50 protein-coding genes (1 of these 50 running past the window's edge) are annotated in these 57,671 nt (G+C 63.8%); 26 read left to right on the forward strand and 24 right to left on the reverse strand.

Going from position 1 to position 57,671, the window contains the following annotated elements; all coding sequences use genetic code 11:
- Positions 1-226: 226 nt before the first annotated feature.
- On the reverse strand, positions 227-787 hold the full coding sequence (locus HDG33_RS21265; RefSeq protein ID WP_184032985.1) for a hypothetical protein: 561 nt from the start codon (positions 785-787) through the stop codon (positions 227-229).
- Between the two features lie 918 nt (positions 788-1,705).
- Between HDG33_RS21265 and HDG33_RS21270 the strand changes: the two genes are divergently transcribed.
- The 3 genes from HDG33_RS21270 (at position 1,706) to HDG33_RS21280 (ending at position 6,746) form a co-directional block, all read left to right on the forward strand.
- Positions 1,706-2,581 carry a site-specific integrase gene (locus HDG33_RS21270; protein ID WP_184032987.1) on the forward strand — a complete coding sequence of 292 codons (876 nt, stop codon included), beginning with the start codon at positions 1,706-1,708 and terminating at the stop codon, positions 2,579-2,581.
- A 21-nt stretch (positions 2,582-2,602) separates the two neighbouring features.
- Positions 2,603-3,772, forward strand: coding sequence for an IS91 family transposase (locus HDG33_RS21275; RefSeq protein ID WP_184032991.1), 1,170 nt, complete (start codon positions 2,603-2,605; stop codon positions 3,770-3,772).
- A 667-nt stretch (positions 3,773-4,439) separates the two neighbouring features.
- Complete coding sequence (locus HDG33_RS21280) at positions 4,440-6,746, forward strand: WD40 repeat domain-containing protein (RefSeq protein WP_260330543.1); 2,307 nt, start codon at positions 4,440-4,442, stop codon at positions 6,744-6,746.
- Positions 6,747-7,346: 600 nt separating this feature from the next.
- On the opposite strand, the gene HDG33_RS21285 is transcribed toward HDG33_RS21280, so the two are convergent.
- Positions 7,347-7,886 (reverse strand): SRPBCC family protein, encoded by a 540-nt coding sequence (locus HDG33_RS21285; protein ID WP_184032993.1) that lies wholly within the window; start codon positions 7,884-7,886, stop codon positions 7,347-7,349.
- Positions 7,887-8,437: 551 nt separating this feature from the next.
- Between HDG33_RS21285 and HDG33_RS21290 the strand changes: the two genes are divergently transcribed.
- Together HDG33_RS21290 and HDG33_RS21295 are read left to right on the forward strand one after the other, a co-directional pair.
- The gene (locus HDG33_RS21290; RefSeq protein WP_184032995.1) at positions 8,438-10,093 is read left to right on the forward strand and encodes a sialidase family protein; all 1,656 of its coding nucleotides are present in this window, start codon (positions 8,438-8,440) and stop codon (positions 10,091-10,093) included.
- Positions 10,094-10,523: 430 nt separating this feature from the next.
- Complete coding sequence (locus HDG33_RS21295; protein WP_184032998.1) at positions 10,524-11,012, forward strand: NUDIX domain-containing protein; 489 nt, start codon at positions 10,524-10,526, stop codon at positions 11,010-11,012.
- Positions 11,013-11,087: 75 nt separating this feature from the next.
- Here HDG33_RS21295 and HDG33_RS21300 read toward each other — a convergent pair whose 3' ends face one another.
- Genes HDG33_RS21300 through HDG33_RS21310 form a run of 3 tightly spaced genes read right to left on the reverse strand, consistent with a single transcriptional unit; the run spans position 11,088 to position 11,884 of the window.
- On the reverse strand, positions 11,088-11,363 hold the full coding sequence (locus tag HDG33_RS21300) for a hypothetical protein (protein WP_260330544.1): 276 nt from the start codon (positions 11,361-11,363) through the stop codon (positions 11,088-11,090).
- A gap of 39 nt (positions 11,364-11,402) precedes the next feature.
- Positions 11,403-11,612 (reverse strand): hypothetical protein, encoded by a 210-nt coding sequence (locus tag HDG33_RS21305; protein WP_184032999.1) that lies wholly within the window; start codon positions 11,610-11,612, stop codon positions 11,403-11,405.
- Positions 11,613-11,638: 26 nt separating this feature from the next.
- Entirely contained in the window at positions 11,639-11,884 is a 246-nt protein-coding gene (locus HDG33_RS21310; protein ID WP_026226136.1) for a hypothetical protein, read from the reverse strand.
- Positions 11,885-12,194: 310 nt separating this feature from the next.
- Here HDG33_RS21310 and HDG33_RS21315 point away from each other — a divergent pair, with 310 nt between their 5' ends.
- The 3 genes from HDG33_RS21315 (at position 12,195) to HDG33_RS21325 (ending at position 15,022) form a co-directional block, all read left to right on the forward strand.
- On the forward strand, positions 12,195-12,512 hold the full coding sequence (locus HDG33_RS21315; protein ID WP_184033001.1) for a hypothetical protein: 318 nt from the start codon (positions 12,195-12,197) through the stop codon (positions 12,510-12,512).
- 255 nt (positions 12,513-12,767) lie between these two features.
- A complete protein-coding gene (locus tag HDG33_RS21320; RefSeq protein WP_184033006.1) occupies positions 12,768-14,393 on the forward strand; it encodes a response regulator in 1,626 nt (541 codons plus the stop codon).
- The gene (locus HDG33_RS21325) at positions 14,390-15,022 is read left to right on the forward strand and encodes a response regulator transcription factor (RefSeq protein WP_090811083.1); all 633 of its coding nucleotides are present in this window, start codon (positions 14,390-14,392) and stop codon (positions 15,020-15,022) included. The genes HDG33_RS21320 and HDG33_RS21325 overlap by 4 nt, the downstream gene beginning before the upstream one ends.
- Before the next feature lie 39 nt (positions 15,023-15,061).
- On the opposite strand, the gene HDG33_RS21330 is transcribed toward HDG33_RS21325, so the two are convergent.
- The 9 genes from HDG33_RS21330 to HDG33_RS21370 form a co-directional block, all read right to left on the reverse strand.
- The gene (locus HDG33_RS21330) at positions 15,062-17,893 is read right to left on the reverse strand and encodes an ATP-binding protein (protein ID WP_184033007.1); all 2,832 of its coding nucleotides are present in this window, start codon (positions 17,891-17,893) and stop codon (positions 15,062-15,064) included.
- Positions 17,890-19,023, reverse strand: a complete 1,134-nt coding sequence (locus HDG33_RS21335; protein ID WP_184033010.1) for a substrate-binding domain-containing protein — start codon at positions 19,021-19,023, stop codon at positions 17,890-17,892. The genes HDG33_RS21330 and HDG33_RS21335 overlap by 4 nt, the downstream gene beginning before the upstream one ends.
- Positions 19,024-19,394: 371 nt before the next feature.
- Complete coding sequence (locus HDG33_RS21340) at positions 19,395-20,723, reverse strand: FAD-binding oxidoreductase (RefSeq protein ID WP_184033013.1); 1,329 nt, start codon at positions 20,721-20,723, stop codon at positions 19,395-19,397.
- Between the two features lie 52 nt (positions 20,724-20,775).
- Positions 20,776-21,120, reverse strand: a complete 345-nt coding sequence (locus HDG33_RS21345) for a cupin domain-containing protein (protein WP_184033015.1) — start codon at positions 21,118-21,120, stop codon at positions 20,776-20,778.
- Positions 21,117-22,109 (reverse strand): M14 family metallopeptidase, encoded by a 993-nt coding sequence (locus HDG33_RS21350; protein ID WP_184033017.1) that lies wholly within the window; start codon positions 22,107-22,109, stop codon positions 21,117-21,119. Before HDG33_RS21350 ends, HDG33_RS21345 begins: the two co-directional genes overlap by 4 nt.
- Positions 22,110-22,111: 2 nt before the next feature.
- Entirely contained in the window at positions 22,112-23,590 is a 1,479-nt protein-coding gene (locus tag HDG33_RS21355; RefSeq protein WP_184033019.1) for an NAD-dependent succinate-semialdehyde dehydrogenase, read from the reverse strand.
- 83 nt (positions 23,591-23,673) lie between these two features.
- Entirely contained in the window at positions 23,674-24,762 is a 1,089-nt protein-coding gene (locus tag HDG33_RS21360) for a tartrate dehydrogenase (RefSeq protein WP_184033021.1), read from the reverse strand.
- 94 nt (positions 24,763-24,856) lie between these two features.
- On the reverse strand, positions 24,857-25,780 hold the full coding sequence (locus HDG33_RS21365; protein ID WP_184033023.1) for a glyoxylate/hydroxypyruvate reductase A: 924 nt from the start codon (positions 25,778-25,780) through the stop codon (positions 24,857-24,859).
- Between the two features lie 6 nt (positions 25,781-25,786).
- Positions 25,787-26,671: a GNAT family N-acetyltransferase gene (locus HDG33_RS21370; protein ID WP_184033025.1), complete on the reverse strand. Its 885-nt coding sequence runs from the start codon at positions 26,669-26,671 to the stop codon at positions 25,787-25,789.
- 318 nt (positions 26,672-26,989) lie between these two features.
- On the opposite strand from HDG33_RS21370, the gene HDG33_RS21375 reads away from it, so the two are divergent.
- From HDG33_RS21375 to HDG33_RS21425, 11 genes are all read left to right on the forward strand, one after another.
- Positions 26,990-27,604 (forward strand): cupin domain-containing protein, encoded by a 615-nt coding sequence (locus tag HDG33_RS21375; RefSeq protein ID WP_184033027.1) that lies wholly within the window; start codon positions 26,990-26,992, stop codon positions 27,602-27,604.
- A gap of 465 nt (positions 27,605-28,069) precedes the next feature.
- The gene (locus HDG33_RS21380; RefSeq protein WP_184033029.1) at positions 28,070-29,563 is read left to right on the forward strand and encodes an aldehyde dehydrogenase; all 1,494 of its coding nucleotides are present in this window, start codon (positions 28,070-28,072) and stop codon (positions 29,561-29,563) included.
- A 106-nt stretch (positions 29,564-29,669) separates the two neighbouring features.
- The gene (locus HDG33_RS21385; RefSeq protein ID WP_184033037.1) at positions 29,670-30,338 is read left to right on the forward strand and encodes a haloacid dehalogenase type II; all 669 of its coding nucleotides are present in this window, start codon (positions 29,670-29,672) and stop codon (positions 30,336-30,338) included.
- A gap of 81 nt (positions 30,339-30,419) precedes the next feature.
- Complete coding sequence (locus tag HDG33_RS21390) at positions 30,420-31,697, forward strand: FAD-binding oxidoreductase (protein WP_184033039.1); 1,278 nt, start codon at positions 30,420-30,422, stop codon at positions 31,695-31,697.
- Between the two features lie 77 nt (positions 31,698-31,774).
- Entirely contained in the window at positions 31,775-32,578 is an 804-nt protein-coding gene (locus HDG33_RS21395; RefSeq protein WP_184033041.1) for an ABC transporter substrate-binding protein, read from the forward strand.
- 114 nt (positions 32,579-32,692) lie between these two features.
- Entirely contained in the window at positions 32,693-33,349 is a 657-nt protein-coding gene (locus HDG33_RS21400; RefSeq protein ID WP_018422365.1) for an amino acid ABC transporter permease, read from the forward strand.
- Positions 33,350-33,367: 18 nt separating this feature from the next.
- The gene (locus HDG33_RS21405) at positions 33,368-34,144 is read left to right on the forward strand and encodes an amino acid ABC transporter ATP-binding protein (protein WP_184005824.1); all 777 of its coding nucleotides are present in this window, start codon (positions 33,368-33,370) and stop codon (positions 34,142-34,144) included.
- Positions 34,141-34,452 (forward strand): (2Fe-2S)-binding protein, encoded by a 312-nt coding sequence (locus HDG33_RS21410; RefSeq protein WP_184033043.1) that lies wholly within the window; start codon positions 34,141-34,143, stop codon positions 34,450-34,452. The genes HDG33_RS21405 and HDG33_RS21410 overlap by 4 nt, the downstream gene beginning before the upstream one ends.
- Positions 34,431-35,807: an NAD(P)/FAD-dependent oxidoreductase gene (locus HDG33_RS21415; RefSeq protein WP_184033045.1), complete on the forward strand. Its 1,377-nt coding sequence runs from the start codon at positions 34,431-34,433 to the stop codon at positions 35,805-35,807. Before HDG33_RS21410 ends, HDG33_RS21415 begins: the two co-directional genes overlap by 22 nt.
- Complete coding sequence (locus tag HDG33_RS21420) at positions 35,804-36,976, forward strand: FAD-binding oxidoreductase (RefSeq protein WP_184033047.1); 1,173 nt, start codon at positions 35,804-35,806, stop codon at positions 36,974-36,976. The genes HDG33_RS21415 and HDG33_RS21420 overlap by 4 nt, the downstream gene beginning before the upstream one ends.
- Positions 36,977-36,987: 11 nt before the next feature.
- Entirely contained in the window at positions 36,988-37,389 is a 402-nt protein-coding gene (locus tag HDG33_RS21425; protein WP_090811113.1) for a helix-turn-helix domain-containing protein, read from the forward strand.
- Positions 37,390-37,481: 92 nt separating this feature from the next.
- On the opposite strand, the gene HDG33_RS21430 is transcribed toward HDG33_RS21425, so the two are convergent.
- The 3 genes from HDG33_RS21430 to HDG33_RS21440 all read right to left on the reverse strand — a co-directional run bounded on the left by HDG33_RS21430 (position 37,482) and on the right by HDG33_RS21440 (position 40,625).
- Complete coding sequence (locus HDG33_RS21430; protein WP_090811115.1) at positions 37,482-37,985, reverse strand: Lrp/AsnC family transcriptional regulator; 504 nt, start codon at positions 37,983-37,985, stop codon at positions 37,482-37,484.
- An 88-nt stretch (positions 37,986-38,073) separates the two neighbouring features.
- A complete protein-coding gene (locus tag HDG33_RS21435) occupies positions 38,074-39,474 on the reverse strand; it encodes an aspartate aminotransferase family protein (protein WP_184033049.1) in 1,401 nt (466 codons plus the stop codon).
- 260 nt (positions 39,475-39,734) lie between these two features.
- Positions 39,735-40,625 (reverse strand): GNAT family N-acetyltransferase, encoded by an 891-nt coding sequence (locus HDG33_RS21440; protein ID WP_184033051.1) that lies wholly within the window; start codon positions 40,623-40,625, stop codon positions 39,735-39,737.
- Between the two features lie 315 nt (positions 40,626-40,940).
- On the opposite strand from HDG33_RS21440, the gene HDG33_RS21445 reads away from it, so the two are divergent.
- From HDG33_RS21445 to HDG33_RS21470, 6 genes are all read left to right on the forward strand, one after another.
- Positions 40,941-42,521 carry an ABC transporter substrate-binding protein gene (locus HDG33_RS21445; protein WP_184033053.1) on the forward strand — a complete coding sequence of 527 codons (1,581 nt, stop codon included), beginning with the start codon at positions 40,941-40,943 and terminating at the stop codon, positions 42,519-42,521.
- 132 nt (positions 42,522-42,653) lie between these two features.
- Positions 42,654-43,607 (forward strand): ABC transporter permease, encoded by a 954-nt coding sequence (locus HDG33_RS21450; RefSeq protein WP_090811123.1) that lies wholly within the window; start codon positions 42,654-42,656, stop codon positions 43,605-43,607.
- Positions 43,604-44,596, forward strand: coding sequence for an ABC transporter permease (locus HDG33_RS21455; RefSeq protein WP_184033056.1), 993 nt, complete (start codon positions 43,604-43,606; stop codon positions 44,594-44,596). Before HDG33_RS21450 ends, HDG33_RS21455 begins: the two co-directional genes overlap by 4 nt.
- Positions 44,596-46,551, forward strand: coding sequence for an ABC transporter ATP-binding protein (locus HDG33_RS21460; RefSeq protein WP_260330547.1), 1,956 nt, complete (start codon positions 44,596-44,598; stop codon positions 46,549-46,551). The genes HDG33_RS21455 and HDG33_RS21460 overlap by 1 nt, the downstream gene beginning before the upstream one ends.
- A gap of 35 nt (positions 46,552-46,586) precedes the next feature.
- Positions 46,587-46,967, forward strand: a complete 381-nt coding sequence (locus HDG33_RS21465; RefSeq protein ID WP_184033058.1) for a helix-turn-helix domain-containing protein — start codon at positions 46,587-46,589, stop codon at positions 46,965-46,967.
- A gap of 274 nt (positions 46,968-47,241) precedes the next feature.
- The gene (locus HDG33_RS21470) at positions 47,242-47,595 is read left to right on the forward strand and encodes a DUF1428 domain-containing protein (protein ID WP_184033060.1); all 354 of its coding nucleotides are present in this window, start codon (positions 47,242-47,244) and stop codon (positions 47,593-47,595) included.
- A gap of 83 nt (positions 47,596-47,678) precedes the next feature.
- On the opposite strand, the gene HDG33_RS21475 is transcribed toward HDG33_RS21470, so the two are convergent.
- From HDG33_RS21475 to HDG33_RS21485, 3 genes are all read right to left on the reverse strand, one after another.
- Positions 47,679-51,311, reverse strand: coding sequence for a hydantoinase B/oxoprolinase family protein (locus HDG33_RS21475; RefSeq protein WP_184033062.1), 3,633 nt, complete (start codon positions 51,309-51,311; stop codon positions 47,679-47,681).
- A 50-nt stretch (positions 51,312-51,361) separates the two neighbouring features.
- On the reverse strand, positions 51,362-52,669 hold the full coding sequence (locus HDG33_RS21480) for an MFS transporter (protein WP_184033064.1): 1,308 nt from the start codon (positions 52,667-52,669) through the stop codon (positions 51,362-51,364).
- Between the two features lie 149 nt (positions 52,670-52,818).
- Positions 52,819-53,619: a putative hydro-lyase gene (locus HDG33_RS21485; protein ID WP_260330548.1), complete on the reverse strand. Its 801-nt coding sequence runs from the start codon at positions 53,617-53,619 to the stop codon at positions 52,819-52,821.
- A gap of 188 nt (positions 53,620-53,807) precedes the next feature.
- Between HDG33_RS21485 and HDG33_RS21490 the strand changes: the two genes are divergently transcribed.
- Positions 53,808-54,740, forward strand: a complete 933-nt coding sequence (locus HDG33_RS21490; RefSeq protein ID WP_184033066.1) for a LysR family transcriptional regulator — start codon at positions 53,808-53,810, stop codon at positions 54,738-54,740.
- Positions 54,741-54,844: 104 nt separating this feature from the next.
- Here HDG33_RS21490 and HDG33_RS21495 read toward each other — a convergent pair whose 3' ends face one another.
- From HDG33_RS21495 to HDG33_RS21510, 4 genes are all read right to left on the reverse strand, one after another.
- Positions 54,845-55,702, reverse strand: a complete 858-nt coding sequence (locus tag HDG33_RS21495) for an MBL fold metallo-hydrolase (protein ID WP_184033068.1) — start codon at positions 55,700-55,702, stop codon at positions 54,845-54,847.
- A 199-nt stretch (positions 55,703-55,901) separates the two neighbouring features.
- Positions 55,902-56,876: a LysR family transcriptional regulator gene (locus HDG33_RS21500; protein ID WP_184033070.1), complete on the reverse strand. Its 975-nt coding sequence runs from the start codon at positions 56,874-56,876 to the stop codon at positions 55,902-55,904.
- Positions 56,877-56,961: 85 nt separating this feature from the next.
- A complete protein-coding gene (locus HDG33_RS21505; protein ID WP_184033072.1) occupies positions 56,962-57,228 on the reverse strand; it encodes a hypothetical protein in 267 nt (88 codons plus the stop codon).
- Positions 57,209-57,671: the 3' portion of a DUF2778 domain-containing protein gene (locus HDG33_RS21510; protein WP_184033074.1), read on the reverse strand. It continues 56 nt past the right edge of the window; 463 of the gene's 519 nt are visible here — the last part of the coding sequence; its start codon lies beyond the right edge, outside the window — the gene reads right to left on this strand; the stop codon is at positions 57,209-57,211. Before HDG33_RS21510 ends, HDG33_RS21505 begins: the two co-directional genes overlap by 20 nt.

Consider the following 57,671-nt stretch of genomic DNA (forward strand, 5'->3'; position numbering starts at 1 on the left):
GGATTACGTGAGTCCGAGCGGCTCTTTAAGCAGCACTTCGTCATCGCTGACAGTACAGGACGTTAATACAACGAACTTCCAACTCACGACACTAGTAGCGCGCACCAGCAGACAGCTAGCCCTTGATTCCGGCGACCGAGGCAACCTGATCAGCAATCCCTATACTGACTCGCTTACGCTGCGCTGTACAGTGAAAAAGAACCACTATCTGTGGTTCAAGGCATCATCACTTGCCCGCAAGCGCTGCAAACTGCGGATTTGTCACTACCTGCTTAATCAGCTCCTGCACGGCTGGCGAGAAAGCGTTGGCTGTGTTTTTGCATGCCTCCATTGCAATCCAGCTCGTCTCAAACGGATATTTAATCGACACGGTGTACCCATTCGAAGCCGTCGAGTACACGTGCATTTTGATTGTCCAGTTCGCGGGAGTCACCGAACTGAAGCTGAGTTCCTCGATACGTCCCTCGATAGCTGAACCATGTATGTCGTAGGCCTGCGCCGTAAACAGCTCCTTCTGAAACGAGTCTTTGATGAATTGCGACAGCGTCTTACCCGGAGAAACGACGACGTCTCCGTTCATACGACACATCAGATTTTCGCTGACTCCTTGGGCAAGGCTGACGCTGCTGACGCTAACCTTCTTCGTCTGTAGGCCAGACTGGATAGCAAGAACGTTTTCGGTCGAAACTTCGTAAGGTATCGCGGAATTGGTCGTCTGACAGCCCGACAGCAGCACGGGGACGGCGCAGACAAGACTTGCAACAGCGGAGATTCTTGCTTTCTTCATTGTGGTCTTTTGTTTTAATTCATTTATGGGATTTAGTTTGAGAAGCTGTCGAACTCAATTGGAGACTCATCGCACCGGACGCTACATTTGTACTCGCGCGGGTCACGGGGAGCCGCTCCCTAGAAGTCCGGTCACAGTCTCCCTCCTAGAATAGAGGATCTGTAAGAGTATGTAAATACGAACGACATATTAGAAACAATAGAAGCATTGATGGATCCGCGGGCGGCGGTAATTGGTGGACTAGAGCTGACGACATTGGGGGATTGGCATATGAAAAGACACGTCTGCGGGACACGACGACGTTTGTCACTGACAGCGAGAATCTCATTGAAATACTCGCTGCTGCGCCGAACAAGCAGACGTTAGCGACTGGGTTGAAAAAGGTTCGTCTCCGATCGAGTGTGAGCCATACGTTGTGCCAGCAGCCCAAGCTTGCTTCTCGTATCTGGGAAGCTGCGCACAGCAAGCAGTGGAAAATACGCGGTATGGGGTTGAGTATTCTTGGGGAAATTGTGGGGTGGGCCCTTTCCGCACCGTTTCCCGCCGCGCGACGGCCGTGCCAGTAAGGCACTTCGCGCATTGGGGAATGACGTAAAGGTGTGGAACGCGATGAAGGCGTATGAAAATAGCCCAGGTCGTCGCCTGACATGAGCTCGACGCGCGCATCCTCGGTTCTCCGAGCATGGTGCGGTAACAGGGCGCGATTGTTGGCCGGGATTTATTGACCGTTTCCAGGTCGATGCGGACGCTTGTGCGTCCAATTTCCGTTCTAGACGAACGGCGCCTTTTGGCCGGAGGACTAAACCGCTCGCGCGGTAGGGGCCAGGGTCTGACGCTGGAGGTCAGCGCGAGGCCGGTCGCGCGGCTTTATGTTGGCGAATGAGGCAATCCGCCTCGTTCTCCAGCAGGAGCCCAATCATGACCTCCTCACCAGCAAACGCCAGCCGATTGCGCCAGCGCATGATCGACGACATGCGCATGCGCCAGCTTGCGCCCGGGACGCAGGACACCTACCTGCACATCGTGCGCGAGTTCGCCCGGTTTCTCGGGCGCTCACCTCACACGGCCACCGTCGAGGACCTGCGCCGCTACCAGCTGTATCTGGTCGACCACGGCACATCGGCCGTATCGCTGAACCACGCGATCACCGGCCTGAAGTTCTTCTTCACAGTCACGCTCGACCGGCCCGAGCTGATGGTCAGGATGCAACCGGTGCGCGTGCCCCGCATATTGCCCGTCGTGCTCAGTCCCGATGAAGTGCGGCGACTGATCGAGGCGGCCGGCAACCTGAAGCACCAGACCGCGCTGTCGGTCGCGTACGGCGCGGGGCTACGCGCCAGCGAAGTGGTAGCCCTGAAGGTCACCGACGTCGACAGCGAACGCATGACACTGCGCATCGAGCAGGGCAAGGGGCGCCGTGACCGCTACGCCATGCTCTCGCCGGTGCTGCTCGAGCGTCTGCGTGTGTGGTGGCGCGTGGCCCGTGCGCAGGGCAGGATGCCCGATGGCGGATGGCTGTTTCCCGGGCTCGATCCGCTCGATCCGTTAAGCACGCGACAGTTGAACCGTGCCATTCATGCCGCCGCCGGGGCCGCGCATATCGACAAGCGCGTGTCCATGCACACGCTGCGGCATAGCTTCGCGACACACCTCCTTGAACAGAAGGTGGACATCCGCGTGATCCAGGTGCTGCTCGGCCATGCGAAGCTTGAGAACACCGCGCTCTACGTCCAGGTGGCCACCGACCTGCTGCACGAGGTCACCAGTCCGCTGGACCGCCTGCCTGCCGGGTAGGCCCGCGCGCTGTAACGCCTCATGCTGGAGGTTGCGGACATCTTCCGCAGCCACGGGCCAGCGTGGCGAACCACGACACACCTGAGCCTGGGGCAGCTGAAGGTCATGTCGGCCATCGAACGGTGCCGCACGGCGGCACTGGGCGGACATGTGCTGCGCTGTTCAGGCTGCGCAAGCACAGAGGTGTCCTTCAACTCGTGCCGGGACCGGCATTGCCCGAAGTGCCAGGCCAGCGCCGCACACCGCTGGCTGGAGGCACGCCAGGCCGATCTGCTGCCCGTCGAATACTTCCACGTCGTCTTCACGCTGCCCGCGCCCATCAGTGCGATCGCCTGGTACAACAAACGGATCATCTACGGCCTGCTGCTCGACATCGCCGCCGACACGCTGCGTACCATCGCCGCGGATCCCAGGCACCTCGGCGCCCGGATCGGCGCCACGCTCGTACTGCACACCTGGGGCTCGGCGCTCACGCATCACCCGCATGTGCACGGCATCGTGCCCGGTGGCGGGCTGTCGCCTGACGGTGAGCGCTGGATCGCCTGCCGGCCCGGCTTCTTCCTGCCCGTGCACGTCCTGTCACGCCTGTTCCGGCGCCGCTTCCTCGAGGCACTCCAGTCGGTTCACCACCGTGGCGAGTTGCAGTTCTTCGGCGAGTACACCGGGCTCGCTGACCCCGCCACCTTTGCCCGGTGGCTTGCGCCGCTACGTACCTGCGAATGGGTGGTCTACGCCAAGCGCCCGTTCGCCGGACCGAAGGCGGTGCTCGAGTACCTCTCACGCTACACGCACCGCGTCGCCATCTCCAACCAGCGCCTGGTCGCCTTCGATGAGCGTGGCGTGACATTCTGCTGGAAGGACTACCGTGCGAAGGGACGCACCCGCTACAAGACCCTGACCCTCGAAACCGGCGAATTCATGCGCCGTTTCCTGCTCCATGTGTTACCCGCGGGCTTCCATCGCATCCGTCACTACGGACTGCTCGCCAACCCGGTGCGCCGCGCCAGTCTCGCGAGGATGCGCGATCTGCTGCACGTCGCACCCGGGATCAGCCCGTCACCGGACGACGCCATCATCGCAACCCGGCCCGTCTTCATCTGCCGGCACTGCGGGGCCCCGATGATCGTCATCGACATCCTCGCGCGCAGCGCCCCGATCCGTGCACCGCCCATGCGCCGAGATCAGACATGAACTCCACGGTTCCCCGACCTGCCTGTCGAACGTTCGCTCTGCGGCAACGCGGCCCAGGGGCGGACGTTTGCGCGTGTCGCTTCGCGAAGCGCTTCGCCCGCGCGCGTCATCCTCGCGCATGCACGACTGCACCGCTCCGCCACGACGTCAGCGCCCGCTTGGCACCTCGCCTGACCGTGCCGCATCCGACGCCACTCAGCCTCCCGGTCTATCAATCGCCATAGCCGTGAAGCTCCGAGCGCATCGGAGCACTCCGCGGTTTCCTCCATCGGGCTTATTCGACGCCTGCCGACATGCGCGGAGGCATGCACATTCCTGCGGCCGATGGCAGGCATCGAATAACCCTTAACGAACCCGGACCGATAGCTGAATTGAGAACCGCTTGCCGGCCCGCAGCGGATGATCGTCGCAAGTCGACTGCGGATTCAACCGGTCGATGCAACACAATAGAAGCTGCGTGGTGTGGCGTGAGACGATGCGACCGGAAGCCCCCGGACGTCTGGGCGACGGTGTGGGGCGAGCGATTTCTTTGCGAATTGGACATGTGCGAATTGCTTTCGGCTGGGCGCGGACGACCTTTCCTATCTATGGACTTGCTGCGGGCGCGAGGAGGTTGCACGCGCGGAGCGCGAGTCGCAGTTGCAACAAATCGTTGAGGATCAAGCCCATGTCAACGAAGAGCGGGCACGGACAGGGCGCGCAGCGACGCATCCAGGTACTGATTGGCGCAATCGCATTCATTTTAATTGTGACTGCCGGGTGGATCATTCACCAGACTCGGACGGTCGCACGCCGGACTTCCTTGGCGTTGGCGTCGGCCGCGACAACGGCGAACGACGCGGGAAATTATGACCGCGCAATGCGCTTCGCGATGCTGGCGATGGGCAACGGTTGGCTTTCGCCGGGATCGGCAGAAGCAGAGCTTGAGCTTATGCGTGGCGCGCAAGCATCAGTGCAGATTGCGTTGCTCGGCGGCCATCAGAATGCGGTTGATTCCGCCGTCTTCAGCCCGGACGGTAAGCGGGTGGTGACCGCGTCCTGGGATGGGACAGCGCGGGTGTGGAACCTGGCCACGGGTAAACAGATTGCGCAGCTCAGTGGCCATCAGAATCTGGTCTATTCCGCCGCCTTCAGCCCGGACGGCCAGCGGGTGGTGACTGCGTCCGCGGACAGGACCGCGCGGGTATGGGACCCGGCTACGGGCAAACAGATTGCGCAGCTCAGTGGCCATCAGGATCTGGTTTATTCCGCCGCCTTCAGCCCGCACGGCCGGCGCGTGGTGACTGCGTCCGCGGACAGGACCGCGCGGGTGTGGGACGCGGCTACGGGCAAACAGATTGCGCAGTTCACCGGGCATCAGAAACCGGTTTTCTCCGCCGCCTTCAGCCCGGACGGCCGGCGCGTGGTGACCGCGTCCGCGGACAGGACAGTGCGGGTGTGGAATGCGGCGACCGGCCACGTGATCGCACAGCTCACCGGGCATCGGGAACCGGTAAGCTCCGCGGTCTTCAGCCCGGACGGCCGGCGCGTGGTGACAGCGTCCGATGACAAGACCGCGCGGGTGTGGGATGCGGCGACCGGCCAGGTCATCGCGCAGCTCATAGGGCATCGGGGACCGGTTTTCTCCGCCGCCTTCAGCCCGGACGGCCAGCGCGTGGCGACAGCGTCCGATGACAACACCGCGCGGGTATGGAACGCGGCGACCGGCCAGGTGATCGTGCAGCTCACTGGGCATCGCGGACCGGTGAGCGCCGCCGCCTTCAGCCCTGACGGCCAGCGCGTGGTGACCGTGTCCGACGACAAGACCGCGCGGGTGTGGGATGCGGCGACCGGCCAGGTGATCGTGCAGCTCACCGGACACGAGGGGCCGGTGAATTCCGCCGCCTTCAGCCCGGACGGTCAGCGGGTGGTGACTGCGTCACGTGATAAGACCGCGCGCGCATGGGACGCGGCGATGGGCATCTTGCTGCTCAGAGGGCATCAAGGGTCAGTTATTTCCGCCGCCTTCAGCCCGGACGGCCAGCGGGTGGTGACCGCGTCCCGTGACAGGACCGCGCGGGTATGGGACGCGGCCACCGGCAAACAGATCTTGCTCCTCGGCGGGCATCAGGGCCCGGTTGATTCCGTCGCCTACGGCCCGGACGGCCAACGGGTGGTGACCGCGTCCCGGGACGGGACCGCGCGAGTGTGGGACGCGACCACCGGCAAACAGGTCGCTCAGCTCGGCGGGCATCAGGGGTGGGTTTGCTTCGCCGCCTTCAGCCCGGACGGCCAGCGGGTGGTGACCGCGTCCCGGGACGGGACCGCGCGGGTGTGGGACGCGGCCACCGGCAAACAGATCTTGCTCCTCAGCGGTCATCAGGGCCCGGTTGATTCCGTCGCCTACAGCCCGGACGGCCAGCGGGTGGTGACCGCGTCCCGGGACGGGACCGCGCGGGTGTGGGACGCGAGCACGGGCAAACAGATCGCGCAGCTCAGCGGGCACCAGGATCTGGTTTATTCCGCCGCCTTCAGCCCGGACGGCCAGCGCGTGGTGACCGCGTCCGCGGATAGGACCGCGCGGGTGTGGGACGCGGCCACCGGCAAACAGATCGCCCAGCTCGGTGGGCATCAGGGACCGGTTTTCTCTGCCGCCTTCAGCCCCGACGACCAGCGCGTGGTGACCGCGTCCGCGGACGGGACCGCGCGGGTGTGGGACGCGGCGACCGGCGAGGTGATCGCGAAGCTCACCGGACATCAGGGACCGGTTTTCTCCGCCGCCTTCAGCCCGGACGGCCTGCGGGTGGTGACTGCGTCCGCGGATCAGACCGCGCGGGTGTGGCCTATCCGATGGCTCATGCAGAAGCGAGGTCAGAGCCTGGCTAAAGCCGTGTGCAGGGAAAGGCTCGTGGGAGCAAACCTGCTCACAACCGATGATGAAGCTGCCCTTTCTCTCGTACGCGGGCGCCGGGGCGAAAACGTATGTGGATCGTAACTCGCCGACCGGTCGGAGCGAGCTGCAACGATACGTTTGGCCAGCGCGACCAATTGCTTTCCAATCTTCCTGACTAGCTTTCACATCGAAGTCCGCGGACGTGAGCAGGTCCATCGCCTACTCGTAGGTCCGCTCATGTTTTCCTCTGCACTGTGAGCCGCTCTTCCGGCGTTCATTGTGTTGCATCGACCGGTTGAATCCGCCAGTGCAATCGAAATCGGCCGCTTAGGCAGTCGAGGTTCTTGTTTGCTCACTTGACACCGGGCCCGCTATTGGGTGTCAACGATCACATCGAAGCGGAAGCCGTCCGCCATGACGTCAAGGCCACATTGGCCGCGTTCCACAAACCGCGATACGAGCAAGCCGATGGAAGTACAGAGCGCATTGATTCACGTCTTCGACGGCGCCGATCTGGTCTGCGAACAGGTCTACTTCGACCACGCGATAGTCCCGCGTCGGCTCGGCGCTGCAAGGCCCGCGGGCTGTCTTTCGTCCCTTTCCGTGCCATCCGCCAACCTGTTGGCAAGACATCGATGCACCAGCGCTGCGTCTGCCATGTCGGGAAGCGGGCGAGCCATCCGATTGCCGGTGCACTCCGGTCTACGGCATCGTTTCCAACGTTTTCTTCAGCCGCGCGACTGCCTCTTCGGACTCTTGCTGGATTCGCGCGCGCACGAACAAGACATTCACCGCTGCAAACCCTAGTGACGGGGAGCGGTACTCGAACTCACGCTCAAATCGCGTCCCGGACGCTACGGGCCTCAGGGAGTAGCTCACCGCGCCGGCGGACTTGCCACCTATCGTGCCGACGATGACCCATTTGCGCGGACGGTCCCGCACAGCGACGGTCCACACGACGCTTCCCCGCCGACCCGCCACGCGAAATTCTTCCACGACCTGTTCGCCAACGCTCAACGGGTGGTCGGTCGCCCCCCTTACCGATAGTGAAGACGGGTGCCAGTCGGGCCAGTGCGCGGGTGTCGTCACGTAGTCGAAAACGACCAAATCCGGTCTCTCGATCAAGATCACGGTGACAATCTTCGTCGTCAGGTCGACGGACTCAGGCAGCGGTAGAGCAAGCAGGACAGCGACCGCGAAGGCTGCCATGATCGCGCTGATCCATCTCAATGGCCATTTCATCTGCGACTCTTCGAAGTATCGCGCACACGTGAACGCCGGGCCTCTAAACAGGCTCGAAAGCTCTGCGGGTTCCCCAACCAGATAACGGCGAAGCCGGACGCAGATCGAGCCACGCGCCGTGCGCCGATAGTACCGCGTTGCGGCGCTCGTTCCGGTCAGATACATCTCGCCAGTTCACCTCGTCAATGTCGTCCGGGGCGCCAATGCAGTGACCTCCTTCCTGCCATGAACCTGATCGGCGGCAGTTGTGCCATCGAATCTGATTTGAGGCGTCGTGCTGCTTCTACAAGCGCATACATGCTTCCATCGTCCTTCTGCAAGCCCCATACCACATCAATAGAAATAAGAATGGGGCGTCCCAAATAGCATCCGTCAGGAATTTTTCACACAAATCCAGTGCCCACGTCCTAGTGTGTCTCCATGGTTGGGCATCGGACGTGCATCGATGCAACTCTCGAGGGGCGGTAGCAAGAACAATCGGTTTTCACATGGGTGCCGGTGATGGGTGCCCGCCAATGCGCAAGCGTATTACCCTTTTCGCGAGGCACGACATGACATCGATTTTCAGACGGCTATCCCGTTCCGCTTCCCGCGGCTTTGCAGGTGGCAGCGTCATCGCGCTGACGTGCGCGATCGTCCCAGGTGCCGAGGCGCAAGTGGTCGGCCCGCTCGTCACGGTGGCCGCGGGCGATCCATTCAGCGGATGCACTGCGGACCAGATTAACGCACAGGAGTCCGCATTCGGGAGCGTCCTGTTTCCGGCCACGTCGATCGAGCCATGGGTGGCGGCCGATCCGACCAACCCGTCCCGCCTACTCGTCGGCCATCAGCAGGACCGCTGGGACGACGGTGGCTCACGCGGACTCGTCGGCGTCGTCTCCAGCGATGCGGGCAGCACATGGACCAATACGATCCCATCCGGCGTTACCGATTGCACCGGGGGCAAATTCCGTCGCGCCTCCGATCCGTGGGTAGACTTCGCGCAAGACGGAACCGCGTTTTTCCTGTCGTTGGTGTTGGACCCGATGAAGCCGACGACTCCGTTTGGGGCGCGCAATAGCGCCTTGCTGGTCAGCCGCTCAGTCGACCACGGCGCGAGCTGGCAGGCTCCCGTGACGCTGATCCGCACCAACTCGCCGCACGCGCTCAATGACAAGAACTCGCTCACCGCCGATCCGATGGCGAACGGTTACGTCTATGCGGTGTGGGATCAACTGAGCGTTTTCCCGCCAACCAAGGCCGGCGATCAGTTGCTCGCGGGAAACGACGCTGTCGAGATCGCGCGTCAATTGCGCAACGGTGCGGCGGGTGGTGCTCCGGTCTTCAAGTTCAATTTCACCGGCCCGAGCTTCTTCTCGCGATCCATCGACAACGGCGTGACCTGGAGCACGGCCGCCCCGATCTATCAACCGGGCACGAACGCGCAGACGATCAACAACATCGTACGGGTGTTGCATGATGGGACCCTGCGTGACTTCTTCACTGCAATCAATGTCGCCAACGCGGGGCTCAGCATCGGCTATATCAAGTCCACGGATAAGGGCGCGAGCTGGAGCACGCCGACATTCGTCAACGATATTCAGGTGCGCACCCTGGGAGTGGTCACGCCGGACACCGGCCAGCCGATACGCGATGCCGCCATTCTTTTCAGTGTCGCTGTCAACCCGGTCACGGGGGCAATCTATCTCGTGTGGCAGGACAATCGCTTTTCGACAGCCACGTGCACCACGCCCGGGGCCGGGTCAATCGCGATCACCGGGATCGTCTTCAGCGAGTCGGATGACGGCGGGGCCACCTGGTCGACGCCGGTGATGATCAACAAGACGCCGGCCAATGCAGCGAACCCGTGCCGTCAACAGGCCTTCATCCCCGCGGTGGTGGCGTCGGGCGACGGCAAGACGGTGGTGGTGACCTACTACGACTTTCGTAACGACACGAACACGCCTGCCGGCGTCGAAGGCACGGACAATTTCGCGCTGTTCTGCCCGACCTCGTCCGCGTGCACGAGCTCCGCTAACTGGGGCAACGAGCAACGACTGACCACGGCCTCGTTCAACATACTCAATGCTCCTGTGGCGCGTGGCCATTTCCTTGGCGATTACATGGGTCTGACTGCCAGCGGGCCCAAGACCATCTACCCGGTATTCGGCACAGCCACAGGTCCCAACGTGACAGCCGAATTCACCCGTCAGATCACATTGCCATAAGCGCAAGCGGCGGCGACTTGAGGAGGTCGCCGCCCAGTCCCCGCAACAGCTTTGATGGGAATAGAAATGAGCGAGTTCGTTGCGAAATCGCGCGACCATTCGAACTCCACAACTGTATCCAAGCGTGAGCATCACCTGACCGATCGTCTCCGTGTTAAAGGCGCAGCGATTCACGCCCGGTTCGCGAAGCCTTTCGCCGCTTCCCGGAAGTTTGGTGGCTGCTCAGACGCTCGCTGAGGCGAGATATGTGACCTACGTCAGGCTCATCAACGCCGGGGGCGTCAGCGAACCGCAATTGCCCCTCTCGATCGGCGATATCTGAAGCCGGGACGAGGCTGGTCGCCGTGGGACCGGCGGCGGCCAGCAGCGAAATGGGGGGGCGCTGTCGAATCGGAAGCTCCGTTGACAATGAAAGGAAAGGATAGACCTCATGCCGAGCGTTGAGCGCGCCCAGGAGGCTGCGCTGATCGACTCTGTTTGGCGCATGGCGCTTCGCCTCGGATTTCCGCTCGCCCGCGCGTGGTGGCACCTTCGACGCCCTCGCCATGAGGGCGCGTTAGTAGCAATCTACGTCGGTCAGTCGCTGTTGCTGCTGAAGTCGTCGTACCGCGCGGAATGGGGGTTTCCGGGTGGCAGTATCCGGGCCGGTGAGACACCTGCTGCTGCGGCGCTGCGCGAGATGGAGGAGGAGATCGGACTTGCGTCTCACCCCTTACTGCCGGCAGGGAGCGCCGCCGGCATGTGGGACGGGCGAAGAGACCGGGTACATTTCTTCGAACTGCGCCTCGATTGCCTACCCGAACTGCGGCTCGATAATCGCGAGATCGTCGCCGCGCATCTGGCGTCGCCGGAGGAATTGCCTGGCTTCGCCGTGACAGGCGCGGTCGCTGCGTATCTCGGCAGGGATGTCTGCGGCTAGTCGAGCCGTTTTTCTTGCATGACCATTCGAGTCCGCGTGACGCTGCGCGAGGCGCGGGACTTCCAGGCATCAGGGTTACAGCCCCACGGTTTTCAACGCTTCCTGAGTCGCTAGCATGGCATCGATAAGAGCGCGAGCCTTGCGGTCGACGCACGTGAGAGCAACACTTTCCGACCCGTAGGTAACGGCATTGGCTAAGTCACCGGTGACGTGCTGTTTTCGTGTCCTTCTACGCAACGACCACGTGACGCGATATGTCAGCGCGATTCCATCGGACAAACGGGCCGTCCGCGGCTCCATGTGCGCTTCGATGACGAATCCGCGATAACGCCCGACAATGTGATGTTTCATTGATCGACTTCACCGTCTTTCGCCTTCATCGCTCGCCTCTCAATGCACGACGCCAAAGAACAACATTGCGCCTTCGGCCGGCGTCAGGCCCGCCTTGAAGTAGCCTTCGAGCCGGTCGGCTGTCGCTTCATCGAGCGTGAAGGGCGGATGGACATAGCCTACGGCGAATGCATGGTCGTACCAGTCGTTGAGCCAAGCGCGCAGCTCTATCACGTCCTGCGGCAGTGTGTTCGAAGCATCGTCGTGCATGTGCGTTTCCCCGGCTGGCTGAACGATCAGGCCGCCATGCGGCCTATCCCCATTTCCGGACGGCGCTGGCCCGGCGGAAACACGTGCCATGCGCCGTCGGCATGGCGAAAGAAGAAGAGTGAAAACGCCCCGGTCGGCAGATCGATTTGAATGCACACCCGGCATGTTCCACCCGAGCGCGAGCGGTTCAGCAGACGCACGCGCGCCCCTCGGCCCCCCGTCGGGCCAACGAGTTTTTCGACCTGAGAACGCAGCGATCTGTTGCCCGCCATGATTTTCCCCGCGATGCACGATGATTCGATGCTATGGCGATCGGTGCGTGCGTCCAATCGGCGCCGGCCGGAATGTCGCTTCAGGAATCACTGGTTTCAGCCGTCAGGACTTCCTGAACCGGAACAGCATGTAGAACGGCATTTAAGCGTCCTTGCCCATCTGCGGGGGCTTTCGCCATGAATGACACTAAGGATTTCCTGACACGCGAATCAGGAAGTCACACCCTGATTTTCCAGCGTGCGCTGAATGCGACACACGTTCTACTCGTAGATGATGGGCCATCGAAATGCAATGTCGAACTGATGCAACATGATCGGCTATCTATCGGAGCGGGAAAACGTCATCGAGCAAATCGACGTGATATGTCTGCGACTGTTCGACACCTGGTGCGAGGCGCGCAGCGTGACATCGCTTGCGTATTTGATGCACTGCTGGCCGTTGATAGACAGCACGACCAACGCGCTCAGGCGCCTGGGCGAAACCATGCGCGAGTTGCGGCGCAATCACGCGGACCAGATCGACGAGTATGACTTTCGCGCGCTGTGCGAGGTGGCCGACCTCATCGACGAACTGACCTTGCCGCGCACGGTCCGACTGATCGCGGTGGCGGGCGAGGTGTCGCACTAGCGAACGCCAACGCCGGCCAGGCGCGCAACTGCTGACAGGCACGCATGCGGCGGCTGTGAGGCCACGGGGTGCGCCGTTTCATCGGACGTTTGAAACCCGGAGCGGGCGTGATGGACCAGGCGCCGGCATCGAGTGCAGAATAGGACAACTACAACGGCGGCACTCGCGGGGATATATGGCGCTCGACATTTTCGACGCATGGTGGAGCGGAATCCTGCAACCCGCTGAGCGGTATCTCGAAGGGAACACCGCATCATGAGCCATCTCGCCGCTCCGGTCGCGTATACGGGCACGATTCTGATCGTCGACGATACGCCGGGGAATCTTGGCGTGGTTGTCGACAGTCTCGAGGCGCGCGGCATTCGCGTGCTGGTGGCGCTCGACGGTATCGAAGCGTTGGAGCGCGCCGCCTTCTCGCAGCCCGATGTGATCCTGCTCGACGTGAAGATGCCGGGCATCGACGGCTTCGAGACCTGTCGGCGCCTCAAGCGCGATGAGCGCACGCGCGATATCGCCGTCATATTCATGACCTCGCTAATGGATAACGAGGACCGTGTCGAAGGCTTTCTGGTGGGCGGTGTCGATTATGTGACCAAGCCATTGCGCGTCGATGAGATGGTCGCGCGCGTTGGCGTGCACCTCGAGCTGCGGGTGATGCACAAGCAGGTTCTCGCGCAGAACCGGCAACTGCTGGAGGAAGTCGCCGTGCGCAAGGAAACGGAGGCCGCGCTATCGCAAGCGCGCGACGATCTGGAGCGACGTGTCGCATTGCGCACCGAAGAGCTGGCGCGCGCCAACGCCAACTTGCGGGCGCAGATCGACGAGCGGCGGCGCGCGGACGCGCGCCTGCAGGCAAGCGAGGCTCGCTTTCGCGCGATTGTCGAAACGAGTCCCGTGCCGCTGTGCATCACCTCGATGCCGGATGGGCACATCCTGTACACGAACCCGCCGCTGCGCGAACTCTTCGGCATGGACGAAGGCTCGTCCGCCAATATCGCGGATTTCTACGCCGAGCGGGGCGAGCGCGAGCGTCTGATCGAACATCTGCGGACCAAGGGTGGCTTGCGCAACACGGAGATACAGTTCCGGCGCCAGGACGGTACCCGGTTCTGGGCGATGGCGACGGCGCGCGTCGCGACTTACGACGATTCTCCCGCGATCTATGTGGGCCTGAATGACATTACGGGGCGCAAGCAGATGGAACAGGAACTCGTCGAATCGCGCGAGCAGCAGCGCGAACTGTCCGCGTACATGGAGGCGATTCGCGAGGAGGAGAGAAAGCGCATTGCGATGGAAATTCACGACGAGCTGGGGCAATTGCTGACCGCGCTCAAGATGGACGTGTCTCTGCTCAAAATGCGCATCGCGCACGACGCGGAAGCGACAAAAAAAGCCGACGATATGCGCCAACTGGTCGAAGGCACCATCTCGATGGTGCGCAATGTCGCAAGCCACCTGCGGCCCGCGGCGCTTAACTTCGGCATCGTGTCTGCGCTCGAATGGCTTGTCGACGAGTTCAACCGCCGCAATGCGATTGCGTGTGAATTGCGCATCGAAGGCGGCGAACCCACGCTGTCCGACGCCCATGCGACGGCCCTGTTCCGCATTGCACAGGCTTCGCTGACGAACGTCGCGCGTCATGCCGCCGCCACACGTGTCGAGGTGACGCTTGTTTCGACGGCTTCACAGCTCTTGCTGCATGTGCGTGACGACGGATGCGGCTTCGATCAGCAAGTGGTGAGTCGCGACTATTCATATGGCCTGCTCGGCATGAACGAGCGCGCGCGGCTGATCGGCGGATCGCTTTCGATCGACAGCTCGCCGGGCGCGGGCACCATGGTTTCGATTCATATTCCGCTCGATGGCGGAGCTCGAACATGATCAGGATACTCATTGCGGACGATCATGCGATAGTCCGTGGCGGACTCAGACAGATCATCGCGACCACGAGCGATATCGTCGTTGCGGCGGAAGCGGCGCAAGGAGCGGAAGTGATCGACAAGCTGCGCTCGTGCGCGCTCGATCTTCTATTGCTCGACATGACGATGCCGGGCATCAGCGGCGTCGCTCTGATCCGCAGGGTACGGGCGGAACATCCTTCGTTGCCGGTGCTGGTGCTGAGCATTCACGACGAGGCTCAGGTCGCGTCTCGCGCGCTACGCGCGGGAGCAACGGGATATCTGACCAAGGACAGTGACCCGGAGGTGCTGCTCGCGGCAATCCGCAAGCTCGCGGACGGCGGCCGTTTCATCGATCCGAAGCTCGTCGATGCGATGGTGTTCGATACACAGCGCGGCGACGTGCCGCCGCATGAAGTACTGTCGGACCGCGAATTCCAGGTCCTGCAGATGCTCGCGGCAGGCAGGAGCATCAATGAAATTGCCCAGGCATGTGCCCTCAGCGCGAAAACGATCAGCACACACAAGATGCGGTTGATGCAGAAACTCGGGCTTTCCAACAACGCTGAGGTGATCCGGTACGCGATCCGGCACGGCATGATCGTCGAGTAGAAAACGAAGGATGATGCGGTTCGCGTTCTGAGGCGCGAATCACCGCAGTAGCCCCCTTTCCAGATATTGCTCGACGAAGCTGAGGATCGCCTTGGACCGGTAAGCCTTCGCCAACCGGCAAAGGTGGTCTGCGAAGGGTCGATAGCGCTCGTCGAGCTCGCTCAAGTGTCGGGCATGTTGCACGATGGCACGCATGTCGCCGAGTCGCGCCAGGTAGTGCAGCGCTTCGATCTCCCCCTGCGGCGGTGCCATCAGGGGCCCGGTAAAAGGAGCGGCAGCGGGTACAGCCGTGTGGTCCGCGCCAGTGACTTGCGCCTTGCTCGCTTCGTCGATCCACTCGACATTCATGAGCGATGCGACATGGGACAATAGCCGGCCGAAATCGATCGGTTTGGCAAGAAAAGCGTTTGCGCCGGCCGCGAGACTGTGCGCCGCATCGGTCCCCGAGGCGCTTGCGGAGACTGCGACGATGGGCAGATCCCGGAACTCGGGCATCTCGCGCAGGCGACGCGTGGCTTCGAGCCCGTCCATCCCGGGCATGACCACATCCATCAGGACAAGCGCAGGATGCAGGGTGCGGGTTTTCTCCAGAGCTTCGGATCCGTTGCCAGCCTCCGCCATGTCGAATCCGAGCGGCCCCAGCATATCGACCATCACGGCACGGTTCTCCGCCACGTCATCCGCGACCAGGATAGCCTTGCGCGGCCCCTTGTAGCCGCTCACGATCCGTCCGGACGCGGCGACAGCCGCCGGGGGCGCCACCACCTGGACATCCAGTTCGATCGAGAAGACGCTGCCGATATCGCGGCGACTCTCGATATGGATCTCGCCGCCCATCAGGCGTACGAGTTGCCGGCTGATGGCGAGCCCGAGCCCCGTGCCGCCAAAGCGGTGCCGGTCGTCGCTCACTTGCTCGAAAGGCCTGAAGATTTCCTCCAGGCGCCCTTCATCTATCCCGATGCCGGTGTCCTGCACTTTGAAACATAGTCGCGCGGGCGGCATAAAAGCGACGCTCAGATGCACGCTCCCCTGCTCGGTAAATCTGATCGCGTTGGAAAGCAGGTTGAGCAGCGCCTGACGCAGCCGTATTTCGTCCACCCGGACAGCCGCGGGCAGATCGGGCTGCATCTCGCAAGCGAAGGCGAGTCCCTTTTCCGTTGCCTTGACCCGCATCGTCTCGGCGACAAAGTAGACGAACTGTTCGAGCGGAACGTCGGAAAGATTGAGTTCCATTCGTCCAGCTTCGATCTTGGCTATATCCAGGATGTCGTCGATGAGCATCAGCAGGTGTTCGCCGCTGCGCTGGATGACTGCGAGTCCGTCGATCTGGCGTTGATCGAGAGTCGTGTCGCGTGTGAGGATCTGCGCGTAACCAAGAATCGCGTTCAGCGGCGTACGCAGTTCGTGGCTCATGTGCGCGAGAAAGTCACTTTTTGCCTGGTTGGCCGTATCTGCATGTTCCTTGGCCACGGCGAGTTCCGCTGTCCGTTCGCGGATCATGTCTTCGAGGTGCTCGCGATAGCGCCGCAATTCCGCTTCGGCATGCTTGTGCTCCGTGATGTCGCGTGAGATGCCGAGCAGGAACTGCGGCACGCCGCGCACATCGGCGATCGGGATCTTCATCGTGTGCACCAGGCGCACGCCATGTCGCGTATGAACCGGCTCTTCCGGTATGTCGATCATGTGATGCGACTCCAGCACGGCCCGATCCTTGAGCGCGAAGAATTCAGCCTCCGCCGCGGGAAACAGATCGTGGACGGACCGGCCGAGGAGCTCCTCGCGCCGGTCGCCGAGAAGTTGCTCCGCCGCCTTGTTGCAGCGCACGAAGCGCAAGGTCGCGGCCTCCTTGACGAAGATCGCGTCCGGGATATTTTCGATGATGCTGTTAAGAAAGTTCTCGCTTTCCCGGACGGCATCTTCGGCGTGCTGACGTTCGGCGATCTCGGCCGCCTGACCCGCAAGCGCCGTACTGAGTTCGGCCGTGCGCTGTGCGACGCGCGCCTCGAGTCCGGCGTTGAGCTCCTTCAACGCATCCTCGGCCGCGCGGCGCTGGCGCCGGTCTTCAAGGAACTGCTCGACTGCGCGCGCCATATCGGCAATCTCGTCGCCGCCGTGCACGGGGACTCCGGCTTGCGTGCTCCCGGCATCGCCGTGCCGCAGAAAGTGACTGACGCGGCGCAGGCGCGCCACGACATGGCGCCCGAGGAATTCGCGGGCGATTAGCCAGGTGAGCAGCAGGCTCACCGCGACTCCACCCGCCACCCATTTGCGTGTGCGATCTGCGCGACCGGCCAGATCCTGGACTGCTTCGCGGTAGTCGCGCGTCAAATAATCGGACTGCCGTTGCGCCGCGACGGCGAGAGCCGCGGCCGCGCCGTGCAGGTCCTTGTCGAGGCTGGTCAGCGACACGCCCGGCCGCTGCCCATCCGCCGGCGCCCCCCGGGGGCCGAGCGCGGTCTCGCGCACCTGCGCCTCGATGTTGACTATGTTGCGAAAGCGTTGGCTCGACCGATAAAGCGTCAGCGCGTCGACCCCTGGGTCGTCGCTTGCGCTCGCGGAGGCCAGGCGGTCAACCAGGCGGTCGAAGGATGCCAGCTGTTCGAGCACATGCCGATGGGTCTCGCGCACGGCATCGATCGTATCGTCGCGAGACAACTGCACGGCGAGGCGTTCAATGGTCAGCGTGTGCTGTACCAGATCCTGCGCATCCGCGAGGCGCGTGAGCCGCTCTTCGGCCAGCTGACGGATCGATTGGGCCGAACCGGTCAACGAGTAAATCGTCGTGGCTCCGACGACGACCACCAGCGCGGCCAGGCACGAAACAACGAGCGCAAATTGAGCGGTGAGCGATTGTGGGAAGGGCAGTTTCACGGTCGTTGCCAGATCTGGCGATAAATGTCGCGATAGCCGTTGTCAGGGTCGTAGAGTAGACGATCGCCGCCGTCCGCGGCGACGTTGTCCGCCGTCACGAGATGCACCGGAGTCACGAAACCCGTGACGCCGACGCCCGCGAAAAGTCGGTTCATTTCGTCGACCAGTTGCCAGCCGTGCAGATTCAGGGGTTCGGCCACGGTGCCGGTCTGGAATGTGCCGGTGCGGATGCGCAGGAAGGCGGACTCGCTGCCGTCGCCAGCCGACAGCATGATCATTGCAGCGTTCGGCATTCCCGCCTGGGTCAACACCGGGGCGGCGTAGTCGAAGTAGATGTCGTTGATCGCCAGCGCACAGGTCCAGCGCTTGCCATACCGCGCGAGCAATGCGCGTGTCGCGCCCGGCATCAGTTCCTGGCTGCGCGAAATCGCCACGTCGCGCACTTCAAGCAGGGTACAGCCACTGCACGCGCGAACGACGGCAGCCATTTCATCCGCCTTGCCTTGCGCAATTCGGAAATTGGAATCGGTGAAGATGACGACGCCCGCATGCCCGCCGGACTGCACGATGGCCGCGAGCGCGGTCACGCGCGCGACCTCGAGCGGATCCGTCGACACGTTCATCGCCACGGGCGTGCCGGGCACCGGTCCGGCCTGGGCCGCGACATGCCAGCCGACGATCGGGATGTTGTTCTCGGCAAACGGCCGCAGCGCGGGGAGCAGCGCGCGTGCGTCGCCGCCGGCGAGGATCAGACCGTCGGGGTGGCTTGCCAGCGCATTCGCGAGCATCTTCAGACGCAGGTCGGCCGCACCCGCGGAATCGAAGATCCTCACGCGCCAGCCGATCACCTTGGCCGCCTCCAGCACACCATCGACCACACCGACGATGCCGCCGTTGCGCAAATCCTCGGCGACGACCGCGATGTGTTTTCCAGATTGCGCAGGCGGCCCGTTGCGTGGCCCCTTCCAGGGTGCAGCGGGTCGCGAAGCGGCGTCGACCACTCGCCTGGCAAGGGCCAGGAAGTCCGTCGCGGCGACCGGGGCTCCGGGCGCAGGGCCAGGCAATAAATCCTGCGCCGGTGCGGCCGACAGCAAACACGCGCAAGCCAACGCCAGAAGGAAGCCCTTCATGCTGTTCCCCCCATGGGCTCCGTCGAGGTCGATTGGGGTTGCCCAAAGCCGCTCGCGGATGACCTTTTTAGCAGGATATTACAAGCCGATTCCCGCGTGTCATCGGTCATGCGCTGGCGCAGATTGGATCAAGCGTGGTCGGCACTCAACTGCAATGGTCTGATGGTCAGTGTTCGCCACGATTGCGCGATCAATCGTTCATCGATCGCAAGCCATAGAGTTTCTCGACTGCAAGGAGGTACGACAGCATGACGACTGGCAGTGTCGTCGTGTTGGCATTGCCGAAGAAGTACGAGACACCGAGATTGTCGAGCGAGATCAGCGCGGCTGTACAGCACCGAAGGCCCGCTTTCGCGGGGCGACGTCAGGTGTTACATCATCTCGGGTTTCGCCAGCCGGGTGCCATCGCTAAAGCGCGTCAATCGATATGGCTGTGTCTCGATCCCTGTCGCGTCGTCCGTCACGATGCGGCTAACCAGCATGCCGGCTCCCGGTCCCAGCCCGAATCCATGACCGCTGAACCCCGAAGCGATCACAAGGCCCGGCTTGCCCTCCACGCGTGACATCACCGGCACCAGATCGGGCATCGTGTCGATCGCGCCTGCCCACGCATGAGCGATACGCAATCCCGACAGTTCGGGAAAGACCGTCGCAACGTTTTGTAGTGCACGGGTCGGCCACTCGGCATCGGGCGCAGGATTGAGAACCCGCGTCACCTCGAACGGAGAGATGTCGTCGTTGCGCCAGTCCGCACTTCCTTCGGGGCCGCCGAAGAAAGGTTGCGCGATCCGGAATTTGAGCTTCTTGTTGAGTTTGCTGCGGAACATCTGGCGAAACTTGACCGCGTGCCGCAGGTTCTGTGGCGCGATCTCCATGCGTCCATAGCCCGGCACCGCGATCGTGTAGCCGCCGTCCAGCCGCCGCCGCATCGCGAAGTTCGGGCCGGAGAAGCAGCCGTCTATCACGGCCGGCGCTTCCGCCGTGCGCAGCGCGGTGCCGATCACATTGACCGCCGGCAGATCGATCCCATGGTGCCGGCAGAACAGGGCGCTCCACGCGCCGCCGGCCAGCACGACGCTGCTCGCGCCAATCCGGCCGCGCTCGGTCCATACGCCGGAGATTCGACCCGCGCTGCTGTCGAGTCCGCGAACCGCACAGGTCTGATGCACGCGCGCGCCGAGTCGTTGCGCGCCTCTTGCGATGGCGGGCGCTGCTCGCGACGGCTCCGCGCGTCCATCGGAATGCGACCACACGCCGCCCGCCCACTTCGCCCGACTATGCGGAACGCGCGCGGCCAGTTCTCGAGCCGACAGCAGCTGACTGTCGAAGCCGAGCGCGCGCGCCTTGCCGAGCCATGTTTCCCACTGGGCGACATCGGCAGACTGCTCGCTTCCGTACAGAATGCCGCTGCGCCGAAAACCGATGTCCTCGCCGAGTTCGTCGCTCAACTCGCCCCAACGCTTCAGGCTCTGCATCGCGAGCGGCAACTCGTAAAGGTCGCGGTTCTGCTGACGCACCCAACCCCAGTTGCGCCCCGACTGCTCCGCGCCAATGATGCCTTTTTCGAGCAGCACGACCGATACGCCGCGCCGTGCCAGCTCGTAAGCGGTGCTGACGCCGATAATGCCGCCGCCGATCACGGCTACGTCGCAGCGATCGGGGAACCCCTCGCTATTCGGGACTTCGTCGATTCTTAGCATGTTTGAGCAACCATGATTGACATGAGCAGCCGGATACCGGGTGCGTACGCTGTCAGAAGATCACATAGATCTTGCGCAGCGTTTCATCGATGTTCCAGAGTCCTTCCGTGTTGGCTTGGAAAAATAGCGTGTCGCCGGCGGCGAAGCGGACCGTGTCTTCTCCGTCGGGCGTGAAGGTGCCGCTGCCCTTGATGAAATGCATTACCTCCGCCTGCTTGACGGAGCGCCGATAGGTGCCGGGCGAGCACTCGAACACGCCGGTATCGATTGCTTCGTGACCGGGAATGACGTACTGGCGTCCCGCTACGCGCGACGGTTCGGTACCGGGCAGGCCCGCGGTTCCCCAATCCTCCAGTGCGGAGACTTCCGCGGCTTGCCTGATCTGCTGAACTTTCATTGTGCTGTTTCCTGTTGTCGTGAGCGGAGGTCGATACGTCGGTCGATCCGGCCTAGCCGGACCACGGTGACGCCGGCGCGCAACTGGCGCAGCGAGGGCATCACCAGCATGCAGTCATCGTACGGAGTCGAGACTGGCTGACCGTCGGACCATGCGATCACGGTGCCGGCCTTGTCGAACGTCTCGAGGCCTGTATAAGGACCCGCGAAACGGAAATCCATGCTCCTGGCGACGACCGGTTCGGTCACGCGCACGATGCGCATTTCGTCGGGCAATGGCGCGATCCAGCCGGGCGGCAGGTCGGCTGCGTCGACGATGCCCGACAGCAACAGAAAGCGTGCGGTGCAGTCGCGCGCCACCGTCACCGCGCTGGCTTCCCAGTGCTGGCCGCATTCGATCAACAGGGCATTCTTCGGACTCGTGTCGTCGCCGAAGCCCTCGTAGTCGCGCATCCGGCGGCCTTCGGGATGGCCTTCGTCCTGAATGACGGTGGCGGGCGTGCCGAGCCGCTCGGCCAGTTCGGCTCCCTTGCGCAGCGGCCCCGCGACGATTAGCGGCGCGCTTTTTTCATGCATCGAATGCAGGTCGAGCAGCAGATCCACTGTGTCGATCACCGGCCGCATCGCGCGCGCACGATCGAGTTCCGACGAGCGGGTCGCCAGATCGTCGAGCTTCGCGGCGGTCCAGACGCGGTTGAAGTCCTGATCGACGAAACGCGCTTTGTCTGGTGTCGCGGGATCGAACCGCGCATACGCGGCGACGTTCGCGAACGACAGCGTGAGCTTGCCGCGGCGCGGGCGTAGGCCGCTGCGCAACAACGCGGCGACGGTGATCGCGCCACACACTTCGTTGCCATGCGTGAGCGCATTGATCATCACGTGCGGTCCGGCTTGGCCGGAGTCGAACGAGTGCACGTATGCAATGCCGGTATTGCCGTCGGCGTGCGCCGAGAGGTCCGGAAATTCGACTTCGATCGGATAGGCTTCCATGTTTACTCCAGACCTCCCTGACACAGATACTTGATCGACAGATAGTCATCGAGACCATACTTCGATCCTTCGCGACCGTAGCCGGATTCCTTCACACCGCCGAACGGCGCCGCTTCTGAAGCGAGCGCGCCTTCGTTGATACCGACGATGCCAGCTTCCAGGGCGCGCGAGACACGCTCGATGCGGCGCATGTTCTCGCTGTAGAAGTACGAGGCGAGCCCGAACGGCGTGTCGTTGGCGGCCTGCACCGCTTCCTGCTCGCTGTCGAATGGGAACAGCGGCACGACCGGGCCGAAGGTTTCCTCGCCGCACAACACCATCGACGACGTGGCGTTACCCAGCACCGTGGGCGCGTAGTAGTGCGGTCCCAGCTCGGTGAGCCGTCGTCCGCCCGTCAGCACGAGCGCGCCGTTCTCGAGCGCGTCCTCGACATGACGAGCGATCTTGTCCACAGCGCGCTCATTGATCATGGGCCCGATCTGCGAGGCGGGGTCGCTGGCGGGTCCGACCCGCAGTTCGGCCACTTTCGCGCACAGCAGCGCGGAAAAACGGTCGTATACGCCGCGCTGCACGAAGACGCGGTTCGGACACACGCAGGTCTGCCCGCCATTGCGGAATTTCGCGGCCAGCAGGCCATTGACCGCGGCATCGAGGTCGGCGTCGTCGAATACGATGAACGGCGCATTGCCGCCGAGCTCCAGCGAGAGCTTCTTCAGCGTGCCCGCCGATTCGCGCGCGAGATGCTTGCCGACGGGCGTCGATCCGGTGAACGTGATCTTGCGGACACGGCTGTCGGCGAGCCAGTCGCCGACCGTCTCGGCCGCCGCCGCACGCGAAGCCGAGATCAGGTTGAGCACGCCGTTCGGCACGCCCGCCTCGTGCGCCAGCATCGCCAGTGCGATCGCGGTGAGCGGCGTGTCTTCCGCGGGTTTCGCGACCACCGTGCAGCCCGCCGCGAGCGCGGGTGCGATCTTGCGCGCGATCATCGCAAGCGGAAAATTCCAGGGCGTGATGGCCGCGACGACCCCGATCGGTTCCTTGACCGCGCTCATCCGTTTGCCGCGCTGCTGCTGCGGAATCAGGTCGCCGTAGATGCGGGTGGCTTCGTCGGCGAACCACGCGACGTACGACGCGCCATAGTTCACCTCGGCGCGTCCTTCGGCGAGCGGCTTGCCTTGTTCGAGTGAGATCAACGCACCGAGTGCGTCGCGATTCGCGACGATCAACGCGTGCCAGCGGTGCAGTACCGCCGCGCGTTCGCTGGCCAGCCTCGCGCGCCACGCGGGCAGCGCTTTGGCGGCGGCGTCCGTGGCCGCTCGTGCGTCGCTGGGGCCGCTGTCGGCAACTTCCGCGATCGGCTTGCCGGTCGCCGGATCGGTGACCGCGAAACGCCGACCGCTCGCGGCGGCGACCCACTCGCCGTTGATGAAGTTCTCCGTGCGGATCAGCGCGCGGGCCTGTTGTTCGAGATTCGTGCTCATATGAGGTCTCCGTGCCGGTTGGCATGCGATGGCAGAGCGCCCGACGCGCGCCGGGCAGTCAGTGCTGCCTGCTCTGTGAGTGATCAGGACGGATTGGCGACCCGAGCCGCGATCGCCGCGCCGACCTCCGCGGTCGATGCGCTGCCGCCCAGGTCGCCCGTGCGCGGGCCTTCCTTCAGTACCCGCGTGATCGCGGCGACGATGGTGTCGTGCGCATCGCGCTCGACACCCGCGCCGTGGCCGAGAAAGTCGAGCATCATCGCGGCCGACCAGATCATCGCGACCGGATTCGCAATGCCCTTGCCGGCGATGTCGGGCGCCGAGCCATGCACCGGCTCGAACAGCGACGGAAAGCGCCGATCGGGATTCAGGTTGCCCGACGGCGCGATGCCGATCGTCCCCGTGCACGCCGGCCCGAGATCGGAAAGGATGTCGCCGAACAGGTTCGATGCGACCACCACGTCGAAGCGATCCGGGTTCAGCACGAAGCGCGCGCACAGGATGTCGATGTGCTGACGGTCCATCTTCACATCCGGATAGCGGGCGGCCATTTCATCGGCGCGGGCGTCCCACCACGGCATGCTGATCGCGATACCGTTGCTCTTCGTTGCAACCGTGAGTCTTTTCGCTCGACGCCGTGCAAGGTCGAACGCGAACTTCATCACGCGCTCGGTGCCGTGGCGCGTGAAGATCGACTGCTGCATCACGACTTCGCGCTCGGTGCCCTCGAACATCGTGCCGCCCACCGACGAATACTCGCCTTCGGTGTTTTCGCGCACGATCATGAAGTCGATATCGCCCGGCTTGCGGTTAGCGAGCGGGCAGGGCACGCCTTCGAACAGCCGCGCGGGGCGCAGGTTCACGTACTGGTCGAATTCGCGGCGGAACTTCAGGAGCGAGCCCCACAGCGAAATATGGTCGGGCACCTTGTCGGGCCAGCCGACCGCGCCGAACAGAATCGCATCGCAGTCCAGCAGTTGCGCCTTCCAGTTGTCGGGCATCATCTGGCCGTGTTGCGCGTAGTACTCGCACGACGCCCATTCGATATGGCGGTAGTCGATGCCGATGTCGAAGCGTTTGCATGCGGCGTCCAGCACGCGCAGGCCTTCGGGCATCACTTCGGTGCCGATGCCGTCGCCGGGAATCACGGCAATGCGGTATTTGCGGGTCATACGTCTCTCTCCTCGCCGTGATCGCGCGCCGTCTGCTGACGCCGCGCGGATGGCGAAATGGGGTTGCGTTCGGGGGCCGGGCCGCGCATGGGTATCAGTAGCCGCGCGTCCGGTCGATCAAGCCGTTCATCCGCTCGCCGCTGCGATAGCGGCGCAGGTTTTCCAGTATCGCATCGACGGCCGGTTCGGGCCGCGTCGCGCTCGCGATATGCGGCGTGATGCGCACGCGCGGTTGCGCCCACAGCGGATGGTCGGCGGGCAACGGCTCCGGGTCGGTGACATCGAGCACCGCGCTGTGCATCTGCCCGCGTTGCAGCGCGTCGAGCAGATCGGCGCTGACGAGTTGCGGTCCGCGGCCGACGTGAACCAGCGACGCGCCTCGCGGCAGCATGTCGAATACCCGCCGGCAGAGCAGGCCGCGCGTCGCGTCCGTGAGCGGCAGCAAACAGATCAGGATGTCGGCACGGGCAAGCAACTCATCGAGCCCGGCCTCGCCCGCATAGCAGTCGATCCCTTCGAGCGCATGCTTCGAGCGGCTCCAGCCCGCGCAGGCGAAGCCGAACAGCCGCAAACGCTCCAGTACCGCGCGACCAAGCATGCCGAGGCCGAGCACGCCGATCCGGCGCGACGCGGCGGCGCGCAACGGCATCGGCTGCCAGACGCGCGCCCGCTGCTGCAACCCGTAATCGAACAGATCGCGGTGAATCGCCAGCACCGCCTCGGTGACATATTCGACCATGCCTTCGACGATGCCCGGCTCGAGCATCCGCACCACCGGCAGATGCGCCGGAATCTGCGACAGATCCAGTTGATCGACTCCCGCGCCGACCGAAAACACCACTTCGAGATTCGGCAGCGTGAGCGCGAGGTCTCCCGGTTGCCACGCGACCAGATAGCGCACGGCCGTGGGATCGCCGATGTCCGGCCACACCCGGAACGGCACGTCGGGCGCCAGCTGCGCGAAGCGCTCGGCCCATAGCGCTCCACGCACCGGATCGGCTTTGTAGAGGACGGTCATTGGCGGTTACGCCATCGCCTGATTGATGATGCCGAACGCGCGCCAGCCCGGGTCCGGGGCCACCTCGCGCAAGTCGGCGGGCGCGTTGCGCACCATCTTTTCGACCGAGTCGACGCGCGGCATGCCGACATGGGTCAACCAGTCGTTGATGCCGGCGTCGTCCGGCACGTCGATCCGCACGAAGTCGCCGGCGTGCAGCGCGAGCCAGTACGAAATCAGTGCGCGGGCACGCAGATCGTCGGACCCATGCTGCGCGACCACCGGTCCAACCGAGTAGCCGCGTCCGAACGGACGGAACAGCGAGAAACCGACCGCTTCGCCGTCACGTTCGAGAACCACGGCTTGCGCGAACCCGAGCAGCGCCGGTATCGTCGCGCTGCGGTCGAAGCCGCTCGCGCGCGACGCGAGTTCGATCAGCTTCGGCGTGTCGTCCGGCCTCGCGGCACGCAACTGTTCGCCGGGCGGCGGCGCGACAGCGGCCACGCTGCCGAGCGTGCCCTGATGCTGGGTGAGTCCGCCGCAGCTGACGAAGCCGAGCTTTTCGTAAAGCGGCTTGCCCGCGACCGTTGCGTGCAGGAAGGTCACGCGGTTGGCCAGTTCTTCGAGCACCAGTTCCATCAGCCTGCGGCCGATGCCACGGCCCTGTTCGTCCGGCGAGACGATCACGAGGCCGAGCGTGCCGCGGTCCGCGCCGAATTTCCAGCAGAGCGCGGTGCCGATCACGGCGCCATTGTCTTCGGCGACGAAGCCGGTGCCGGCGTCGTACATGAAGCGCCAGTCATCGGCGCGGTGCGGCCAGCGCACCGCAACCGAGAGGCCGTGCGCGGCGGCGATGTCATCGGAAGTGAAGCGGCGATAGGTCAGTGATTTCTTCACGGTTGATTCGGACACTGCAAACTCCTGCTGGCGGCATGATCAGCCTAAACTGTGGCATTCCCGGTGCCTGCTTCATAGGACGATCTTTTTGTTATTCGGGCCGGTGTGTGGTCGGGTCTGCTTCTCGGCGGCAGCGACGCGCAACGCAATTGCACAGGTATTTTTGGCGTTCACCCCGGGGGTGCTATATTCAATATAATGCTGAAATATTGAACGGACGTTCATTGTAACGAAGCGGCTGGCGCCTCATCGGATGCGACCATGCGCGCCCAGCACAACAACCGCACCGGCGGCACATAGGCAGCCGGCCGCAGCGTCATCAACGGGAAACACATGCAGCGAACCGAGCTCAGCAAGAAGCGCACGGCCGACCCGGGTCACGGCGACGTCGGCGCTCGTCTGCGCGCGCTGCGCGTCGCGCAGGGTCTGTCGATCAACGAACTGGCGATGCGCGCGGGCGTGTCGGTCGGCACCGTCAGTCAGGTCGAGCGCAACAAGGCCAATCCGTCGGTGCGTATTCTCGAGCGCCTGCGCCTGGCGTTGGAGGTTCCGCTGACCGCGCTGCTCGAAGAAGACGACGCGGTCTCGGACCCGATCACCGGCGATTTCGTGCGCAAGGCGGCCGAGCGGCCGCTGTTCGAAGTCGGCAAGAACGGCATGCAGAAAGAATTGCTGTCGCCGCATGGCGATCACGATTTGCAGATGATGATCATCATGCTGCCGGCCGGCTCCGGTTCCGAAGAGGTGCTGGTGGGCATCGGCGAGAAGGCGGGCCTGGTGCTGGAAGGCACGGTCGTGCTGAATGTCGGCGACCGGCGCTCCGAACTGCGCGCGGGAGACAGCTTCCAGTTCAAGAGCACGGTGCCGCATAGCGTGCGTAACGAAGGCAGGAAGACTGCTCGTTTGCTGTGGATCATGAACACGCAGCCGCCCGTCATTCATCTTTGATCTGTTTGTTGTACCGGAGCCGCATGTCGTGTGGCAAGCGGCGCTGTTTTCCCCTCTCTTTTCCTCGCTCGCTCTGACGCATCGCGTCCGGTTCGCACGGACGGCGGCTGACGTCAACGCCTTTCCTTCTCTCATTCGCTTTTCGGTTTTGCATCGCACGACGGAACGGGCGTGTCGCGTCGCCTCGCTCGTGCGCGCCGCAGCCGTGCGGGCTTGCGGCCCGTGCCCACCAGTGCGGCGGTGTGCTCTCCGAGGCAGGCAATGTATCGCAGCGCACAATGAACTTTTCACACAGTTTATTTTTGACCACTAGTATTTCATTTGGTGTTCATTAAAATGAACTTCATCCGATGTTCGTTCATTCGGCGGTCGCGATGGCGAACAGCAGTGCCGAGTGGTGCCAGCAGTCATCAATGCGTAAGCGCACGCGGCACCACACACTTGAACCTACTGATCAGGCCGGACATGTCCACTCCGTCACTCGATTTCGATCCTTCAGCCGTGCTGTTGCCGCAGGGGCATTTCATTGGCGGTGCGTACTATTCGGCGGGCGAAGCGCAGATCGCTGTTCACCGGCCATCGGATGGCGCGCTGCTTGGCCATGTGCCGGACGCGTCGGACGCCACCGTCGATCACGCAGTCAGCAATGCGCTAGCGGCATGGAAGACGAGCGGCTGGGGCACCCGCTCTCCGCGCGAGCGCGCGAAGGTGCTGAGCCGCTGGGCCGATCTGATCGATCGCGATGCGGTGAGCCTCGCCCAACTCGAAACAGTCAGCTCGACGCGTCCGGTGACGGAAAGCTACACATCAGATGTGCCGTTCACCGCGGAGGCGATCCGCTTCTTCGCGGAACTGGCCGACAAGCTCGGTGGCGATATCGCGGCCACGCGCCGCGACAGTCTCGGTTTTGTTGCATCGGAGCCGTACGGTGTGATCGGTGCGATTACACCGTGGAATTTTCCGCTGTCGATGTGTTCATGGAAGTGCGGTCCCGCGCTCGCGGCGGGCAACGCGGTCGTGATGAAACCGTCGGAAATGACGCCGTTCTCGACGCTGCGTCTCGCGGAACTCGCCATCGAAGCCGGCATTCCTCCGGGCATCTTTAACGTGGTGAATGGCCGTGGAGCGACGGCGGGCGCCGCGCTGACGCGTCACCCAGGCATCTCGAAGATGAGCTTCACCGGTTCGACCCGCACGGGCGCCGCGATCATGAGCGACGCCGCGATGCACGGCACCAAGCCCGTCACGCTGGAACTCGGCGGCAAGAGCCCGCAACTGGTGTTCGAGCATGTGCGGGACCTTGAGCATACGGCGCGCTGTGTCGCCCGCGGCTTTACGGCCAACGGCGGCCAGGCCTGCGTGGCCGGCACGCGGCTGATCGTGCACGAGCGCATTGCCGAGCCGCTGATCGCCGCCATTCAACGGCAACTGCAGCCGATCGAGGCCGGCCCGCTGTGGGACAGCCGCACCGCTTATTCGCCGATCATCAATGCCGCCCAGGCGCGACGCATCGAAGCGCTGATCGGGCAGAGCCGCGAGAGCGGCGCGGAAGTGATCTTCGGCGGCGGCTTTTTCGAAGGCACCGCCGAAGGCTATTTCCACCGCCCGACGCTGCTCGCCAATGTGACTTCAGAGACGCCCGCCGTGCGCGAGGAACTATTCGGCCCGGTGCTGACGGTACAAACATTCGCCGACGAGGAAGAGGGCATCGCGCTCGCCGCGCATTCGATCTACGGTCTCGCGGCGGGGGTCCATAGCAGCGACATCGGTCAGGCGCTGCGGGCGATGCGCCGTATCGCCGCGGGCACCATCTGGATCAACCGTTACGGCCGCAGCGGCGACATGATCATTCCGACGGGCGGCTTCGGCCAGTCCGGTATCGGCAAGGATCTCGGCCGCGAAGCGATGGTGGCGAGCATGCGGCACAAGAGCGTGCTGATCGATTTCGAAACGCTGTGAAGCACGGCTTTACACCTGATATACGCAAGCATCAACCGCACTGATTCAACCCGAAACTGAACCCCGAGCCTGCAACCAGGTTCGCCACGACGACAGGATGTTGACCATGATCGATTTCGAGCCGAAGTACATCACTTTCGACTGCTATGGCACGCTGACCAACTTCCAGATGGGCCAGACCGCGCGCGAGCTTTACGGCGACAAGCTGGACAAGGCGAAGATGGATGAGTTTGTCGAGTTCTTCCGTGGCTACCGCCTCGACGAAGTGCTGGGCGCATGGAAGCCCTATCGCGACGTGGTCGTGAACTCGGTGCGCCGCACCTGCGAACGCACCGGCGTGCCGTTCGACGAAGCGACCGCACTGAAGATCTACGAGGCCGTGCCGAGCTGGGGCCCGCACGCGGACGTGCCGGAAGGGCTGTCGCGACTGGCCTCGAAGTACAAGCTCGTGATCCTGTCGAATGCGTCGGACGACCAGATCCACAGCAACGTCGACAAGCTCGGCGCGCCGTTCCACAAGGTCTACACCGCCCAGCAGGCACAGGCGTACAAGCCGCTGCAGAAAGCCTTCGAGTACATGTTCTCGCAACTGGACTGCAATCCGGAAGACGTGCTGCATGTGTCGTCGAGCTTCCGCTATGACCTGATGACCGCGTACGACATGGGCATCGAACACAAGGCGTTCGTCAACCGCAGTCACGAGCCGCTGAACCCGTATTACGGCGTCAACGAAGTGTCGGGCATCCCGCAACTGGCATCGCTGCTCGGCCTCTGATTCGCACGTCCGGCCTTCTCACGACATCGCTTCCCGCGCGCCGCTGAAAGCGGCGCAACCAACCGACAGGAACGCATCACGATGAAGCTCGACTCCTACTGGCTCGACACTGCGCCACGCTTTACCGGCGGCGCCCAGGGTCCGCTACCGCAGCGGGTGGACGTTGCGATGGTCGGCGGCGGCTTCACCGGGCTGTCGGCTGCGTTGGAGCTGGCCAAACGTGGCATGTCGGTGATCGTGTTCGAGGCGGGCCGACTCGCGGCGCAGGCATCGGGTCGTAACGGCGGCCATTGCAATACGGGCGTCGCGCAGGACTACGCCGCGTTGTCCGCGCGCATCGGCAGCGAACGCGCGTCGGAGTTCTACCGTGCGTATGCCGGCGCCGTCGAAACGGTGAAAACGATCATCGGGGAGGAGCAGATCGATTGCGATCTGCGCCACTCCGGGAAGATCAAACTCGCCGCGAAACCGCAGCATTTCGCGTCGCTCGCGAAGTCGTACGAGGTGTTGCGGCGCGAAGTCGATTCCGATGTCGAACTCGTGCCGCCCGAGCAGATTCGCAACGAGATCGGGTCGGACAGCTTTTTCGGCGGCCTCGTGCAACGCAACGGCATGCAGATGCACATGGGCAAATTCGGCGTGGGTCTGGGCACGGCAGCGGCACGGCGTGGGGCGCAGATCTACGAGAACACGCCGGTGACGAACCTCAAGCCGCTCGGCGGCAACGCGTTCGACGTGCAGTGTCCGCTCGGGACGGTACGCGCCGAGCGCGTGCTGATTGCCACCGGCGCGTCGCAGGTCGGTCCGCTGCAATGGTTCCGGCGCCGCATCGCGCCCGTCGGCAGCTTCATCGTCGCAACCGAGCCGCTGGGCAAGGCGCGCCTCGATGCGGTGTTGCCGACGCGCCGCTCGTATGTGACGACGCTAAACATCGGCAACTATTTTCGTGCGACGCCGGACGAGCGTCTGCTGTTCGGCGGCCGCGCGCGCTTCGCGATGTCGAATCCGCGTTCGGACGAGAAAAGCGGGCGGATTCTGCGTGATGGGCTCGCGCGCTATTTCCCGCAACTGGCCGACGTGCGCATCGATTATTGCTGGGGCGGCCTCGTCGACATGACGGCCGACCGGCTGCCGCGCGCAGGCCAGCATGAAGGACTGTTCTATTCAATGGGCTACAGCGGCCACGGTGTGCAGATGTCCGTGCACATGGGCCGTCTGATGGCCGACGTGATGTTCGGCGCCGCCTCGCGCAATCCGTGGCGAACGCTCGAATGGCCCGCGATTCCAGGACATTTTGGACGCGCGTGGTTTCTGCCGCTCGTCGGCGCGTATTACAGGTTGCAGGATGTACTGCATTGAATGGATCGACTGATCGCTACCGTTAGATGGTCGGGCAGCGCGTAGATTGAAAATCACTATTCCCAGAGGAAATCCCCATGTTGCGTTTCATGTTCCAGCCTGCAGCCGCCGTCCGCTTCAACACTGTGCAGCGCTTTGCCGCCGGCGCGGGCCTCGCGATGACGATGCTGTTCGGCGCCGCCCACGCTGCCGAAACGGCGACGCTCACCGCGGGCTCGCCGCCGTCGAGCGCGCCGACCACGTTTATGAACGTGAAGACACAGCAGATCGAAGGCATGATGCCGGATGTCGTCAAGGAGATCGGCAAGCGCGAAAACTTTAACGTGTCGTACGACGCGGTGCCGTTCTCGGCGCTGATCCAGTCGGTGGTATCGGGCAAGATCGACATCATCGTTGCCGGCATGACGCCGACGCCGAAGCGCGCCGAAGTGGTCGATTTCTCGCAGCCGGTGACGGCGTTTGGCGAAGGCATCATCGTGAAGGACACGAACAAGGCGGTCTATCACTCGGTGCAGGACCTGAAGGGCATGACGGTCGGGGCGCCGACCGGTACCGACTACGGCGATCAGTTGAAGAAACTCGGCATCTTCACCGAAGTGAAGATGTATGACAGCCCCGCCGACATGACGCGCGATGTCGCGCTTGGCCGCATCGTCGCGGGCTTCAACGACTATCCGATCCTGAAGGCCCAGGAGGCAGCGGGCGCGATGGCGGGGACGCGGGTCGACGACGCGTACGTGCCGATGGAAAAGTTCGACATCGCGATCGCGGTGAAGAAGGGCAATAGCGCGCTGATGGCGAAGATCAACGACGCGCTGACGAAGATGAAGGCCGATGGCACGCTCGACGCGATCCTCAAAAAGTGGCACCTGGTGAGCTGATTGGCTTCGCGTGAAAAGAGCCGTGCCCGCGGCGACGCGGGACTCGTCCTGCCAGGTCCGTCGCGCAGCGGCGCGGCGGACTGAACGAATACGAAGAGCAATGGAAGGCACGACATGCACTGGCAAGATATAGCCGACTTTGTACCGATTTTGCTGCAAGGCGCGGTGATGAGCATCGTCATCACGCTGGGGTGTCTGGTGTTGAGCACCGTGCTCGGCCTGACCTGGGCATTGCTGAAGATGTCGCGCTATCCCCTCGTCGTACGCGGTGTGAGCACGATGATCAACGTCGTGCGCGGCCTGCCGATGATCGTGCTGCTGTTCTACATCTACTTCGTGCTGCCGGAAATCCACATCCAGGTGTCGGCGCTGCAGGCCAGCATCATTGGGCTTGGTTTCGGTTACTCGACTTACGTCGCGGAAATTTTCCGGGCGGGCATCGAGGCAGTCGATCCGGGCCAGTACGAAGCCGCGCAGTCGATCGGCATGGGCCGCGTGAAGACGATGATACGGGTGATCCTGCCGCAGGCGATCAAGGTCGCGCTGCCGCCGTACAGCAACACGCTCGTGATGATGCTGAAGGATTCATCGCTCGCGTCGACCATCACGGTCGCCGAAATGACGCGCGAAGGCCAACTGATCGCGTCGTCGACGTTTCAGAATCTGACGGTATATACGCTCGTCGCGCTCGGCTATCTCGCGATGAGCTTGCCGCTGATGAGCATGACCCGCACGCTTGAACGACGTTTCGGTCGGCACAGGGCGAGATAAGTGCGAAGTGAGGATGCGATGATCGAAATCACGAATGTGCACAAGAGTTTTGGCACCGTACCCGTTCTCAAGGGCATTTCGCTCAACGTCCGCCAGGGCGAAGTGGTCTGCCTGATCGGTGCGTCGGGCTCGGGAAAGTCAACCCTGCTGCGCTGCATTAACGCGCTGGAGTCATACGACGAAGGCGAAATTCGTCTGCTCGGCGAGCGCGTCGAACAGCGCGCGCGTAACATCAACCAGTTGCGCACCCAGGTCGGCATGGTGTTTCAGCGCTTCAACCTGTTCCCCCACCGTACGGCGCTCGAGAACGTGATGGAAGGGCCGGTGCACGTCAAGCGCCTCGCGCGCGCGGACGCGCAGCGCGAAGCGTCTGAACTGCTCGACAAGGTGGGGCTCGGCCACAAGCTGCACGCCTATCCTCATCAGCTTTCGGGCGGGCAGCAGCAACGGGTGGCGATTGCGCGCTCGCTCGCGATGAAGCCGAAGGCGATCCTGTTCGACGAGCCGACCTCGGCGCTCGATCCAGAACTGGTCGGCGAAGTGCTCGGCGTGATGCGCACCCTCGCACGGGAAGGCATGACGATGCTGGTGGTCACCCACGAAATGGGCTTTGCGCGCGAGGTGGCAGACCGGGTGTGTTTTCTGCACGCGGGACTCATCATCGAGGAGGGCACGGCGCAGCAGGTGCTGGGCTCGCCGCGCGAGGCGCGCACCCGCGAGTTCCTGCGCCACGTGCTGACCAATCGCAGCGACGCTCACGTCGCGCCCGACGGTATGGCAGGAGCCGCGGCATGAACGGCAGATTCGTACGCGTAGGCGAGACGGTTCGTGCCAAAGTCGAACTGACGATCAACGGCGAGCCGGTCCAAGCGCTGGCCGGCGACACGCTGCTCACCGCGATGCTGTGCTCGGTGCGGCATGTGCGGCAGTCCGAGTTCGGCGCGGAACAACGCGCCGGCTTTTGCCTGATGGGCGCGTGTCAGGACTGCTGGGTATGGACCGCCGACGGCGAGCGGCTGCGCGCCTGCACCACGGTGGTCGAAGCAGGCATGCGCGTCGTCACGACGCAACCGGAGGCGCAATGGCCGAACCTCGCATCGTAATCGTCGGCGCCGGGCCTGCAGGGGTGCGCTGCGCGCAAACGCTGCTGGCGGCCGGCATCCGCCCGATCGTCGTCGACGAAGGCAGGCGCGATGGCGGCCAGATCTACCGGCGTCAGCCCGATGGCTTCACGCGGCCGTATTCGAAGCTGTACGGCACGGAAGCCGCGCGCGCGGAGAACCTCCATCGAACTTTCGAGCGACTGCGCCCGCAGATCGATTACCGTCCGCAGACGCTGGCGTGGAACGTCGCGCAAGGCAAGCTGCATATCGTGCATGAAGGACACGCGAGCGTGTTGCGCTACGACGCGCTGATCCTGTGCCCCGGTGCGACCGACCGGTTGATGCCGGTCAAAGGCTGGCAGTTCGCCGGTACCTACAGCCTCGGTGCCGCGCAGATCGCGCTGAAGTCGCAGGCCTGCGCGATTGGCCGTCAGGTCGTTTTCATGGGTACCGGCCCATTGCTGTATCTGGTCGCGAACCAGTACGTGCAGGCGGGCGCCAGGGTAGCGGCGGTACTCGACACGTCGAAGACCGGTGCGCGCTTGCGCGCGCTGCCCAAATTGCTGGCGCGCGTCGACGTATTGCGCAAGGGCCGCGCGCTCGTGACCGCGTTGAAGCGCTCAGGCGTGCGGGTGGAAAACGGCATCGAGCCGCTCGAAATTCTCGGCACTCCGGACGACGGCGTGCTTGGCGTACGCTTTCGCGATGCGCGCGGCAACGTCGCGCAGGTCGATTGCGACGCGGTCGGTCTCGGCTATCACCTGCGGCCGGAAACCCAGCTTGCCGATCTCGCGCGCTGTGCGTTCCGTTTCGACGCGATCACGCGGCAATGGGTGCCGCAAATCGACGAACTCGGTCGCAGTAGCGAAAAGGGCGTCTATATCGCGGGCGATGGCGCGCGCGTGCTCGGCGCGGACGGCGCCGAGGTCGCCGGACAGCTCGCGGCCCACGCTGCGCTGAGCGATCTCGGGCGGCCCGTTGCGGCGACCACGCTCGACGCGTTGACGCGCGAACAGCGCAAAATGGATCGCTTCCGACTCGGTCTCGTGGAGGCGTTTGCGTGGCCTGCCGCGCAGGCGGCGCGTCTGTCCGACGATACGATCGTTTGCCGGTGCGAAGGCATCACCGCGGGCGAACTGCGCCGCGTGGTGCGCGATGAAGGCGCGCAGGAAGCGAACCGTGCCAAGGCCTTTAGCCGTGTCGGTATGGGGCGCTGTCAGGGACGTTACTGCGGCCATGCGGGCGCGGAGGTGATCGCGGCGGCGGCGAACGTGCCGCTCGAGCAGGTTGGCAGACTTCGTGGACAGGCGCCGGTCAAGCCGCTGGCCATCGCAACCGTGGAGGATACCGAGTGAACCGTGCACAAGCCGATGTTCTGATCGTGGGCGGCGGGTTCATGGGTGCGTCCGCCGCATTTTTTCTGAGGCAGCGGGGCCGCTCGGTGATCCTGCTCGAGCGCCAGCTCGTCGGGCAACAGGCGAGCGGCACCAACTTCGGTAACGTGCGCCGTCAAGGGCGCTTTCTGCCGCAGTTGCCGCTGGCGAACCGCTCGCGCGAAATCTGGGGGCGTCTGCCGGAATTGATCCAGCACGACGCCGAGTTTCTGATGTCGGGCCATGTCCGCGTCTGTTATCGCGAAGAGCAGGCCGACCAGTTCGAAACCTATGCGAAGGAGGCCGCGCACTACGGTCTCAAGCTCGACCTGTTGCGCGGCGACGCGCTGCGCGCGCGGTTTCCGTTTCTCGGTGCGGAGGTGCTGGCGGGCTCCTATTCGCAGATGGACGGGCACGCGAATCCGCGCCTCGCGGCGCCCGCGTTCGCCCGCGCCGCTGCTCGGCTCGGTGCGCGGATCGTCGAAAACTGCGATGTCGTGACGGTGGAAAAAGAGGGCGCCGAGTTTCGCGCGACGAGCGCCGACGGCCGCACGTTTCATGCGCCCGTGCTGCTGATCACGGCGGGTGCGTGGGGCAACCTGCTGTCGGAGCAATTTGGCGAAGCGGTGCCGATCGCCGTCAACGGTCCACAGATGGCCGTTACCGAACCCGTGCCGTATGCGATCCAGCCGGTGGTCGGCGTGTCGTCGCCGCAGATCGAAGAGGTGGTGTATTTCCGCCAGGTCGCGCGCGGCAATATCGTGATCGGCGGCTGCGCGCGTGCGCCAGCGTATCTCGACGAGCGTCGCGCGAAGGTTCTCCCCACAAGCACGTTGCTGCAGTTCAGACAGCTGCAGCGGGTCGCGCCGATGCTGCGCAAGCTGAGCATCATCCGGGTGTGGAGCGGCGTGGAGGGCTATATGCCCGATGACAAACCGATCATGGGCGCAAGCGGGACGACCAGCGGACTGTTCTATGCGTTCGGTTTTTGCGGCCACGGTTTTCAGCTTGGTCCGGGCGTAGGCGACACGATGGCCGAACTGATCGACACCGGCGCCACCAGCACGCCGCTCGAGCCGTTCGACATCCGCCGCTTCGCGACCGGTCGGGAGACGGCACCGACAGTGCCGCCCACGTCGCGCGTTGCGTGAGCGGAGCGTCGATGCTGAGCCTGAGCCCAACCTCATCATCATCCGCGCCTGAGCTTGCGGGCGCGAGCCGTCATCCGACGCGCGCGCCGAATCGCGTGAGCCGCGCCGTGCAGCGTGCGCTCGACTTCATCGATGCCTGTTTCGCCGAGCCAATCAGCCTGTCCGAACTGGCTGCCGTCGCGCAGTTGAGTATTTCGAGGTTTGCGGTGCGCTTCAGCGCGGAGATTGGCGTGTCGCCGCAGCAATATGTGCGGCTGGTGCGCGTACGGCATGCGCAGTGCCTGTTGCGACGAGGCTTGCCGCCGTCGATCGTCGCGACCGAGGTGGGCTTCTTCGATCAAAGCCATCTATGCCGGCACTTCAAACGTGTGCTTGGCAGAACGCCGGGGGAATGGCTGAGCGCGAATGGTTGATTGCAAGTCGACAGGCCACCGGCGTCGCGCCGGTGGCCTCGAACGCATTCGACCCGATCGGGCCGGCGCGCGCAGCCGAAACCATCACCGCTTCATTGATGCTGCTGCGAGAAGAGCGTTTCCAGCGGGTATTCGGATTTCACGAATGGCGTCTTGATGATGACGTAGCTGAAATACTTCTCGATGCCGATGTCGCGCTCCAGCAGCCCTTCGATCACGCTCTGATAATGATTGACGCTGCGCGTGACGAACTTCAGCAGGTAATCGTAGCCGCCGCTCGCCAGATGGCATTCAATGATCTCGTCCACAGGGCGGATCGCCGCCTCGAACTTGGCGAAGTCTTCGCGACGATGGTCGGCGAGCGTGACCTCGGTGAACACGATCTGCACGTCACCGAGTTTCTGCAGCTGGATATGTGCGCCGTAGCCGACGATATAGCCGGCTTTTTCAAGCCTTTTCACGCGAATCAGACAGGGGCTCGGCGAGAGCCCCACGGCGTCCGCAAGCTCGACGTTCGTGATACGGCCTTTCTTCTGGAGTTGCGAAAGAATACGCAGGTCGATCCGGTCCAGCTTCGTGTCGCCGCTTGTCGTCATGTATCGGTCTGCCCGTCGAAGGTTCTGCTTTTCGCTTCGTTGCGCTTCGCCTTGGTCAAGCAACGCGCAGGCCGATGTTATCACGCGCTCAGGCGGCCGCGCGGCTCGCGCCGCGCAATGCGGCACGCACCTCCGCCTGCTCGAGCACCTCGTCGAGCGTGCGCCGCAGACGGCCGAACAGTTGTTCGAACTCGGCCTCGCCGAAGCACAGCGCGGGCGCGAAACCGAGAATGCTGTCGCCGAATGCGCGGAACACGAGGCGGTTGCGGTAGGCTGCGGCCGTGATCCGGTCCGGCAGCTTCAGCGACGGATCGAAGCGTGCCCGCGAGTTCTTGTCCGCGACCAGTTCCAGCGCGCCGAGCAGCCCGCGATGACGCGAGTCGCCCACCAGCGGGTGAGCGAGCAGCGCGTCGAGCCCGGCGGCAAAGCGCGGTGCCTGCGCGATGCCGTTCGCGAGCAGACCGCCCTCCTGATAGAGACGCAGTACTTCGAGCCCGATGGCGGCGCTTACCGGATGTGCGGAGTAGGTCTGACCGTGACCGACGACCGCGGTATCGCGCGCATCGCCTGCAATGCCCTGGTAGATTTCGTCGGACATCAGCACCGCGCCCATCGGCGCATAACCGGAGGTCAGCCCCTTCGCCACCGTCATCAGATCCGGCTCGACCTGTTCGGCCTCGCACGCGAAGAGCGGGCCGGTACGACCGAAGCCCGTGATGACCTCGTCGGCGACGAACAGGATGTCGAGGCGGCGGCACGCGTCGCGCATCGCCTTTAACCAGCCGACCGGCGGCACGATCACGCCGCCCGAACCCTGGATCGGCTCGCAGAAGAACGCGGCGACGTTCTCCGCCCCGAGTGACGCGACTTTCGCTTCGAGCGCGGCGACGGATGCGGCGATCAGCGCTTGCGCGTCACTGCCTTGCGGCTGACGGTACGCATACGGCGACGGCAGATGGTGCTGGTGCGGCAGCGGCAGGTCGAAGTTGCGGTGGAACGCGGGCAGCGCAGTGAGCCCCGCGCCGACCGACGACGATCCGTGATAGCCGCGTTCGAGCGCGATCATCTGCTTTTTCGCCGGGCGCCCCGTTGCATTGAAGTAATGCGTGATGAAGCGTATCGCGGAGTCGATCGCATCGGAGCCGCCGAGCGTGAAATAGACGTGCTGCAGCGAAGCGGGCGCAAGCAACACCAGTTTTTCGGCGAGTTCGATCGCGGGTTCCGACGAGAAGTGGAAGTAGGTGGTCGCGTAGGGCAGCTTGGTCATCTGGCGCGTCGCCGCTTCGACGATGCTCTGCTGGCCGTAACCCACGTTCACGCACCACAGGCCCGCAAATGCGTCGAGCAGTTCGTTGCCGTCGATATCGCGCAGATACGCGCCGTGGCCGGATTCGAGTACGGTGGTGCCGCGCGCTTCGTGTGCGCGATAGTTGATGACCGGGTGAATCAGGTGCTTGCGGTCGGCGTCGATCAGCGATGAGTTTGACATGATGGTGGTTCCCCGCACGTGGCGATCAGGTAAGAGTCACCCCTCGATAGTAGCGACAGCCGTATGCGTGCCGTTCAGCCAAAAAAAAGCCTAAAGAGCGTCGACGCAGCGTTTTTCACCCCGCAGACAGCATTTTCTGCTGGGCATGCCTAATAGCAGGGCGAACCCCAACGCTGCCGTGCATGAGCGGCCGTGTTTGCGTGTGGAAGAGAGATGCGCCGCGGTGCAGCGGGTTCAGGTTCAGCGTGGCTTCACCTGGCTCAGGTGAGCGACTGCGCGATCACCGCATACTGATGCAGCCTTGGGTCGGCGCGGCTCGACTCGCCATCGGCTGGCGCGGATGCAAGCCGGCGCATCTTCACGACCGTCTCCGAGCGTGCGAGACCGAGGCCGGTTAGCCACTCGCGCAGGCCGTGTCCGTGCGGCACGTCGATGCGCACCAGCGCGCCTTCGTTCAGCGCGAGCCAATGGCTGATCAGCGCCTTGGCCCGCACGGCGTCGGGAAACGCGCTGGCGACGACGGGGCCGATCACGAAGCCGCGTCCGAAGCGGCGGAACAGCGAGAAGCCGAGTAGTTCGCCGTCGCGATCGAGTGCGATACCGTCGGCCAGATCGAGCAGCGGCGGCAGTACGTGGCTGCGATCGAGGCCGCTAGCGCGTGATTCGAGCGCGACGAGTTGCTGCGTGTCGCTCGCCCCGAGCGGGCGCAGCCGCTCGTTGGCGGGCAGCGCAACGAGCGGCGGCCGGAACGCCGCACCCTGCATCTGGTCGAGCGCGCCGCAGCGCTCGAAGCCGAGCGCGTCGCACAACGGCTGGCCAGCCTCGGTCGCATAGAGCGTGATGTCACGCTTGCCAAGCTCGTCGAGCGCGTGCGCGAGCAACGTGCGGCCGATACCCACGCCGCGATGCTCCGGCGCGACGATCAGCATGCCCAGCGTCGCCTGATCCGCGCCGAACTTCCAGCAGACCACGGTGCCGACCAGCGCGCCCGCCGTCTCGGCGACGAAGCCGATCCCGGTGCGCGCCGAGAACCGCCAATCTTCACGGCGATGCGGCCAGCCGATCGCGGCGGACAGGCGTTGAGCGGCAGGGATGTCGTCGGCTGTCAGGCGTCTGTAGGTGAAACGTGCGTGAGGCGTTGGATCGGACACGGGGCGCTCCGTGAATAGTCGGCCGTGCCGCGACTGTTGCACGTTGCCCGGTGATTGACTAGTACGAACTTCTCATCGTGGGGGGGCGTCCTGTCCAGAACATCAGGGTCAATGCCAGGAGCGGCAAATCATGCTGTTTTGACCACTCAAAACCATGTTTTCGAATGGTCGAATCCACCGATACGCGATCAACGCCATTTTTTGCAGTGCTTAAATCGATTCATGCAATGCCACCGCGCCGCGACCAGCACGCGGAGCGGCGTCGAACACCAATGCTGGATACCCCGCGTTCAATCACGAGTGAGGAGCAGTTGCATGTACGACGACCCAATCAAAACGGGCGGCTTCAGCCGCCGTGACATGATGCGTTTGCTGGCCGCCGGCGGCATCCTTGCCACCGGCGCGGGAGGTCTGCTGGCGGGGGCTCGCCCGGCATTCGCGGCACCCACGCCGAAGAAAGGCGGCAAGATCCGGGTGGCCTACGACGCATCCTCGACCGCGGATACGCTCGACCCGGCCAAGGGTTCGGCGGGCTCCGATTACATCCGCTTCTTCATGTTCTATAGCAGCCTGACGCAGCTCGATTCGTCGCTGACGCCGAGGATGAATCTCGCCGAATCGATCGACACCAGCGACGCGAAAGTGTGGGTGATCAAACTGCGCAAAGGCGTAACGTTCCACGACGGCAAGCCACTCGCGCCCGCCGATGTCGTCTACTCGCTGATGCGTCACAAGAATCCGGCAACGGCGTCGAAGGTGAAGACGCTGGCCGATCAGTTCGTGGAGGCGAAGCAGACCGGTCCCAATGAAGTCACGCTGACGCTCGCGTCCGCCAACGCGGACCTGCCCGTGATTCTTGCCACGCCGCAATTCGTGATCATCAAGGACGGCACGACGGACTTCACGACGGCCGTCGGCACCGGCCCGTACAAGCTGAAGACGTTCAAGCCCGGCGTTTCGACCGTCGGGATCCGTAACGACAGTTTCTGGAAGACCGGCGGCGGCCCTTACCTCGACCAGATCGAGCTGATCGGTATCGGCGATAACGCGGCACGGGTGAATGCGCTGCTGTCCGGCGATGTTCACCTGATCAATTCCGTCGATCCGCGCGCGACGCAGCGCATTGCCGCGACGCCGGGCTACGAGGTGCGCGAGACCAGGTCGGGCCTTTATACCGATCTGATCATGCGCCGCGACAACCCGCTGACGGGCAACCCCGATTTCGTGCAGGGCATGAAGTATCTGTTCGACCGTGACCAGATCCGCTCGGCGGTATTTCGCGGTTATGCGGTGATCGGCAACGATCAGCCGATTCCGCCCGGACACCGCTACTTCAATGCGTCGCTGCCGCAGCGCCCGCACGATCCGGACAAGGCGAAGTTCCACTTCCAGAAAGCCGGAGCAATCGGTACGACGCTGCCGCCGATCTATGCGACCACCGATGCGAACGGCTCGATCGAGATGGGCGTGCTGCTGCAGCAGTCCGCCGCGAAGATCGGCGTGAACCTGGACATCAACCGCGTGCCGGCGGATGGTTACTGGTCGACGCACTGGATGAAGCATCCGCTCGGGTTCGGCAACATCAATCCGCGCTCGAGCGCCGATGTGCTGTTCACACAGTTCTTCAAGTCCGACGCCCCGTGGAACGAGTCGGGCTGGAACAACCCGAAGTTCGACCAGTTGCTGGCCGCGGCGCGCTCGGAAACCGACGATGCGAAACGCAAGCAGATGTACGGCGACATGCAGGTGCTGGTATCGGAGCAGGGCGGCATTGGCATCCCGACCTTCCTGAGCCTGCTCGATGCGAACGACAAGCACTTGCAAGGGCTCCAGCCCGTGCCTACCGGCGCGATGATGGGCTTCAACTTCGCCGAGTACGTGTGGTGGAACGCGTGACCCGCTGAAGCGCCCGGACGCGGCGGGTGGCCCCCGCCGCGCCGCTCGCGGCAGGCAGCCGCAGCGCGCCCGAGCGGCACGGCTCATGTATGACTCGCCGTGTCGCGCAGCCTAACCGAGGAGCTCATGCCCATGAACGGGAATATCGCCCAGTTGATCGGCCGGCGCGTCGCCGTCACTGCGCTGACGCTGCTGATTGTCTCGATCATCATCTTCGTGATCACCAACCTGTTGCCGGGCGATGCCGCGCAGGCCGCACTCGGCCAGTCGGCGACGGCGGATACGGTCGCGGCGCTGCGGCTGCAGTTCGGCCTCGACCAGCCGGCATACCTGCGGTACTTCCATTGGCTCGTCGGTCTGCTGCACGCGAACTTTGGCGTGTCGCTGTCGAGCAATCTGCCGGTGTCCGAAATGATCGAAGGGCGCCTGCCGAAGTCGCTGACCCTCGCGGCGATCACCACCGGGGTGTCGGTGCCGATCGCGGTGTCGGCGGGCATTCTCGCGGCAGTCAAGCGCGACTCGCTGATCGATCGGATCGTGAGCCTCGGTACGCTGTCGCTGGTCGCCACGCCCGAGTTCCTGATCGCGACGCTGGCGGTGCTGGTGCTGGCCGTCAAGCTGCACTGGCTGTCAGCGCTGTCGTACAGCGGTGAGATCGAGAGCCTGCACGACTTTCTGCGCGCGTATGCGATGCCGGTCGTCACGCTGTGCGCGGTCGTGATCGCGCAGATGGCCCGCATGACACGCGCCGCGGTGATCGAGCAACTCAGTTCTTCGTATGTGGAAATGGCGATGCTCAAGGGCGCGAGCCCCGCCCGCATCGTACTGCGCCACGCACTCCCGAATGCGATCGGCCCGATCGCCAATGCAATCGCGCTGAGCCTGTCTTATCTGCTTGGCGGCGTGATCGTCGTCGAGACCATCTTCAACTACCCGGGCCTCGCCAGCCTGATGGTCGACGCGGTGAGCAACCGCGACTTCCCGCTCGTACAGGCCTGCACGCTGCTGTTCTGCCTCGGCTATCTGCTGCTCGTGCTGCTAGCCGACCTGTGCGCCATCATCTCGAACCCGAGGCTGCGGACATGACGATTCTTCGACCTTCTTCCGATGCGCCTCACCGGCTCGGTGCGCTCGAACCGGTGCAACGCAGCAGCATGATTCCGCAGGGCGCCGATCCCGCGCGGTCCTGGGGCGGCGGCGGAGGCCCGGCGCCTCGACCGGTGCGCCGTCGCAGCCTCGCGCAACGCATGAACCTGTCGACTGGCGGCTGGATCGGCCTGGCGATGGTCAGTTGCGCGTTGTTCGTCGCGGCGTTCGCATCGTGGCTCGCGCCGCATTCGGTCGGCGCGATCGTCACGCCTGACGTATTCGCGGGCTTCAGCGCGAAGCTGCCGCTCGGCTCCGACTACCTGGGTCGCGACATGTTGACCCGCATCATCTACGGGATGCGCCTGACGGTCGTGCTCGCGCTGGCGGCGGCGCTGCTCGCGGCGCTCACGGGGACCATGCTGGGACTGCTCGCGGCCGTGGCCGGCCGCGGGATCGACGAAACCATGAGCCGGCTGCTCGATGCGGTGACGTCGATCCCGTCGAAGATGTTCGCGCTGATGATCGTCGCCGCGTTCGGCTCGTCACTGCCGTTGCTGATCGTGACCGCGGCGATCAGCTATATGCCGGGCTCGTACCGGATCGCCCGCTCGCTGGCGGTCAATATCGGCACGCTCGAATACGTGCAGGTCGCGCGGGCGCGCGGCGAAAGCGCGCTCTACATCGCGTGCCTCGAGATGCTGCCGAACATGATTCATCCGATCCTCGCCGACACCGGACTGCGCTTCACTTTCGTCGTGCTGCTATTGAGCAGCCTGAGCTTTCTCGGTCTCGGCGTGCAGCCGCCGTATGCCGATCTCGGTTCGCTGGTACGCGAGAACATCGCCGGCCTCGGTGAAGGCGTGCCGGTCGTGATCCTGCCCGCGATCGCAATCGCGATCCTCACGGTCGGCGTGAACCTGCTGATCGACGGACTGCCGCATCATGGCCGCCGCAAGGGCATGCCTGATGCCGATGGAGGTCACTGATGAAGGCACCCTTTTTCAGACGTGCTCACGCGGCCTTTGAGGCCATCTCGAGGACCGCGCCGCTACCCCCGTCGAATCTGGTCGAGGTACGGGGCCTGCGCGTGGTCGGAAGCCGGCCCGGCGAGCCGGATACGACGATCGTGCATGACATCGACTTCGAAATTGCGCGCGGCGAGGTGCTCGCATTGATCGGCGAATCGGGCTCGGGCAAGACCACGATCGCACTGTCGCTGATGGGCCATGCACGCAGCGGCTGCCGCATCGCGGGCGGCGCGATCCGGGTGGGCGACACCGACGTGCTCGGGCTCTCGCCGAAAGCGCTCGCGGGATTGCGTGGCCGCAAGGTTGCCTACATCGCGCAAAGCGCGGCCGCTGCGTTCAACCCGGCGCGCGCGATCATGGACCAGGTGATCGAAAGCGCGCTGATTCACGGCACGCTCAGCAAGCGCGCCGCGCGGGCCAAAGCGGTCGAACTGTTCCGCGCGCTCGCGCTGCCGGAGCCGGAGACGATCGGCCGGCGCTACCCGCACCAGGTGTCGGGCGGCCAGTTGCAGCGGCTGATGGCGGCGATGGCGCTGATCACCGACCCCGAACTCGTGATCCTCGATGAACCGACCACGGCGCTCGACGTCACCACGCAGATCGACGTGCTACAAGCGTTTCGCAGCGTGATCCGCCAATGCGGAATGACGGCCGTCTACGTATCGCACGATCTGGCGGTGGTCGCGCAGATGGCGGATCGCATCGTCGTGCTAAGCAATGGTGAAATCCGCGAAACGGGCCGCACTGAACAGATTCTGCATGCGCCGGCGCACCCGTATACGCAAAGCCTGATTGCTGCCGTGACGCCCGTCGCCCCGGCTGCCTGCACCTCGGCGGCTCCCGACGCAGCCCAGCCGAACACGCCGCTGCTCGAACTGCGCGGTCTGACGGCCGGCTACGGCCGCACCGACGCGAAGGGCTGGCCGCACAAGGTCATTCTGCGCGACGTGGACCTCGTGATCGATCGTGGTCAGACGGTAGGCGTGATCGGCGAATCCGGTTCGGGCAAGACGACGCTCGCGAAGGTGATCGCCGGGCTCGTGCCGATGGCGCGCGGCAATCTGCTGCTCGACGGTGAGCCGCTCGCCGCCAACCTCAGCCGCCGCAGCCGCGAACAGTTTCGCTGTATCCAGATCGTGTTCCAGAACGCCGACACCGCGCTTAATCCGACGCACACCGTCGAGCGCACGCTGGCGCGTCCACTGAAGTTCTATCACGGCATGAAGGGCGAGGCCGCGCGGCGCCGCGTCGCCGAACTGCTCGGCCTGGTGCGCCTGCCTGCCGAGCTGGCGCAGCGGCGCACCGGAGAGCTGTCGGGCGGGCAGAAACAGCGCGTGAATCTCGCGCGGGCGCTGGCCGCCGAACCCAAGTTGATCCTGTGCGACGAAGTCACGTCCGCGCTCGATACGGTGGTCGGCGCTGCGATTCTCGAGCTGTTGCGCGATCTGCAAAAGAAGCTCGGCGTGTCATATCTGTTCATCACGCACGACATCGCCAAGGTGCGTGCGATCAGCGACGACATCGTCGTGCTGTACGCGGGGCACCGCGTCGAGACGGGCAACCGCGACGCGTTGTCGGCGCCGCCATATCACCCGTATTCGCATCTGCTCGTGTCGTCGGCGCCGGAGCTTCGCGCCGGCTGGCTCGAAGAAGCGGGCGAGCGTTGTCATCAGACGTTGCCGCCGATCGGTGAGTCGACTCATGAGCCGGAGCTTTGCACATTTCTCGCGCGATGCTCAATGCGCATCGACGGTGTCTGCAATCGCACGTCGCCGAGCGTGCGCACGCTCGCGAGCGGCGCGCAGGTGCTGTGCCATCGCAGCGAAGCGGAACTGGAGCGATACCAGAGCGGGCCGCCCGACGGTGCTGCTGCGGCGAGCGTGCTCGCGCAGTCCGGCACGGTGCGGGTCTGATGCCGCTACGAAAACGTAGCGCGAGGGGATAGAACATGACCGGAGTCTTCTACGACTACGCAGGCGATAGGACCGTGGCGATGTCGCGCGCGATCAGGCGGGCCGTGGCTTTTATCGAGAGTTCGTTCGCGCAGCCCGTCAGCCTCGCGACGCTTGCCGCCACCGCCGGGTTGAGTGTTTCGCGCTTCGCCACCCTGTTTCGCAAAGAGGTGGGTATTTCGCCTCATCGCTATGTGTGTCTGGTGCGAATTCAGCACGCTAAACGGCTATTGCGTGACGGCGTCCCGCCCTGTGAGGTCGCTGCCGAAGTCGGATTTTTCGATCAAAGTCACCTTGGCCGACACTTTCGGCGCGCGGTCGGCGTGACGCCGGGGCATTTCGTTGCTTCGCCAGAATCGGGCAGCGCATTCAGATGAAGCGAGGGCCGATGGAGGTGAGCTGGACGCGTTGCAGTGGGGTAGGCGAAAGAGCTGCCTGGTTCCAAGATAGCGTGGGCAACCTGCTCGGCATCGGGCAACCGCTTAAGCAAGCAGGCCGCCGCCATGCCTCGAAGAGCCGCAGGCTATCAGAGCAAAGGGACGCGACTATTGTCGATTTTTTGACTCCCCGCTCGTCGTGCGTATGGGCGGCCGTGTTGCGATGCGCTGCCAACCGGCGCCTACTGTGCGTGTGTAAACAAGGAGATTGCAAATGAATTACATCGATGGATTTGTTGTCCCCGTACCTACGGCCAACCGCGAAATTTACAGGCAGTTCGCCGAAAGAGCGGCGGCCGTCTTCAAGGAGTACGGTGCGTTGAAGGTGGTCGAGTGCTGGGGAGATGACGTGCCAGAGGGCAAGGTAACGTCGTTCCCAATGGCGATCAAGCGCAAGGATGATGAGACGGTGGTGTTCTCCTGGGTTGTCTGGCCGTCGCGTCAGTCGCGAGACGAAGGGATGAAAGCGGTGATGGCTGACCAACGGCTGCAACCGGGAAAAGATCCAATGCCTTTTGACGGTCAGCGGCTAATCTATGGCGGTTTCGAAGTGATCGTCGACGCGTGATGGCGTAAAAACATGGCGCCGGTTCGAGTGAGACGCGAGCCGACGCCGCTGTCTGGCATTGAACATCCGCAGTCCATGAAGCGTTACGCTTCCCCGAAACCCCCGCCACCCGGCGTTTCCACCACGAACACGTCGCCCGCGGCCATCTCGACGCTCGCGATATGGCCCAATGCGACGATCTCGCCGTCCGCGCGCTCGACGCGATTGCTGCCCCGCCTTCCCGCGCGTCCACCTGCCGCGCCGAAAGGCGCGTGAATGCGGTTGTTCGAGAGAATCGACGCGGTCATCGGCGCGAGAAAGCGGATGCGCCGGATCGCGCCGTTACCGCCGCGCCAGCGGCCCGCGCCGCCCGACTCCGCGCGGATCAGGTGCGACTCGAGCCGCACGGGATAGCGCCATTCGAGCACTTCGGGATCGGTCAGGCGCGAGTTGGTCATGTGCGTCTGTACCGCGTCGACGCCGCAGAAGCCATCGCCCGCGCCGCTGCCGCCTGCGATCGTCTCGTAGTACTGGTAGCGCGCGTCGCCGAACGTGAAGTTGTTCATCGTGCCCTGACTGGACGCGACGATGCCCAGCGCACCATAGAGCGCATTCGTAATCGCGGACGATGTCTCCACGTTGCCCGAGACCACCGCTGCCGGATAAACCGGATTGAGCATCGAGCCGTCCGGGACGATCACCGAGAGGGGCTTCAGGCAACCCGCGTTGAGCGGGATGTCGTCGCCGACGAGCGTGCGGAACACGTACAGCACGGCTGCCATGCAGACCGCCTTCGGCGCGTTGAAGTTGTTCGGCAGTTGCACGGACGTTCCGCTGAAGTCCACGGTCGCGCTGCGCGTCGCAGCATCGACGCGAATCGCGACGTCGATCACCGCGCCGTTATCGAGTTCATAACGGTACGCGCCGTCCTTGAGGGCGCCGATTACGCGGCGCACCGCTTCTTCGGCATTGTCCTGCACGTGCTGCATGAAGGCGAGGACCACGTCGCGGCCGAATTGCGCGACCATGCGGCGCAGCTCGTCCACGCCCTTCTGGTTCGCTGCGATCTGCGCGCGCAGATCGGCCATGTTCTGTGCGACGTTGCGTGCCGGATAGCGGCCCGATGCGAGCAGCGCGCGTGTTTCGGCGTCGCGCAGCACGCCCGCTGAAACAAGCTGCCAGTTATCGACCAATACGCCTTCTTCTTCGATATGCGACGAAGCGGCTGGCATCGAACCGGGTGTGATTCCGCCGATATCCGCATGGTGGCCGCGCGAGCCGACGTAGAAGAGCGGCTCGGCCGAACCGTCTGCGAACACGGGCGTGATGACGGTCACGTCGGGCAAATGTGTGCCGCCGTGGTACGGGTCGTTGAGCATGAACACATCGCCGTCGCGCATCGCGCCGCGATTTCGCTCGATGACGGTCTTGATGCTCTCGCCCATCGATCCCAGATGCACGGGCATGTGCGGCGCGTTCGCAATCAGATTGCCCGCAGCATCGAAGATCGCGCACGAGAAGTCGAGGCGCTCCTTGATGTTCACCGAATACGCCGTGTTTTGCAGACGCAATCCCATCTGCTCGGCAATCGACATGAACAGATTATTGAATATTTCGAGGCGCACGGGGTCGGCCTCGGTGCCGATCGAGCGGCGCGTGGGCAGCGGTTGCACGCGGGTCATCACCACGTTGCCTTGAACGGTCAGCACCGCCTGCCATCCCGGCTCGACCACGGTCGTGCCGTTCTTTTCGGCGATGATCGCCGGGCCATCGAGCGTGTCGCCTGCGCACAGCGTTTCGCGCTGGTAGAGCGATGCGTCGTGCCAGCTACCGCTCGAATACATGCGCACAACCGACTGCGCATGGGGCGCGTCGCCTGCCGCGCGCTGCGGCAGGCTGCCGGCATCGACTGGCGCGTCGGAATGGCCGATCGTTTCGACGCAAGCGAGTTCCGCGATGAGCGGCGTATCTGCCATCAGGAACGCATAGCGTTGACGATACGCAGCTTCGAAAGCGGCGCGCATCGCATCGACGCTGCCCGCTGGCACTGCGAGCGATGAATCGGTGCCCTGATAGCGCAGATGGACACGTCGCTCAGTCGTGATACGCGCGGCGTCCACGCCCTGTTCGAGCAGTGCGCCGGTTGCATCGGCCGCGAGCGCATCGAGCGCGGCTTCCAGCGTCGCAAGCGATGAGTCGTCGAGCGGGATTTCGAGCGCTCGCTCGCGCATCGCCGTCTGATCCGCGAGGCCCATGCCGTAAGCGGAGAGCACACCGGCAAGCGGATGCGCGAACACCCGCGTCATGCCGAGCGCGTCGGCCACACCGCACGCATGCTGGCCGCCCGCGCCGCCGAAAGTCGTCAGCACATACTGCGAGACGTCGTGGCCGCGTTGCACTGAAATTTTCTTGATCGCGTTAGCCATGCTGCCAATGGCGATCTCCAGGAAACCTTCAGCGAGCTCTTCTGGTGTGCGACGCTGACCCGTAGCCGCGAAGATTTCATCGGCGAGTGCCCGAAAGCGTTCAGCGACGACCTCGCGATCGAGCGACTCGTTCGCGTTCGGACCGAAGACGCGCGGAAAATAGTCGGGCTGAATCTTGCCGAGCATCACGTTGCAGTCGGTGACCGCGAGCGGGCCGCCGCGCCGGTACGCCGCCGGACCCGGATTGGCGCCCGCCGAGTCGGGGCCGACACGCAGCCGGGCGCCGTCGAAGCCGAGCACCGAGCCGCCACCTGCCGCCACGGTATGGATGCTCATCATCGGCGCGCGCATCCGCACGCCTGCCACCTGCGTTTCGAATACGCGCTCGAACTCGCCGTTGAAGTGCGAGACGTCCGTCGACGTGCCGCCCATGTCGAAGCCGATCACGCGCTCGAAGCCCGCTGCCTGTGCCGCGCGCACCATGCCGACGATACCGCCCGCCGGGCCGGAGAGAATCGCATCTTTGCCCTGAAATACATCGGCGCGTGTCAGTCCGCCGCTGCTTTGCATGAACTGCAGGTTCACGCCCGGCATTTCGCTGGCGACCTGATCCACATATCGGCGCAGGATGGGCGACAGATAGGCATCCACCACGGTCGTATCGCCGCGCGAGACCATCTTCATCAGCGGCGAGACTTCGTGGGAAACCGAGATCTGCGTGAAGCCGATTCGGCGCGCCAGATCCGCAAGCTCGCTTTCATGCGACGTGTGGCGATAACCGTGGATCAGCACGATTGCGAGCGCGCGGATGCCCTTGTGGTAGACCTCGCGCAGTGCGCGCTCCGCTGCCGCGTGATCGAGCGTCGCGACCACTTCGCCTTGCGCGCTCACGCGTTCGTCGATTTCCACCACGCTCTCATAGAGCGCTTCCGGCAACGCGATGTCGAGATCGAACAGGCGGGGGCGGTTCTGATACGCGATCCGCAACACGTCGCGGAAGCCGCGTGTAGTGACGAGCGCTACGGGCTCGCCCTTGCGTTCGAGCAGCGCGTTGGTCGCGACCGTCGTGCCCATTTTGACCATCTCGACGTCGCGCGACGTAATCGGTTCTCCGGCTCGCAGGCCAAGCACATGGCGAATCCCGGCGACAGCCGCATCGCGATACTGCTCCGGGTGTTCGGAAAGCAGCTTGTGCGTGGTGAGCGTGCCATCCGGGCGGCGCGCGACGATATCGGTGAACGTGCCGCCGCGGTCGATCCAGAACTGCCAGCGGGACGGCGTGCAAACATCGGAGGCGTGATCGTGCTTCATGGTGTCGTGGTCGTGATGCGAAAGTGGTAGTGGTGTGCGCAAAATGAAAATCAGGCCGATTCGAGTTCGCGACCGCGCGTCTCGGGCAGCGTAAGCGCGGCGATGATCAGTACGCCATACGCGGCCACGGCGAAAATCCCGATGCTCGTGCCCAGGCCGAAGCGGCTCGACAGCACGCCGATCAGCACCGGAAACAGCGCCCCGATCGCGCGGCCGACGTTGTAGCAAAATCCCTGACCCGAGCCGCGCACACGGGTCGGAAACAGTTCGGTGAGAAACGCGCCCATGCCGGAAAAAATGCCCGACGCGAAAAAGCCGAGCGGAAAGCCGAGCCACAGCATCGATGTATTCGTGAGCGGCAACGAGGTATACGCGAAGGCAATCGCCATGGAGCCCAGCGCGAACAAAATGAAGTTCGGCTTGCGGCCGATGCGGTCCGTGAGCCATGCGCTGCACAGATAGCCCGCGTACGAGCCCACGATGATCGTCGCCAGATAGCCGCCCGTGCCCATCACCGTGAGATGACGTTCGGTCTTGAGGAAAGTCGGCAGCCACGTCGTGATCGCGTAGTAGCCGCCCTGTGCGCCCGTCGTAAGCAGTGCGGCGCGCAGCGTCGTCGAAAGCAGCCTGGGAGAGAAGATCTCAGTGAAGCGCGGCGTGTCTTGAGTGTCGTACTGCTGAACCCTGGCCTGTTCGAATACTTCAGGTTCCTTCACATAGCGGCGGATCGCGAGCACGAGCAGGGCAGGCACGAGTCCGATCAGGAACAATGCGCGCCACGCGATTTCAGGCGCCAACACGGAGAACAGCACCGCGTAGAGCAGGGCCGCCATGCCCCAGCCGAGCGCCCAGCCCGACTGCACGAGACCGACCGCCTTGCCGCGGTCGCGCGCGCGGATCACCTCGCCGATCAGCACCGCGCCCGCCGTCCACTCGCCGCCGAAGCCGAAGCCCATCAACGCGCGAGCCGCGAGCAACTGGCCATAGTTCTGCGCGAGGCCGCATAGGCCGGTGAACACGGCGAACCACAAGACGGTGATCTGCAACGTGCGCACACGGCCGATGCGATCGGAAAGAATGCCGGCAATCCAGCCGCCGAGCGCAGAGGACAGCAGCGTCAACGTGCCGATGAAGCCGGCGTCCGCGAGCGAGATGCCCCAGGTAGCGACGAGCGTCGGGATGACGAAGGAAAGCATCTGCGTGTCCATGCCGTCGAGCATGTAGCCGACCTTGCAGCTCCAGAACGCGCGACGCGCGTGCGGACCGGCTTCGGCATACCAGGAAAGCTGCGGGCTTCCCGTTCCTGACTTCATGTCGGCGGCATCGTCGACGCTCGCCGTGAGTGTCTTGCTGTCCATCTGCTGCTCCTGTGGATAGACGCATGGGAAACGATCGAAGCCACGCACGAACGTAGGGATGCGTCATTCCCTCAGGGCCGCGCGGCCCGATGGCTTCAAGGTGCTGTGAATCGCTTGTTGCACGACGGCGCCGCGCGCCGCCGGGACGGTCAGAAAATAGCCAGCGACGCGTTGGTGATATCCGTCATCAGCATGTGGCCGGGCGCGTGCGCAACCGCGAGCGGCAGCTTCGCGGCCATCAGTGCCGTTTGCGGCGTCACGCCGCAAGCCCAGTAGACAGGCAGTTCGCCCGCGCGGATCGTCACCGGGTCGCCGAACTCGGGGCGCGCGAGATCGACGATGCCGAGTTCCGCTGGATCGCCAATATGCACGGGCGCGCCATGCACGCCCGGAAAGCGGCTCGTGATCTGCACGGCACGGATCGCGTCGGCGCCGCGCAGCGGCCGCATCGACACGACGAGTTCGCCGCCGAACACGCCCGCCCGCTGGTTGGGGATGCTGGTGCGGTACATCGGCACGTTGCGGCCTTCTTCGACGTGGCGCAGGCCGATGCCTTCCTTCGCGAGCATGTGCTCGAACGAGAACGAACAGCCAATTGCAAATACAACGAAATCGTCCTGCCAGAGCGCTTCGATCGATTCGACGCGCTCGCTCAGGTTGCCGTCGCGATAGACGTTGTACGCGGGCACGTCGGTGCGGATGTCGATGTCGCGCCCGAGCATCGGCACGCGGAACTCGCCAGGCTCGCCCACGCCGAGCAGCGGACATGGCTTCGGATTCGCATGGCAAAAGCGCAGGAAATCGTGCGCGTGCGCAGCGGGCAGGATCGCGAGATTGGCCTGCGCGTAGTCGCCGCAATGGCCGGCCGTCGGGCCACGGAAGTCGCGGTGACGGACGGCCTGGCGGAATTCGGATGGAGTCATGGTGTTAGCGTGCTCTGGCGGTTGCATCGGATTGTCTGCGGTGGGCGACGCGTCTTGCCTACCGTCAGGCGAAGCATAGAAAAGAAGAAAATTTGACGCCAGCTAGTTTTCTTTGCGCCAGGTGAATAGAATTTCTTAACGGAATCGCGGGTTTTCCCGAGTCACGTTGAGATTTTTGGAGCGGTTGCTCCCGTTGTATTGCCCACCTTTGACTGATGAATACGCGCTTCCTCGAAACCTTCGTCACGCTTGCCAAGCTGCGCAGTTTCCGCACGACGGCGGCCGCGCTTCACGCCACGCCGGCGGCGATCTCGCAGCGCCTGAAGGCACTGGAAGACGAATTGCATACCGTGCTCGTCGATCGCGAGAGCCGCGAATTTCGGCTCACGCCGAACGGCGAATATCTGCTCGGCTACGCGAAGGCCGTGGTCGAGGCGACGCGCCAGTTGCAGGCCGCCGCGTCACATGAAGGCGCGATGCGCGGCAAGTTGCGACTCGGCGTGATCGAGACGGTCGTGCATAGCTGGCTTGCCGACTATCTGCGGCGGCTCTCGAAGGACTATCCGCAGCTCGAAGTGGAGCTTGCGGTGGACGTGAGCGTGGTGCTGCAGCGGCGTCTGATGACGGGCGAACTCGATCTCATCGTTCGCGTGGAAGGCAGCGACGAGGAATCGATCGTCTGCGATGCGCTCGCGAACTATCCGGTGCACTGGATCGCGCGCGCGGGGCTGCTACCGCCTTCGCGCAGCGGACTCGCGAAACGCGTGCTGCGTCATCCGATCCTCACATTCGGGCGCGGGACGGCGCCTCATCGCGCGCTGGAGGACATCGTCAGCAAGCTCGCACTCGCCAACGGCGTGCCGCTCGCGGATACGCGCATTACGGGTTCGCCATCGATTTCGGTGATCGTGCAACTCGTGCGCGATGGCTTTGGCGTGGCGGCAATTCCGCGTCTGTTCGTCGATGATCTGATCGCGCGAGGCGAGGTGGTCGAACTGCCGCTGCAGCCCTCGCCGCCGTCCATCGTGGTGTCGATGTCCCGACGCGCGGATGCGCCGCTTTTCGTGCACGGCGCAGCGAACGCGGCACGTGCGGCGTGTCATGAATACTGCGAGCAGGGAGACCGACGCCTGATCGAGCGGCTATAGAGCCCGGCTCTTGCGGACTCTGGAGGCGGCAAGCGACCCAGGAAGAGTCATTCGACCCCGCGCTCCAGATCGTTGACGACTTCGTTTAGCGAAAAACAGCGAATTCAGTCCTTTCGCATGCGTGCAACCAATGCGAGCAAGCGGGCATTCATTTCCGCAGCCTGCAAATGCGCGTGCCAACCGTGACCAGGAAGCAGCCATTCGAAGCGATACGCGGCCAACTTGCTGAGCGATTCGGTGAGCGCTGTCCACGAGTACCAGCACGCGTCCCTGAACGCGACGAGGTCCTGCTGGCGTGGGCTCCAGGCAAGCGAATCCCCCGAGAACAGCACGCGATCATCGAGCTGGTACACGACGCTACCCCGAGTGTGCCCGGGCACAGGGATCGCGCGCACGCCGGCCGCAATGTTCAGTGCTGAACCGTCGTCGAGCAGATCCGTCGCATACGGGGCGGCCGACACGTCCTCGCGGTGAATCCAGACGCGCGCGCCGAATTGACGCGCGTATTTGTCCGCGTCTGCGACGTCGTCACGATGCGACAGCAGAATGTGCGCAATACCGCCAGCGCCGTCAAACCATTTCACGAGTTCCGCCGCATAGCGCGGGGAGTCGATGAGCAGATTGCCTTCCGGACGCGCGGCAAAATAAGAATGTGCGCCAAACGACGACCGTGCGTTGAATCCACAGCGCCACACGCCCGATGTGATCTGCTGCGGAAAGATCGCTGCGTTCGGACGAGGCTGTTTCGTTTCGCTGCGTACCGACGCCGTAGGGCATACGAGCACCGCACGCCAGGCATCAAGCTGCTCTTCCGGTGTGGCCGGCTGCCGAACGAAGACACTCTTGTCGTTGCGCTCGACAATCAGCCCAGGCGCGACGTGACGAGATGCACCGCAATTGATGCATGCAGTGTCGATGTACCACTCTCCTGAAGCAGAGTCGGCATTACGTATGGGCTTCATCTGATGCTCCCGGGCTGACGTGCGCGTCTGGCGGCTCGACGCTCGCTGGCGTCTCGCGGTCGTTGGAGGGATTGTTACACGATCATTGATGTACAGGCGGAAACGGCTCGTTCGCCACGCCCTTGTCCCGCTACGAAGCCTTGTCTGCGTTTGGCGCATGATTTACCACGGCTGGCTACGCTTGCCGCAACAGACACCCCTACGCGGCACTTCGTCTGCTCCTGGCGCGGCCGCTTCTGCTCGTCGAAGTAACCAACTCCTCTGCTGTGAGGAAAAATTGACTGTTGTCCGCGAGGCGCGCAACGATGAAGTCGATGAAGGTTCTCACGCGGAGCGGTTGTTCCGTCCGGCGACGGTAGTAGACGTAAATCGACTCGCGCTGGGTCAAATGCTGAGTGAGCAAAGGCACGAGCCGTCCAGCCCGGATGTGTGAGACGGCCGAGAAGCTTCCAAGCTGCCCAATTGCCACGCCGGCCAGTACCGCTTCGGTTTCAGCGTCGATATCGTTCGAACAGACCGAAGCAGCCATCTCCCGATACACAATCTCCCCGCCCACCATAAATTCCCACGGCGCCTGCTTGCCCGTGTTCGCACGCCGGTATCCAGAACAACGATGCGCATCGAGCTCGTCCACGGTTTTCGGCGTGCCGTACCGTTCGAGATAGGCTGGCGACGCGCATACGATCAACTGAATCGGTAGCAGTCGCCTGGCAATCGCCCCCTCGGAAGGCGGGGACCCGCCGCGGAAGCCGACGTCGGCGCGATCGCCGACGAGGTCCGTGAAATGATCGTCGAAGCGAATATCGATCTGCACGTCAGGGTATAGCGCCGCAAACTCAAGGATCGATGGCCAGAGTGCCGTTCGCCCGAGCGCCGTCGGAGCGCTTATCCGTAGGGGCCCCGCAACTTCCTCTCCCGAACGGCGAGCATCGTCAATCGCGGACGACAACATGGCGAGCGCTGGCTCGACACCTTGCAATAGTCTTTGCCCCTCTTCGGTCAGACTCAACTTTCGCGTTGTCCGATGAAACAGCCGGACGCCAAGCGACTTTTCGAGCTGCATGACCGCGTGGCTCGCGGCCTGCGGCGAGATGCCCAGGTCCGCGGCTGCCCGACGGAAGCTGCCGAGCGTTGCTGCACGGACGAACACCGAAATCGCCCGGACCTCATTCATGGCTGACTCCATTCGCAAATATTGATTGATTATGAGTCTAGCCTTCGATGCCTGGTAGCTGTTAATCGCGCGCCCTATGCTTCTCTCAATGTGGCTCTTTGCCGCGACAGTACCGCCATAGCCTGATGATCACCACATAGGCAAGCGTCGCCACAAGCAGATCAGCCAGCAGCATGACCGGGATGTATAAATCATCCGGGTCGCGAATGCCAAGCCGATTTGCAGCGTGTAACCACGCAAGCGCCTGCCTTTCCGGCATCGGTATAGGGTATGTGTGGACGTAGGGCACGGAAAGGCAGAACAGGCCGACAAATAGCGCCACCTTGAACAGCCTACGGACAAGTGTTGCCATACGCGATGACCTCAATTGTTCCGTAGGCGCGAAGCCCCGAATTGCCGGCAGGAATGGTGATGGTGTGCAGCAGCGCGTTACGGATTCTCAGAAAATCCGTGCGGCTCGGAAGCGTAATACAGCCGAGTGAAATACCTTCGCCACCTGCCGGATGCAACCGGAATTGTCCGCGCTTGACACCATCAATCCATGTCACGTCGTCAACGAGTCCATCATCCCGATACAGTGCGAACCATTCGCGATGATGTACCGCACTCCCAATCGCTGAATTAACTGTGTCCTTTATCGAAGCCCAAGCTTGAGACCCGATACCGCCAGTGGGCCGGTCTACGATCCAGTATTTTCCGGCAGGGATCGGACCGTTACTTGGCACAGCCGTGCAGCCACCGCGATTGCGGTATTGATCGTTTCCAGAATACGCGTCGAACGTGCCGACACCGAAA

Origin of the sequence: Paraburkholderia sp. Cpub6, from assembly GCF_014201065.1 — a bacterium.
GTDB classification, from domain to species: domain Bacteria; phylum Pseudomonadota; class Gammaproteobacteria; order Burkholderiales; family Burkholderiaceae; genus Paraburkholderia; species Paraburkholderia tuberum.

Excerpts from the sequence above, each read along its gene's own strand:
- HDG33_RS21265 (WP_184032985.1), bottom strand. The coding sequence starts at position 787 with ATGAAGAAAGCAAGAATCTCCGCTGTTGCAAGTCTTGTCTGCGCCGTC.
- HDG33_RS21270 (WP_184032987.1), top strand. The coding sequence starts at position 1,706 with ATGACCTCCTCACCAGCAAACGCCAGCCGATTGCGCCAGCGCATGATC.
- HDG33_RS21275 (WP_184032991.1), top strand. The coding sequence starts at position 2,603 with ATGCTGGAGGTTGCGGACATCTTCCGCAGCCACGGGCCAGCGTGGCGA.
- HDG33_RS21280 (WP_260330543.1), top strand. The coding sequence starts at position 4,440 with ATGTCAACGAAGAGCGGGCACGGACAGGGCGCGCAGCGACGCATCCAG.
- HDG33_RS21285 (WP_184032993.1), bottom strand. The coding sequence starts at position 7,886 with ATGAAATGGCCATTGAGATGGATCAGCGCGATCATGGCAGCCTTCGCG.
- HDG33_RS21290 (WP_184032995.1), top strand. The coding sequence starts at position 8,438 with ATGACATCGATTTTCAGACGGCTATCCCGTTCCGCTTCCCGCGGCTTT.
- HDG33_RS21295 (WP_184032998.1), top strand. The coding sequence starts at position 10,524 with ATGCCGAGCGTTGAGCGCGCCCAGGAGGCTGCGCTGATCGACTCTGTT.
- HDG33_RS21300 (WP_260330544.1), bottom strand. The coding sequence starts at position 11,363 with ATGAAACATCACATTGTCGGGCGTTATCGCGGATTCGTCATCGAAGCG.
- HDG33_RS21305 (WP_184032999.1), bottom strand. The coding sequence starts at position 11,612 with ATGCACGACGATGCTTCGAACACACTGCCGCAGGACGTGATAGAGCTG.
- HDG33_RS21310 (WP_026226136.1), bottom strand. The coding sequence starts at position 11,884 with ATGGCGGGCAACAGATCGCTGCGTTCTCAGGTCGAAAAACTCGTTGGC.
- HDG33_RS21315 (WP_184033001.1), top strand. The coding sequence starts at position 12,195 with ATGATCGGCTATCTATCGGAGCGGGAAAACGTCATCGAGCAAATCGAC.
- HDG33_RS21320 (WP_184033006.1), top strand. The coding sequence starts at position 12,768 with ATGAGCCATCTCGCCGCTCCGGTCGCGTATACGGGCACGATTCTGATC.
- HDG33_RS21325 (WP_090811083.1), top strand. The coding sequence starts at position 14,390 with ATGATCAGGATACTCATTGCGGACGATCATGCGATAGTCCGTGGCGGA.
- HDG33_RS21335 (WP_184033010.1), bottom strand. The coding sequence starts at position 19,023 with ATGAAGGGCTTCCTTCTGGCGTTGGCTTGCGCGTGTTTGCTGTCGGCC.
- HDG33_RS21340 (WP_184033013.1), bottom strand. The coding sequence starts at position 20,723 with ATGCTAAGAATCGACGAAGTCCCGAATAGCGAGGGGTTCCCCGATCGC.
- HDG33_RS21345 (WP_184033015.1), bottom strand. The coding sequence starts at position 21,120 with ATGAAAGTTCAGCAGATCAGGCAAGCCGCGGAAGTCTCCGCACTGGAG.
- HDG33_RS21350 (WP_184033017.1), bottom strand. The coding sequence starts at position 22,109 with ATGGAAGCCTATCCGATCGAAGTCGAATTTCCGGACCTCTCGGCGCAC.
- HDG33_RS21355 (WP_184033019.1), bottom strand. The coding sequence starts at position 23,590 with ATGAGCACGAATCTCGAACAACAGGCCCGCGCGCTGATCCGCACGGAG.
- HDG33_RS21360 (WP_184033021.1), bottom strand. The coding sequence starts at position 24,762 with ATGACCCGCAAATACCGCATTGCCGTGATTCCCGGCGACGGCATCGGC.
- HDG33_RS21365 (WP_184033023.1), bottom strand. The coding sequence starts at position 25,780 with ATGACCGTCCTCTACAAAGCCGATCCGGTGCGTGGAGCGCTATGGGCC.
- HDG33_RS21375 (WP_184033027.1), top strand. The coding sequence starts at position 26,990 with ATGCAGCGAACCGAGCTCAGCAAGAAGCGCACGGCCGACCCGGGTCAC.
- HDG33_RS21380 (WP_184033029.1), top strand. The coding sequence starts at position 28,070 with ATGTCCACTCCGTCACTCGATTTCGATCCTTCAGCCGTGCTGTTGCCG.
- HDG33_RS21385 (WP_184033037.1), top strand. The coding sequence starts at position 29,670 with ATGATCGATTTCGAGCCGAAGTACATCACTTTCGACTGCTATGGCACG.
- HDG33_RS21390 (WP_184033039.1), top strand. The coding sequence starts at position 30,420 with ATGAAGCTCGACTCCTACTGGCTCGACACTGCGCCACGCTTTACCGGC.
- HDG33_RS21395 (WP_184033041.1), top strand. The coding sequence starts at position 31,775 with ATGTTGCGTTTCATGTTCCAGCCTGCAGCCGCCGTCCGCTTCAACACT.
- HDG33_RS21400 (WP_018422365.1), top strand. The coding sequence starts at position 32,693 with ATGCACTGGCAAGATATAGCCGACTTTGTACCGATTTTGCTGCAAGGC.
- HDG33_RS21405 (WP_184005824.1), top strand. The coding sequence starts at position 33,368 with ATGATCGAAATCACGAATGTGCACAAGAGTTTTGGCACCGTACCCGTT.
- HDG33_RS21410 (WP_184033043.1), top strand. The coding sequence starts at position 34,141 with ATGAACGGCAGATTCGTACGCGTAGGCGAGACGGTTCGTGCCAAAGTC.
- HDG33_RS21415 (WP_184033045.1), top strand. The coding sequence starts at position 34,431 with ATGGCCGAACCTCGCATCGTAATCGTCGGCGCCGGGCCTGCAGGGGTG.
- HDG33_RS21425 (WP_090811113.1), top strand. The coding sequence starts at position 36,988 with ATGCTGAGCCTGAGCCCAACCTCATCATCATCCGCGCCTGAGCTTGCG.
- HDG33_RS21430 (WP_090811115.1), bottom strand. The coding sequence starts at position 37,985 with ATGACGACAAGCGGCGACACGAAGCTGGACCGGATCGACCTGCGTATT.
- HDG33_RS21435 (WP_184033049.1), bottom strand. The coding sequence starts at position 39,474 with ATGTCAAACTCATCGCTGATCGACGCCGACCGCAAGCACCTGATTCAC.
- HDG33_RS21445 (WP_184033053.1), top strand. The coding sequence starts at position 40,941 with ATGTACGACGACCCAATCAAAACGGGCGGCTTCAGCCGCCGTGACATG.
- HDG33_RS21450 (WP_090811123.1), top strand. The coding sequence starts at position 42,654 with ATGAACGGGAATATCGCCCAGTTGATCGGCCGGCGCGTCGCCGTCACT.
- HDG33_RS21455 (WP_184033056.1), top strand. The coding sequence starts at position 43,604 with ATGACGATTCTTCGACCTTCTTCCGATGCGCCTCACCGGCTCGGTGCG.
- HDG33_RS21460 (WP_260330547.1), top strand. The coding sequence starts at position 44,596 with ATGAAGGCACCCTTTTTCAGACGTGCTCACGCGGCCTTTGAGGCCATC.
- HDG33_RS21465 (WP_184033058.1), top strand. The coding sequence starts at position 46,587 with ATGACCGGAGTCTTCTACGACTACGCAGGCGATAGGACCGTGGCGATG.
- HDG33_RS21470 (WP_184033060.1), top strand. The coding sequence starts at position 47,242 with ATGAATTACATCGATGGATTTGTTGTCCCCGTACCTACGGCCAACCGC.
- HDG33_RS21475 (WP_184033062.1), bottom strand. The coding sequence starts at position 51,311 with ATGAAGCACGATCACGCCTCCGATGTTTGCACGCCGTCCCGCTGGCAG.
- HDG33_RS21480 (WP_184033064.1), bottom strand. The coding sequence starts at position 52,669 with ATGGACAGCAAGACACTCACGGCGAGCGTCGACGATGCCGCCGACATG.
- HDG33_RS21485 (WP_260330548.1), bottom strand. The coding sequence starts at position 53,619 with ATGCAACCGCCAGAGCACGCTAACACCATGACTCCATCCGAATTCCGC.
- HDG33_RS21490 (WP_184033066.1), top strand. The coding sequence starts at position 53,808 with ATGAATACGCGCTTCCTCGAAACCTTCGTCACGCTTGCCAAGCTGCGC.
- HDG33_RS21495 (WP_184033068.1), bottom strand. The coding sequence starts at position 55,702 with ATGAAGCCCATACGTAATGCCGACTCTGCTTCAGGAGAGTGGTACATC.
- HDG33_RS21500 (WP_184033070.1), bottom strand. The coding sequence starts at position 56,876 with ATGAATGAGGTCCGGGCGATTTCGGTGTTCGTCCGTGCAGCAACGCTC.
- HDG33_RS21505 (WP_184033072.1), bottom strand. The coding sequence starts at position 57,228 with ATGGCAACACTTGTCCGTAGGCTGTTCAAGGTGGCGCTATTTGTCGGC.